Below are 56,035 nucleotides of genomic sequence, written 5' to 3' on the forward strand. Positions count from 1 at the left end.
TTCTTGATCAGGAGCTGGCTCTTGCCGTCGTACATCGTCACCGACCAGAAGGCGTTGACAGGCGGCAGCTGCCCGGCGGGGAAGGTGATCGTGTAGTTGTGCTTGCTGGCGTCGATGGTCTCGCCGGCCGCCGTCACGCGGGTGAAGGGATACGTCGCTTCAGCGGGATCGTTGCCGTAGATGCCGGACTTGGCCGCGGCAGCGCGCATCAGCCAGTCGCCCTTGAAGAAGGCACGATCGCCAAAGAACGAACCGACGCTCCAGCCATTGATGTTCTTCACCCCGCTGGCCGCAAATTTTTCGACCTTTTCGTCGCCTTCCTTCATGGCCAGCAGAGCGACGGCCTTGTGTTCGAGCGAAAGATCCTTGAACTCGAAGGTCTTGCCTGGGCCGATGCCGATGCGCGAGAGCCTGGCCCGCAGGTCCTTGTCTTCCGGGGTGGGCGGCACGTACTGCAGCGCGGCGTCCAGGTACTCGAAGTAGTTCTGCTTGATCCCGGCAGTGGTGGCCGGTACGAATGTGACGGCCGGGGCGGCCGGCGGCGCTGGCTGCTTCAGAAACGCGGAAAGCGGCTGCGCCTGGTAGCCGGCCTGCACCTTCTCGACGTTCGAGATGTCCTTGGGGTCGATGAGCTGGGTGCGGATCAGCGCGACCGAAAACGGGGTCGTCGACGTGAACACCTTCTTGATCCCCGCCGGCGTCTCGCCCTTCCAGTCCGGGCCGACCACCATGTAGTCTCCCGGCGCGTTGCCGGTGGCGCGGCTGCCGATGTAGCCGTAGTTGTAGGTATTGCCGTCGACCAGTTGCACGGCGTAGTAGCGCTGCTTCTCCACGGCAGGCACCGAAATCACCATCGGCTCTGCGCGCAGGTCCATCCAGACAAAGGAATAGGGCGTGTCGCTGTTGGGCGTGACGATCGCCGTATCCTCGTAGGTGGCGACGTGGTGCTGGTTGTTGATCTTGTTGAAGGGCGCCTTGAACTGGCTGGACTTCGAGTCCACGGCGAACTCGTACATCACCGCATAGTTCATCACGAGCGGAAGACCGTAGACGAAGGCCTCTTCCGCGATCGCCTTGGTCTCCGCGATGCTGGGCGCGGCCACGCCTTTGGCGGCATCGGCCTTCTCCGCTTGGCTGATCGGATCGACCTTGCTGGTGCAGCCAACTGTCAGGCTGAGCACCGCGGCGAGTACCGTCAGTCGTTTCATCAGTTCCGCTTTCATGTTTGTCCTTCCAACTTGCAGATCGGGATCCGTGCACTGTTGGCACGGCCCGCGTGAGGATGACACCGGCTCCAATGGGTGGCAACTGCCCTAAAGGGCAGTTTCGATGGACGTTGGTCTGACGTACAGGATGCCGGCCAGGGCAATTGAGACACGCTCGGCGCCCTTGACGACCAGGTTCCATCGAGGATCGATGGCGGCGGATTCCAAGCCGCTGCGCAGCTTACAGGGCTTGCGCGACGACGGGCATGGGTCCACAGGCCCCGGTTCAGGCTGCCTGGCGCATCACTTCGTCGAATGCGCGCAACGGCTTGATGAACGGCGCGAGCAACTGGCCCGATGCCTCGCTTGTCAGCACCTCGGACGGCGCGAGCTTGATGACCGTGCGCGCCGCCGGGTTCGGCTCCCAGACGTCTTCCCCGATCAGGCGGCAGCGCTCGTCGTAGGGCCAGAACATCTGCAGGCCGGGCACGCGCAGCAGGTAGTACGAGTTCTCGTCGTCGACCTCGATGCCGTTCGCCTTCAGGGTCTTGCCGTGCGTCTGCTGGTACATGGTGCTGACCGAGGCAATGAAGTTGTCCGCTACAGCGATCTTCTCGTCCTCGGCGTAGAAGATCGACTGGTGCGTCTGGGCCCACAGTGCATAGAAGCCCTTGACGGACTCGGTGCCCTCCAATGTGGCATGGTTGCCCGCCATCTCGAAGTGATAGACGGGGTTCGGCGCGGTCATCTCCGGCGCGAAGATTTCCTCGTAGCGACCGGCGATCTCGAGAAAGCGGTGACGGTAGTAGGCCTCGAGCATGAAGCGGTGCCGCGGGTTGGTCGTGACTTCCATGAGCTCGTCGATCGCGCGGTTGGTTTTGCGCACGTCCAGGTTCGGGTTGCCAAGAATGGCCATGTGGTTCCTCGATGAGTGGGGGGATCGACGCATGATCGATCGCGCGCGCACCCTGTGCAAAGTCCCAAACCGACACCTGCACGTCCGTTGGCGACATCCGGGTGGAAACCCTATGAAGCCGACTCCGATGGTCGAGTCGCAAGCGCGTTGTTACCATTTCCGCCCCATGTACCCCTAGCGAGTCATCGAATGAAGACGATGAATAGCGGCGCTCGAGCCACCAAAACCGTGCCGGCTCGCTATCTTTCGCTGCTTCTGGGACGCCTCGCGACGCAGGGGGTCGATACCGCGCGCCTGCTCGATCTCGCGAAGGTTGAAGCCGCCCGTTTCGAACGAAGCGACGGCGTCCTGGAGCCGAACGAAGTGGAAGCCCTGGTCGAGTGGGCCTATCGACTCACCGGCCGCACCGACCTTGGATTCGAACTCGGGCAGGCGATCAAGTTGAATTCGCACGATCTGATGGGCTACGCGATGCTCAGCTGCCGCGACCTGGACCACTTCATGCAATTCACCAGCCGCTACTATCACTTCATCATCACGCTGTTCACGATGAAGTACGCGCGGCGGTCGGGTCTCGGCGAGGTGGTCTTCAGCCCTGCGGCCGTGATGCCTCTGCGCACCATGCATTTTGCGATCGAGGCCATCGCCGTTTCGCTGCACACCCAGGTCCGGTTGCTGTTCGGCTCCGAGATTGCGTACGACATCCACCTCGGAATGCCGGCGCCCGCGCATGCAATGCGCTATGCCAGCTTGGCGCCTGCGCGTTTCCACTTCGATGAAGGTGCGCTCCCTGGCATCCGCGTGGTCTTCGACGGCGAGCTGTTGAATCGCCCGCTGCCCATGCCATCGCCCACAGTGGTTCAGCAAATCGAGCAGCGGCTGCATGTGCTGCAGCGGCGGCCCGTGCCTGGCGGCGAATGGGGTGCCTACATCTCGATGCTGCTGCGCGAGACGCAGGGGCAACAGCTCACGCTTGAAGAGATCGCGCAGCGCATGAACGTCTCGGATCGGACCATCGATCGCAACCTGAAAAAAGAGGGGTTGAACTTCCGTGATCTCTCACAGCGGGTACGGGTCGAGCGGGCACAGGAACTCCTGGCGAGGCCAGGTGCGACGGTCCAACAGGTCTCCCTCCAGCTCGGCTTTCGCGACGTCGCCAATTTCGCGCGGGCGTTCCGGCGCGACGCAGGCGTCACGCCAAGCGAATACCAGCGCAACTTCCGCAAGCTTGCGCAATCTTCGGTCTCCGGCTCATAGCCGGCGGCGCGTCGAAGAGGCGCAGGACCTCGGTCATTCAAGCTCTCCTTCGTTGAGGTGGTCCGAATCGATCGAACACGCAAAGCGGACGCACGGTGCGATTGACGAAATCTTGTTACAACGCGACGCGCATCCTTCTTACAGCGCTGATCTCGGAAGCCGTGCAACGATTCACGACTCGTCGAAAGGGGGTCGTCATGAAGTCCCACCGATTTCGCGCGCGCGACGTTGACAGGGTCGTTCTGCGGGTCATCGTTGCTGTGCTCCTCGTCGCCGTCGGCACGCTGGCTTACCAAATTTACAACCGGGATCCAGATGGGGCCTTTGGTACGGGGGCGACTTCCATTCAAGTAGCGCCGCAGATCGACCCAGCGGGACATCGAACCACCAGGATGCTGGAGGCCTCCGGCCGAATTGCGCCAGTTCCTCGCCCGGGGCCGCGTGTGCTCGTCGAGAGGAAAGGTGCTTGATCACAGGTGCATCAATCCGCGACAGCCATGGCGCGGCGATGGCATCCGGATCTGCACTCTCTTGACACACCATGCGCTTGCAGCGGAAAACAGGAATCGCCATCGGCCTTGCCGTGTTGACGGTGCTGGTGGTCGTTTGGTGGCAGTGGCCCGCGCGCGTGGAAGTTGCACTGCCCACGCGTGGCCCCGCCATCGAGGCGGTGTATGCCACCGGCACCGTCGAGCCGACCGTGATGGTGCCAGTGGCGCCGCGCGTCGGCGGTCGGCTGGTGGCGATCGACGCTCAAGAAGGCGAGAAGGTCAAGCGCGGGCAGATGCTGGCGCGCATCGAGTCGATTGACCTTGATCAGACCGTCGAGGAGATGCGCGCGCGCGAACAGCTGGCGCGGGCCCAGTTCGAGCGCACACGCGTTCTGGTGGCGAAGAGCTTCGTCGCCCCGGCCGAGCTCGACCGCACGCGTAGCGAGCTGCGTGCCGCGCAAGCAGCGGCCAGGCGGGCCGAAGCGCAGCGCGACTACAACCAGCTCGTGGCCCCGGCCGACGGCGTGATACTGCGCCGCGATGGCGAAGCCGGCCAGTTCGTGCCTGCCGGCCAAGCGGTGTTCACGCTGGCCTGCTGTGCACCGTTGCGCGTGACGGCCGAGGTCGACGAAGAAGACATCGCACGCGTCGAAGTGGGCCAGAAGGTCTCGATGCGCAGCGATGCCTTGCCCAACCGCCTGTTCGAAGGCGAGGTGGGCGAGATCACGCCCAAGGGCGACCCGGTCTCGCGCAGCTACCGGGTGCGCATCCGGCTGGCCGACGCACCGGCGGTCGATGCCGGCCCGATGCGAAGCGGCATGACGATGGACGCCAACCTGATCGTGTCGCGGCGTGAAGGCGCGCTGCTGGTGCCCAATCGCGCGCTGAAGGCGGATGTGGTGTGGGTGTTGGCACAAGGCCGACTGCAGCGGCGCACCGTGGTCAAGGGCGTCGTCGGTGGCGAGCGAACCGAGATCGCCTCCGGGCTCGCGGATGGCGAGATGGTGGTGCTGTCGCCGCCCGATACGCTGCGCGACGGGCAGCGCGCGCGCAGCGTGCCGGCTTCGGCGGCATCGTCCAGGAACTGATGTCATGGCGATCGCCCTCGACATCGCGCTGGCGCACCTGACGAGCCGCAAACGGCAAACGCTGGTCTCGCTCACCGGCGTGGTGCTCGGCGTCGCATTCTTTCTCGCCGTGTCGGGGTTGATGCGCGGCTCGGAGACCGACTTCCTCAAGCGTCTGGTCGACAACAGTCCGCACATCACCGTCTACGACGATGTGCGCCAGGGGCGCGTGCAACCGGCCGCGCTGAGTTGGCCGGATGGCGCGGTCAGCGTGCGCAACGTGCGACCGCTGCGCGAAACGCGTGGCATCCGCGGCTGGCAGCAACGGCTCGCCATGATCGAGACGCTGCCGGGTGTGCGGGCCGCGCCGGTACTTGCCGACGCGGCCGTGCTGACCTTCGCCGGACGCCAGCAGGGGGTCACCTTGTCCGGGGTGGTGCCCGAAAAGATGAAGCATGTGACGACCATCGAGGAGAAGATGCTCGAGGGTTCACTCGACGCGCTGTCCGCCGATCCCAACGGCGTCGTCATCGGTCGCGGGCTGGTCGACAAGTTCAGCCTGCACCTGGGCAGCACACTGATCGTGCTGGCCGCCGACGGCACCAGCCGGTCCTTGCGCGTGGTGGGTATCTTTCGCACCGGCAACGCCGCCTATGACGAAGCCCAGGCCTTCGTGCTTCTCAAGCGGGCGCAGTCGCTGCTGGGGCGCGAGAATCGCGTCAACCGAGTGATCATCCAACTCACCGACCCCTACACGGCGCAAAGCGTGGCGCAGACCATCGAAGCCGCCACCGGCTACAAGTCCGTGTCGTGGATCGAGGCTTCAGAAGACCTGCTGAGCCTGCTGCTTGTGCGCAACCTCATCATGTACAGCGTGGTCTCGGCGATATTGGTGGTCGCCGCATTTGGCATCTACAACACGATCTCGACCATCGTGATGGAGAAGACACGCGACATTGCCATCATGAAATCGATGGGTTTCCATCCGCGCGACCTGCGCCGCATTTTCCTTCTCGAAGGGCTGATCGTCGGAGTCATCGGCAGCGCCTTGGGCGAGTTGCTTGGCCTGGTGCTGATGTATCTGATGGAGCAGATCGAGATCAGGCCGCCCGGGGTGACCGAGATCGTGCATCTGCCGATGTTCTGGGGCGCCGAGCAGTATGCGCTGGCGGCGGCGTTCGCGATGCTGTCGTGCGTCGCGGCCTCGTATCTGCCCGCGCGGCGCGCCGGGCGCGTGCGTCCGGTGGACATCTTGCGGGGTGCGGCGTGAGTGGTGCTCAATCGCCGTCCGGCCCCGTGATTCGCGTCGAACACGTGACGCGCACGCTCGGCGGCGAGGTGCCTGTCACGCTGGTGAACGACGTCAGCCTGCAGATTGAACGCGGCGAATTCGTCTGCGTGATGGGACCGTCGGGTTCCGGCAAGTCCTCGCTGCTGTACTTGCTGGGGCTGCTCGACGCACCCACCCAGGGGCGCGTCTGGATCGACGGCGAAGACACGAGCGGGTTTGATGAGGACCGGCTCACCGATTTTCGGTTGGTGCGGCTGGGCTATGTATTCCAGTTTCACTTCCTGTTGCCCGAATTCAGCGCGCTCGACAACGTGTCTCTGCCTATGCGCAAGCTCGGCCGCGTCTCCATCGAAGCGGCCAGGGCGCGCGCCGGCGAGCTCCTGGACAGGATCGGGCTGGAGGGCCAGCACCACAAGCGGCCAAGCCAATTGTCGGGCGGCCAGCGCCAGCGCGTGGCGATCGCCCGCGCGCTGGCAAACGACCCGCTTGTGGTCCTCGCCGACGAGCCAACCGGCAACCTCGATTCGGCCGCCAGCACCAACGTGCGCGACATCCTGCGCAACCTGACTCACGAGTTCAACAAGACCGTGGTCGCCGTCACACACGACGCCGACTTCGCCTCGGCCGCGGACCGGCGAATCGGTATCGTCGACGGCCGCATCGATATGGCGTGGCGGCCGGGATGACCGCACGACGGTCGGTGCGCGCGCGTCGCAGTACGTTCGGCACACGCATGAACCATGGGCGGCCGCCCGCGATTGATCATCTCGAAGGGAACGTTGTTCGGCCGGATGTGCTCACCCGCCGTAGTGATGATTCCCCGACGGGAGGTTCAAGACCTGGGGAGATGCTCAGAAAAGAACTTGCTGTGAGGTTGTCAGGGCCATGAAATTCTCCCCCATCGGCTGGAGGATGGCGTCGGCAATCGGCTGCAGCTGCTTGGTCAGGTAGTGTTCGTAGTCGATGCGGGAATGGCGCGTCTCCAGCGGCTCCGGCCCGTTTCGAGTCATGACGTAACGAATCCAGCCACCTTTCTGATACTGCTTGGGTCGGTTGACCCGACCGTTGTACTCGTCGGCGATGCGTGCGGCGCGGACCTGCGGCGGCACGTTGACCAGGTAGGCATCGAGTTGATGACGCAAGCGCTTCCTGTAGATGAGAAGGTCATCCATCCGGCCAGCCAGCATCGACTGCGCATAGTCGGTCACGAACTCCTTGTAAGGGTCGCCGTGGAAGATGCGCGAAAGCAGACCCTCCTGGAACTGGCGCGCCAACGGGGTCCAGTCGCTGCGGGCCATCTCCAGGCCGCGGTAGACCATCTCCTCCTTGCCCGTAGCGTCCACGCTCAGGCCAGCGTAGCGCTTCTTGCTGCCCACGTCCGAGCCACGAATGGTGGGCATGAAGAACTTCTTGTAGTGGGTGTCGAACTCGATTTCGAGGAAGTTCTCCAGCCCGTGCTCCTCGCGGAGGGTGCGCGTCCACCAGTCGTTGATGTCTCTCACCAGGTTCGCCGCGATGGCGTGCGCCTGCTCGATGGTGTGGGTGCGCCTGAGCCAGATGAAGATGGAGTCGGTGTCACCATAGATCGCCTCGTAACCCCGGTTCTCCACGAATTCGCGCGTGAGCTTCATCATCTCGTGCCCACGCAACGTGACGGCAGAGACGACCTGGGGATTGAAGAAGCGGCAGTCGGCCGCACCCAGCACTCCGGCGAAGGAATTCATGAGCAGCTTCAAGGCTTGCGACAGCGACTCGTTCCTGGCCAGCTTGGCCTCGTCCCGAGCCCGCCAGAGGGTGGTCACGATTTCCGGCAGGCAATGCTTCTCGCGCGAGAACGAGGTCCCTCGCGGACCCTTGATGACCATTGCCGGGTCGCTGGCGTTCGAGCCTTCCACAAAGCCCACAGGGTCGACCAGGAACGTTCGAATGATCGAGGGGTAGAGGCTCTTGTAGTCCAGGACCACGACAGAATCGTAGAACCCTGGCTTCGAGTCCATCACGTACCCGCCAGGAAAGGCCTTGCTCGGAATCTCGCCCACGTTGGGCGCCACGTAGCCCAGGCGATGCATCCGCGGCAGATAGTGGTGGCTGAACGCGGCAATGGAGCCACCGAAGTGATCGGCCTGCAGGCCCGTGGTGTGGGCGCGTTCCATCATGAACTCCAGCAGCCTCGCCTTGTCGAAGATGCGCAGAACCAGCTCGCAGTCCCGGATGTTGTAGAGCGCGAGCGCGGGCTTGTCTTCCTGGTACCGCCGCTCGATCTCGGCCATCTTGTCGTACTCGTCGCCGATGGCCTTGCCCTCGCCCAGCAGTTCCTGTGAAACGGCCTCCAGGCTGAAGGAAGGAAAACTCCTCGACGCGGCTTTGAGTGCATCGATGCCGTCGATGACCACCCGGCCGGGCACGGCCGCGAACAGGTAGCCCTGCTTTCCCGGATGGGTCCGCCAATCGATGGGCCGACGCTCTCGCCCGAGAAGGAACTTTGCCCCACACGCGTCGGCTGCCTTCTGAAGCACTCGCAGGTCGAACTGAATGACGCTCCATCCGATGATGACGTCCGGGTCGTTCCGCTCGAACCAGTCATTGAGCCTCTCGAGCATGGCCTTGCGGGTCGGGCAATAGATGAGCGAGAAGTCCAAGGGCTCCCCCGGCTCAGGTGGTGGCTCGCCCAGCATGAAGACCACACGGTCTTCCTTGCCGTCGAGCGCAATGGAATAGAGCTCCTCGTCTTGACTCGTCTCGATGTCCAGCGACACCACTTTCAGCACCGGCCGGAAATGGGGCGCAGGCTTGAGCTTGCAGTCGACGATGGTGGAGCGGTCTGCCCTCCCTCCCTCCACCAGCACGCCAGCCGTGATGAATCGCTCCATCAGGTAGCGGTCGTGCGGGCGCACGTCGGCTTCGAGCAGGGGAATGCCCTGTGGCCGGAGAGCGCGTGCCAGTTGACCCAGTTGGCGGAAGTGCCTCGCATAGACACCGACAACAGTTTCCTGATGGAATGTCTTCAACTCAAGCTCACGCACTTGCACCGCTGGCATGGCGGCAAGGTGCGCTTCGACGGCCGCCCTGTGCTTCGATTCGACGAACGCGACAGAGGTCTGGGCGGTCAGGACCACTTTCATCGGCCCCGCATCTGTTGCCAGCCAGTACTCGATTTCGGTGCCGGCCGTGACATCACGCCAGCGGCGAGTGAGGATGAAGCCCTTGAATTCGGTGGGGAGCACGAGAGCTTAAGGATTCGGGTGGCAAAGGAAGGCGGGCTTGCGCATGACCGATTTTCGCCCGGTTGGGGCCACGCGAGCGAGGCGATCCGCCACAACGTTGGCGGAGGTTTGGCGCATCAGTCCCGGATTCTCGATGGCATCGGTGCGGGCCATCGCAGCCTACAGGCGTGCAGCTGATCTGGACTTGCTGACCGAAGGCCTGCGCATGGCGGGGCTGCCGGAAGAAGCGCCGAGGGCGTGATAATTCCGCTGGCGCCTTCGAGCAATTTCTCTGAAAACATGTTTTCTGCCGATTCCAGCCGCCGCGGCTTCCTCCTCCAATCTTCAGCGCACGGCGCCATCGCGGCGCTCGCGGCAGTGTCTGGCTTCGCGCACGCTGCCGCCGAGAAGAAAGGCAGGGCTGCGGCCCGCATGCCCACGATTTTTATTGGCCACGGCAGCCCGATGAACGCTATCCAGGACAACGAGTTCACGCGCCGAATGGTCGTGTGGGGGAAGGCTTTGCCGACCCCGACGGCCATACTGAGCGTCTCGGCGCACTGGCTCACGCAGGGGGTCACCGGCGTAGGCATCCAGGAGCGGCCCAAGACCATCCACGACTTCGGGGGCTTCCCGCAGGCCCTGTTCGATATCGAATACCCAGCGCCTGGTCACCCGGCCATCGCGCGCGTTGCTGCCGGCCTGGTGACCCAGGGCCGCGTGGTTCCCACGCAGCAATGGGGCCTGGACCACGGCACGTGGACTGTTCTCAAGTACCTCTACCCCAAGGCGGACGTACCGGTCTTCCAACTCTCGGTCGACTACGACAAGCCGGCCTCCTTCCACTACGCCGTTGGCCGCGAGCTTGCCGCGTTGCGGGACCAAGGGGTGCTCATCCTCGGCAGCGGAAACATCGTGCATAACCTGCGGGCGACAGACCGGGGCGTCCCGGACGCCCTGTCCGCGAGCCGCCCCTGGGCTCAATCTTTCGACGATGCGGTGAAGTCTGCCCTGCGCGGACGCGATGACAAGGCGCTCATCGACTTCAGCAAGCTAGCAGGCGCTTCGGTGGCCGTTGCGACGCCCGACCACTACTACCCCTTCTTGTACCCCCTGGGCGCCGCCGGCACCGGGGAGCGCGCGCAAACCATCTACGAAGGTTTCCAGTCTGGGACGCTCAGCATGCGCTGTATCCAGTTCGGATAGGGCACGGCGAGAGACGAAGAACCGGATTGAACCGCATACTCGTCGGCTTGACAGAAGCCAACCATCGGCTGGTTCTTGATGCTCTTCGCTGCCACGTACCGGCGCTGGCTGTGGTCGATGTGTGGCGGCATGACTTCGATCGCGCGCCTTGCTGAGCGCGCCAGGAGCACGTATGAATTCGAAATCTGTGCTTTCCGCGATCGACGACCTGCTTGGCGAGCTGGACACGGTCGACGGGCTTGCGCACCGGCGCAACGGATCGATCTCGGCCGAGCATGGCGTGGGCGTGGCCAAGCGCGACGACTTGAGCGCCTACAAGAGTGAGGTCGAGCCCGAGCTGATGTGGCAGATCAAGTGTGCACTCGACCCGAACAATTTGTTGAACCCTGCAAAGGTGCTACCGCAAGCCAAGCGCAAGGACCGGGCGCCGGCCGAGACCGCCGCCCCGCACCGCGCGTGAGCCTTATCGCTCGATGGTCTTGTTCCACCGCGCATTCCACGCCGGCCGGTTCGCGTTGATGCTCTCCCAGTCCACCGTGATCGCCGTCTTCATGTAGCCGTTGATCGCCGCCACCTGAGCGACGCCTTCGCCCACGGCCGGCGCCTTCGGATTGGTCGGGATCTGGCTGCCGTACTGCAGCACGTTCGCTTGGGCCAGCGGGCTCAGCAGGAACTCGGCGAGCTTCTGCGCGAGTTCCGGCTCGCTGTTGTTGGCGATCACGCACTGGCCCACCATCAACACGACCGCGCCTTCCTTGGGGTTCGCGTATTCGACCGGGATGCCCTTGGTCTTCAGCGCCGCCACCGCCGTCGGCGTGAGCGGAAAAATCGCCGCTTCGCCGGTCTGCACCATCTCGGAGATCTTGGCCGAACTCGGGATGTACTCCAGCACATTCGGGCCGATCGTCGTTGGCCAGGCCTTGAAGCCGGGCTCGACGTTCTGGTCGTTGCCGCCCTGGATGCGGTTGAACATCAGGAAGCCATGCAGGCCGAAGGACGACGCCGAGACCGACTGGAACACCACCTTGCCCTTGAACTTGGGGTCGGCCAGATCCATCCACGAGGTGGGCGCAGCCCAGCCCTTCTCCTTGAACATCTTGGCGTTGTATGCCAGGCCTGTCATGCCCAGGCTCACGCCGCTGGCCATGTCGCCCTTGAAGCGCGCGGCCGGGTAGATCTCGTTGAGCGCGGCGCTCGGGCGCTGCTTCTCGCACAGCCCCATGCCGATCGCGCGGACCATCACGCCGTCGTCGAGGAACATCACGTGCATCTGCGGACGCTCCTTGTTGGCCTGCGCCTTGGCCAGAATGTCCGACGACGTGCCGGGCACCACCACGACCTTGACGTTGTTCAGCTTCTCGAAGGCCGGGAAGACGTACTGTGTGTACGCCTTCTCCATGGTGCCGCCGTTCATGCCGATGTAGATCGTCTTGGTCTGGGCGCCAGCCACGCCGCCGGCAACCAGGGCGGTGACAGCAGCCACCGTGAAGAACGAGCGGCGCACGAGGGGCCGGAGGGCGATGCGGGCAGAGGACATGATGTTTCTTTCGGGGCGGTTGAAGGAGGGATGCAGGGGATGAATGCGGTTCAATGGGCCGGCGCCGGAGTGGCTTCTGGCACGTCGACGAAGCGATCGATGGCAAAGGCGCCGATCGGCGTGCGGCTGCGTCCGTCGCGCACCAGTTCGGCCAGAACCTCCCCAACGGCAGGGCCGATCTGGAAGCCGGCGCCGGCAAAGCCGAAGCCGTGGAACAGGCCCGGCGTCGTGCGGCTGGGGCCGATCACCGGCTGGTGGTCGGGCAGGTAGCCTTCGGTGCCGCCCCAGGTGCGGATGAGGTGCGCATGGCGCAGCATTGGCAGCAGCTCGATCGCCTGCGTCGACAGGCTCGCGATCGTGTCGCGGTCGGAGCGTGCACGGTCGGCATCGAGCAGGCGCCCCGGTCCTCCACCGAGCACCAGATTGCCGCGTGCAACCTGGCGGCAATACACACCGCCGCCCTCGACGCCGAGGCTCCATTGCATGAAGAACGGCAGCGGCTCGGTGACGGCCATTGCGGGACTGCGCGAATACATCGGCACCGTATCGCCGAATTGCCCGGCGACCGCGTTGGCCCAGGCGCCGGCGCAATTGAGCAGCACCGGGGCCTTCACTTCCAGCCCGTTGCCCGTGCGCAGATGAAACAACTGCCCGTCGTGCGCAATCTCGTCGACGCGCGTGCGCTCGTGGATGTCGGCGCCCGCGCGCTGCGCCGCGAGCGCGAAGGCCGGGGACACGAGGCGCGGATTGGCCTGCCCGTCTTCCAGGCACAGCGAGCCGCCGACCGCCTTGCCGCCGAGCCACGGGCACCGTTCGCGCAGCCGCGCGCCCGACAGGATGTCGATGCCGAGCGCGAAGTCGCGTGCGCTGTCGCGGTAGGCCTCCAGCGCGGCCAGATCGGCTTCGCTGCGCGCGATCTTGAAGTGGCCCGAGCGCTGGTACTCGCCGTCCGTGCCGATCAGTTCCGGCAGGCGGCCCCAGATCGCATGCGCACGCTGTGCCAATGGCAACTGGCCGAGGGGCCGCCCCTGACGACGGACGCCGCCGTAGTTCACTCCGCTCGAGCGCGAGCCGCAGAGATCGCGCTCCAGCAGCACCACGCGCAGCCCCATGCCGCGCAATGCCAGCGCGGCCGAACTGCCAACGATGCCGCCGCCCACGATGGCGACGTCGGTGCCGATGCGCTGCGTCATGCGGCTGCTCCTGCGTGCGACGCGCTCGATGCACGCTCCAGCTGGATGGGGATCGGCTTGATCGGCGCCTGCCCGCGGAAGCGGCCCACCTGCTGCACCGGCTGTCCGGTGGCGTGGGCGAGGATCTCGGCGGCGGCGACGCCGCACATCCGGCCCTGGCAGCGGCCCATGCCGACGCGCGTCAGTGCCTTGAGGCGGTTCATCTCGTCGGCGCCGCCGTCCGCGACGCTGCGCCGCAACTCGCCCGCCGTGACGTTCTCGCAGCGACAAACCACCAATTCGTCGGGCGCGTGCGCGGCCCAGTCGGAAGGGAAGGGAAAGGCGCGCTCGAGGCCCTCGCGAAATCCGGTGAGCCTGGCCAGCCGGTGCTGGAGCACCGCTGCACGCTGCGTGTCGATGGCCATGCCGTGATCGGCCAGCAGCGTGAGCGCGGCCAGCTCGCCCGCCCACTCGGCCGCGTCGGCACCCATGATGCCGGCGCCATCGCCCGCAAGGTACACGCCGGCGACGCTGGAGCGGCCGGCCGCATCGCGCTCGGGCAGATGCGCGCGATGCAGCGGCGCAAAGGCGAAGCGGCAGCCCAGCAGATCCGCCAGCTGGGTCTCGGACCGCAGTGCATAGCCGAAGCCGACGCCGTCGCAGTCGAGCGTGTGCTCGCGCCCGGCTTCGCCCCACACGACGGCGCGCACCCGCTCGTCGCCCTCCATGCGCAGCAGTCGCACGCCGCGCCGCAACGGCACGCCGTGCGCGCGCAGCCAGGCGACGTAATGCACCCCCTTCAGGAATACCGCGGGCTGCCTGAGCATCGCCGGCACGGCGGCCAGCTGATCGCCGAAGCGCGCGGTATCGAGCACCGCCGCGACATCGACGCCGGCCTTCGCGTACTGCCAGGCCACCAGGTAGAGCAAGGGTCCGGTGCCCGCGAGCACCACGCGGGAGCCGATGGCGCAGCCTTGGAACTTGAGCGCCACCTGTGCACCGCCCAGCGTGTACACGCCTGGCAGCGTCCAGCCGGGCACCGGCAACACGCGATCGGTGGCACCGGTCGCGACGATGAGCTGGCCGTAGGGCACGGTGCGCGTGGTCTGCGTCGGGCCGTGCAGCACGTCGAGCCCGGCGTCCTGCACGTTCCACACGAGGCTGTCGGGACGATAGTCGATGCGGTCCTGCAGGTCGTCGATGGCCGCATGCACGGCGGTGGCACGGGCGGCCTCGCTGCCGTAGAGCGTCTCGGGCGGCCGGCTGAAATGCGCGGGTGGGCGACGGTAGATCTGGCCGCCGGCGCGCGCGGCCTCGTCGATCAGCACCGGCCGCACGCCGTGCTTCGCGAGCGTTTGCGCGGCACGGATGCCGGCCGGGCCGGCGCCGACGATCGCCGGCTGGAGCGGCGCGGTCATCAACGCCCTCCTCCGCTCAGCAAGGCCATGCCCGGTGCGATGAAGGTCGAGCAGGCGCGAAGCCGCGCACCTTCGGCGGTGGCGATCCAGCAATCCTGGCAGGCGCCCATCAGGCAGAAGCCGGCACGCGGCTCGTGGCTGAATTCGTTGCGGCGCAACTGCGCGCCCTGGGTCAGAACGGCGGTAAGGACGGTGTCGCCTTCGAGCGCCTGCGCCGAACGTCCGTCCAGGGTAAAGGCGACCGCGGCCCGCTTCGTTTCGGCGACCCGGCGCAGCAGCGGCTGGATGGTGTGGTGGCTCATCGGTGTCCGCCCACCAGCACGCGGTCGAGGCCGTAGAGCCTGTCCAGGACGATCATCGCGACCGCGGTGACCGCCACCATCAGCGCCGACACCGCGGCCATCAGCGGGTCGATCGACTCGGTGGCGTACATGTACATCCGCACCGGCAGCGTCACCGTGCTCGGCGAGGTGACGAAGATCGACATCGTCACTTCGTCGAAGCTGTTGATGAAGGCCAGCAGCCAGCCGCCGGTGACGCCCGGCAGGATCATCGGCAGCGTGATGCGCTTGAACACCGTGGCCTGGCTCGCGCCCAGCGACAGCGCCGCCTGCTCCGCGCTGCGGTCGAAACCGACCAGCGCCGCCACCACCAGGCGCAGCGTGTAGGGCGTGACGATCAAGGCATGCGCGAAGATCAGGAAACCGAAGCTGCCGGTGCCGCCGACCAGCGCGAACAGGCGAAGCAGGGCGACGCCCAGCACCAGGTGCGGAATGATCAGCGGCGAGAGGAACAGGCCGTTGAGGAAGTCGCGCCCTGGAAATTCGTAGCGCGTGATCGCCAGGCCGGCAGGCACCGCGACCAGCGTGGCAAGCGTGGCCGACGCAAGGCCGAGCCGCAGGCTGTTCCAGAAGGACTGCATGAAATCCGGGTGCGCGAACACCGCCTCGAACCAGCGCAAGGAAAACTCGGTGGTCGGCAGCGTGAGCGTGTTCTCGGGCGTGAAGGCGACCACGCAGACGACCACCAGGGGCGCCAGCATGAAGGCGATGACAAGCGCGTTGAACGCGAGGGCGAAGGGTCCGTTCTTGCTCATGGTCAACCCAGCGCCTTCTTGTAGCGGCCTTCGACGAGGCGGTTGTAGCTCAGCATCACCACCAGGTTGGCGACCAGCAGCACCAGCGCGATCGCAGCGCCGAGCGGCCAGTTGAGTTCATGCAGGTATTCGTCGTAGACGATGGTCGCGACCATCTTGAGCCGGCGCCCGCCGAGCAGGCCCGGGATCGCGAAGGAACTGGCCGAGAGACCGAACACGATCAGGCTGCCCGAGAGGATGCCGGGCATCACCTGCGGCAGCACCACGCGCCGAAGCGTGGTGATGGGGGAGGCGCCCAGCGACAGCGCGGCGTTCTCGACGCCGGCGTCGAGTTTCTGCAGCGAGGTCCACACCGGGATCACCATGAAGGGCAGCATCACGTGCACGAGGGCGATCACGATGGCCGTCTCGGTGTAGAGCATCTTGATCGGGCCGATGCCGACGATGCCGAGCAGCCCGTTCACCAGGCCTTCGGGCCCGAGGAGCATGCTCCAGCCGAAGGCACGCACCACGACCGAAACCATCAGCGGCGCCAGCACCACCAGCAGCAGGATCGAGCGCCACGGATTGCGCATCCGGCTCAGTACGTAGGCCTCGGGCGTACCGATGAGGACGCAGATCACGGCGACCAGCGCCGAGATCCAGAAGGTCCGCCAGAAGATGCCGTAGTAGTAGGAGTCGGTGAAGAGATGAACGTAGTGATCGAGCGTGAACTCGCCGGCCCTCGGCCCGGTCGCGGCATCGTAGACGTTGAAGGACAGCACGGCTGTCAGCAGCAACGGCACCAGCAGCAGCGCAGTGAAGAGCAGCAGCGCGGGCGTGGACAGCCACCAGGGCGTGGCCTTCCTGGCGATACCGGTCATGCAACCGCCCTCTGCGCCATGGCCGCCTCGTCGGCAGGCAGCAGGCGCGTGCAATGCCCCGGCCAGTCCACGCCGACCGTCGCGCCTTCGTCGAGCGCGTCGCGGCCGTCGTTGGGGCTGAGCACCATCAGGTCGCCGACCCGTGTCGCCACGCGATAGAGCCACTGGCTGCCCAGGAAGAAGCGCTCGCCGACCGTGCCGTCGAGCCGGCCGGAGCCGCTCGCGGTGAACTGGATCTTCTCGGGCCGCACGCTCATCAGCACGGCCGCGCCGGGACGGAAGCCCGTGTCGTCGACATCGACCGCCAGCGGGCCGACCTCGACGCGCGTGCGCGTGCCGGCCGAGGACACGCGGCCTTCGAGCAGGTTCGCCTTGCCGACGAAGGTCGAGATGAAACGGGTGCGCGGATGCTCGTAGCAGCGATGCGGAGGGTCGATCTGGGTCGCGCGGCCGCCTTCCATCACGACGACACGGTCGCTGATGGACATCGCCTCGCTCTGGTCGTGGGTGACCATGATGGTGGTGGTGCCGACCTTGCGCTGGATCTGGCGCAGCTCGAACTGCATCTCTTCGCGCAGCTTGGCGTCGAGGTTGGACAGTGGCTCGTCGAGCAGCAGCACCGGCGGCTCGATCACCAGGGCACGGGCGAGCGCGATGCGCTGGCGCTGGCCACCGGACAGCTGGCGCGGATAGCGATCGGCATGCATCTCGAGGTGCACCAGCGAGAGCGCCTGCGCCACGCGCTCGCGGCGCTCGGCCTTGGGCATCTTGCGCATCTCCAGGCCGAAGCTCACGTTGTCGGCCACCGTCATGTGCGGGAACAGCGCGTAGGTCTGGAACACGATGCCGAGGCCACGGGTGTTGGCCTTGGCATGGGTGATGTCCTTGCCGTCGAGCTCGATGCGGCCGCTGCTGACGGCCTCGAAGCCCGCGACCATCTGCAGCGTGGTCGTCTTGCCGCAGCCCGACGGCCCGAGCAGGGACACGAACTCGCCCTTCTCGACGGACAGGTTGATCGCCGACACGGCGCAGGTCGCGCCATAGAACTTGGTCACGCCGGTGAGCTGAAGAAACGACATCCATGGGCCTTTCATTGCATTCGAGGCAGCGACGGGCTCGGCCGGCAACGCGCACTGCTTCGGCACGCTGCGAGAACTGAATTCCCGCTGCTTTCGTAGTGAATCTATTGCAATAACCGAACCATGAATCCACGGGTATTCCATTAAACGGAACTTTTATGTCTTTTATTCCATTCAATGAAACTATTGAGATAAACTGCCACCAGAATATTCCGCAGGAACAAGGTATGACGACGTCCCCGGCCGCCACTGGCGGCGTGCCCCGCGTGTTTTCGGTGATCCGTGCGCTGGCCGACGCGCAGGCAGACGGTGCGCGGGTGACCCAAGTCGCACGAAATGTGGGCCTGACCCAGGCCACCACGCACCGTTTGCTGCAGTCGCTGATCGGCGAAGGCATGGTCGAGCAGGACGAGCGCAGCAAGCTCTACCGGCTGAGCACCGATTTCTTCGCGCTGGCCGCGAAGGCGGGCAATCCCGGCAACCTGCGAGCGCTGTGCCGCCCGGTCCTGCTGCGCCTGTGCGCGAGCCTCGGCGACAGCATCTTCCTGCTGGTGCGCAGCGGCTTCGAGGCGGTCTGCCTGGACCGCAGCGAGGGCCCGTTTCCGATCCGCTCCTTCACGGGCGACGTCGGCGGCCGCGTGGCCTTGGGCGTCGGCCAGGGGGCGCTGGCGATCCTCGCCTTCCTGCCGCAGGAAGAACGCGAGGAGGTCATCCGCTTCAATCTGGCACGGGTGCGCGAGTACGGTGTCTACGACGAGGTCTATCTGCGCACCGAGATCGAACGGGTCCGCCAGACAGGCTTCGCTGCCCGCAACAGCGGGCTGCTGGAGGGCATGGCCGGCGTCGCCGTGCCGATCCTCGATCGCGAAGGCCGAGCGGTGGCGGCGCTGGCCGTCGGCACGATCGCCGACCGGCTCAATCCCGACCGCCTGCCGACCGTCGTCGAGTTGCTCAAGCGCGAAGCGGCGGCGATCGGACCGAAGATCAATCCCTTCGATGCCACGTTGCGAAGGCCCGCACAAAGCCTGGCGAGTTCGCCTGCGGCGCAGCGCATCGAAAGTGCGCCGGCCGGGTCGAACCCATGACGCCGGTCGTTCCGCGCCTGCTGCTGGTCAATTCAGGAGGAGAAGCTGCAGTCGCCGAATGGCGGGCGCATCTGCAAAGCTTCGCGCCGCATATCGCCGTGCATTGGTGGGACGATCCGTCGGTCTCTCCAGACCGGGTCGACTACGCACTGGTCTGGCAGCCGGAGCCGGGGCGTCTGGCCGCCTTGCCGAACCTGCGACTGGTGCTCAGCGCGGGCGCCGGCGTGGACCACATCACCGCCGATCCCGAATGGCCCCGGCAGGTTCCGCTGATCCGCTCGATACCGCCGGAGACCGCACAACGCATGGGCGAATACGTCGCCATGGCGGCACTGGCGCTGCTGCGCAACCTGAAGCGCCTGGTGCGGCAACAGGATGTCCGCGAATGGACCGCCTTCGAGGCGGAGCGCAGCGCGCCCGACACCTGCGTCGGCATCCTGGGACTGGGTACCCTGGGTGTGCGATCCGCGCAGATGGTGAGCGCCCTCGGCTTCCGGACGATCGGGTGGTCGCGCACCGCCAAGACCCTCGAAGGCGTCGCGTGCTACGCGGGGCCCGGCGAACTGGATGCGTTCCTGGCGCGCTCCGACATCCTGGTCTGCCTGCTTCCCGCCACGCCGCAAACCGAAGGCATCCTGAACGCGCAGCTGCTGGCCCGCCTGCCGAAAGGTGCCGGGCTGATCCACGCCGGGCGCGGGTCGCAGTTGCACCTGGACGCGCTCGTCGCCGCCCTCGATTCAGCCCAGCTGGGCGGAGCCTTCGTCGACGTCTTTGCCGAGGAACCCTTGGCGAAAGATCATCCGGCCTGGTCGCACCCCGGGATCTTCGTCACCCCGCACATTGCCGCGACGGTCACGCGACGCATGCGCGCCAGGTTCTTCGCGCAGCAGATCGCAGCCTTCGAAAAAGGCGAGGCCGTCGAGGGGCGCTTCGATCCGGCGCGCGGGTATTGAGGGGAGGCCTTCACCTGGCCGCAGGCGCCCCATGCGCCTGCGCGACGATCCAGTCGCGAAAGGCCTGCACCAGCGGTGCTTCGGCACGCGACTCCGGATAGACGAGGTAGTACGCGTCGGAGCTCGTGAGGGCTTGCGGAAAAAGGACCACGAGTTCGCCCGCTTCGATCTCCGCTTCGACCAGGAAGCTGGGCAGCAGCGCGGCGCCGAGGCTCGATACGGCGGCCTGCGCGATCATCGCGAACTGCTCGAAGCGCGGCCCGCGCAGCGCCGGCACGCCCGCCGCGCCGACCTGCGCGAACCATTCGGCCCATTGGGTGGGTCGCGTGCTTTGCTGCAGCAACACGACCGCGCCGAGGTCCGCCACGGATCGGATGCCATGCGCACGCTGAAAGGCGGGGCTGCAGACAGGGACCGTGCGCTCGTGCATCAGATATTCGCATCGGGCCCCGGCCCAATGCGGGGCGCCGAAGTGGATGGCTGCGTCGAAGGGCTCCTGCGAAAAATCGAAGGGCTCGGAACGCGCAGCGAAGTTGACCGTCACCTGCGGATGCCGGCCCGTGAAGTCGCCCAGCCGCGGAATCAGCCAACGCGTGCCCAGGGTCGGCAGCACCGCGAGGTTGAGCAGCCCACCGCCGCCGGACAGCGCCATGGCCTTTTGCGTGGCGCCCGAGAACTGTTGAAGCGCGGCGCGCACGTCCGCCGCGTAGACACGCCCCACGTCCGTCAGGACGACCCGCTGGCGCACCCGGTGGAACAGCGCGAGCCCCAACTGTTGCTCGAGCTGGCGAATCTGGCGCGATACCGCGCTTTGCGTGAGATGCAGCTCGTCCGCCGCGCGCGAGATGCTCGCGTGGCGCGAGGCGGCCTCGAAAGCGAGCAGGTCGGCCATGGGCGGCAGGAAGGTCTTGTGGAACATGTCATGCAACGGGGGAATGATCATCTCGCAGGCTGGCGGCCTTATCGCCCTGGCTGGCGAAGACCGCCCCGGGCGAAGTGATGGAAGCCTACTTCATTCGCAATACTCATCAAGTTCTTCCGATTTTTCACTATGCAAGCGATGCGGATTCGCCGACATTGCATCCACAAATCCATCGCCCCGAGAGCTCCTCATGTCAGACGCCCCCGCCTCCACCGCCCGGCCCATCCCCGCCCAGGTCGATCAACTGCTTCAACGCCTCGGCGTGCCGAAGTCGGCGTACGCCGACGGCGAACTCGCCGTGCGCTCGCCGATCAGCGGCGAGACGATCGCCCATGTGCGACAGACCTCGACGGCAGACGCCAAGGCCGCGATCGGCCGCGCCCATGCCGCGTACCTCGCGTGGCGCCTGGTGCCCGGACCGCGCCGCGGCGAACTGGTGCGCCTGCTGGGCGAAGAACTGCGCGCGGCCAAGGCCGACCTCGGCCTGCTCGTGACGCTCGAGGTGGGCAAAGTGCCGTCCGAAGGCGCGGGCGAGGTGCAGGAGATGATCGACATCTGCGACTTCGCGGTCGGCCTGTCGCGCCAGCTCTACGGGCTGACGATCGCGACCGAGCGCCCCGAGCACCGCATGATGGAAACCTGGCACCCGCTGGGCGTGGTCGGCGTGATCTCCGCCTTCAACTTCCCGGTGGCCGTGTGGTCATGGAATGCGGCGCTGGCGCTGGTGTGCGGCGATTCGGTGGTGTGGAAGCCCTCCGAAAAGACACCCCTGACCGCGCTCGCCACGCACGCCATCGCGCAGCGCGCGCTCGCCCGCTTCGGCGATGCGCCCGAGGGCCTGCTCGAACTGCTGGTCGGGCAGCGCGACATCGGCGAACTGCTGGTCGACGACCCGCGCGTGCCGGTGCTGTCGGCCACCGGCTCGACGGCGATGGGACGCCAGGTCGGCCCCAGGCTGGCCGCCCGCTTCGCGCGCGCCATTCTCGAACTCGGCGGCAACAACGCGGCCATCGTCGCGCCCTCGGCGGACCTCGGCCTCGCGCTGCGCGGCATCGCCTTCGCCGCCATGGGCACGGCCGGCCAGCGCTGCACCACGCTGCGCCGGCTGTTCGTGCACGACAGCATCTACGACGCGCTGGTGCCCAGGCTGGCGAAGGTCTACGGCCAGGTGAAGGTCGGCGACCCGCGCGTCTCCGGCACTCTGGTCGGGCCGCTGATCGACGGCGCCGCATTCGACGGCATGCAGAAGGCGCTGGCGGAAAGCCGCGCGGCGGGCGCGACCGTCCATGGCGGCGAACGCGTGGCCGGCATCGGCGGCGATGCCGCGTACTACGCGCGGCCCGCGCTGGTCGAGCTGCCGGCGCACGCCGGTCCGGCGCTGCGCGAGACCTTCGCGCCGATCCTCTACGTCGTGCGCTACAGCAGCTTCGAGCAGGCCATCGAGTGGCACAACGCGGTGGGCGCCGGCCTGTCGTCCTCGATCTTCACGCTCGACGTGCGCGAGGCCGAGCGCTTCATGTCGAGCGCCGGATCCGACTGCGGCATCGCCAATGTCAACATCGGCCCGAGCGGCGCGGAGATCGGCGGCGCCTTCGGTGGCGAGAAGGAAACCGGCGGCGGCCGCGAGGCGGGCTCCGACGCATGGAAGGCCTACATGCGCCGCGCCACCAACACCATCAACTACTCGACCGCGCTGCCGCTCGCGCAGGGCGTGACCTTCGACATCGGGGACTGAGCGTGAGGGCCACCGCCACCCTGGCGCCCGATGCAGCGCCAGCGCCAGCGTTCGCGCCGTCACAACGACTGCGCGCGATCGGCGTGTCCGAGATCCTGCGCATCACCGACCATGCGAATGCGCTGCGGCGCGCCGGGCGTCCGGTGATCGTGCTGGGTGCGGGCGAACCCGACTTCGACACGCCGGAGAACATCCGTGCCGCGGCCGCGCGGGCCATCGCGCGCGGCGAGACGCGCTACACCGTGCTCGACGGCAGCAACGCGATGAAGGCCGCGGTGCGCCACAAGTTCCAGCGCGACAACGCGCTGGACTTTGCCCTCGACGAGATCAGCGTGAGCGCCGGCGCCAAGCAGGTGATCTTCAACGCGCTGATGGCCAGCCTGGAGCCGGGCGACGAGGTGATCCTGCCGGCGCCCTACTGGACCTCCTATGCCGACATCGTGCAGATCTGCGGCGGCGTGCCGGTGGTGCTGCCTTGCAGCGAGGGGCACGGTTTCCGTCTCGAGGCCGGACAGCTCGACGCCGCGATCACGCGGCGCACGCGCTGGGTCTTCCTGAACTCGCCGTCCAACCCGAGCGGCACGGCCTACAGCGCGGCGCAGCTGCAATCTCTCACCGAGGTGCTGCTGCGCCATCCGCAGGTCTGGGTGCTGGCCGACGACATCTACGAGCACATCCTCTACGACGGCCTGGCCTTCGCGACGCCGGCTGCCGTGGAACCACGGCTGCGCGAGCGTACGCTGACCGTCAATGGCGTCTCCAAGGCCTATGCGATGACCGGATGGCGCATCGGCTACGGCGCCGGTCCGCGCGACCTGATTGCAGCCATGGCCGTCGTGCAGAGCCAGTCGACGTCATGCCCGTCCTCGGTCAGCCAGGCCGCCGCGATCGAGGCATTGACCGGATCGCAGGACTTCATCGCCGCACGCTGCGCCGATTTCCAGGCACGCCGGGATTTCGTCGTGAATGCGCTCAACGTCACACCCGGCCTGCACTGCCGCAGGCCCGAGGGCGCGTTCTACACCTACGCCAGTTGCGCCGGCGTGCTCGGTCGCTCCACGCGACGCGGCATGCGACTGCGGACGGACGCCGATTTCTGCCGCTATCTGCTGCAGGACTTCGAGGTGGCCGTCGTGCCCGGCAGCGTGTTCGGGCTGGCACCGTACTTCCGCATCTCCTACGCCACCTCGATGGATCAGCTGCAGGAGGCCTGCGCGCGCATTGCGGCGGCCTGCGCGGCGCTCCAGTGACAGCCTCTCCCGGATTGGAAATTCCCATGACATCCCTCCGCACCGGCGGCCAGATCCTGGTCGACCAGCTCGTCGTGCATGGCGTGCAGCAGCTCTTCTGCGTACCCGGCGAGAGCTTTCTCGCCGTGCTCGACGCCCTCCACGATGCGTCCATCGCCGTCACCGTCTGCCGCCAGGAAGGTGGCGCGGCGATGATGGCCGAGGCCCAGGGGAAACTCACCGGCCGCCCCGGCATCTGTTTCGTCACGCGCGGGCCCGGCGCCACCAATGCGGCCGCCGGCGTGCACATCGCGCACCAGGACTCGACACCGCTGTTGCTCTTCGTGGGCCAGGTGGCGCGCGACGCACTGGGGCGCGAAGCCTTTCAGGAACTCGACTACGGCGCCGTATTCGGCACCATGGCCAAGTGGGTCGTCGAGGTCGACGACCCGAAGCGACTGCCCGAGCTGGTTTCGCGCGCCTTCCACGTCGCCACCTCCGGCCGCCCCGGCCCGGTGGTCATCGCGCTGCCCGAAGACATGCTGACCGAGGCCGCGGCCGTCGCCGACGCGCAACCGTACGCGGTGACGCAGACCCATCCGGGCGCGGCCCAGATGGCCGAGCTGACGCAGCGTCTGGCCGCGGCGGAACGCCCCGTCATGGTGTTGGGTGGCAGTCGCTGGTCGGAAGTCGCGACGCGGCAGATCACGGCGTTCGCCGAGGCCTTTTCGCTGCCGGTGTACTGCTCGTTCCGCCGACAGATGCTGTTCAGCGCCGAGCACCCCTGCTATGCCGGCGATCTCGGCCTGGGCGTCAATCCTGCGGTGCTGGCGCGCATCCGCGCGGCCGACCTGGTCCTGCTCGTCGGCGGGCGCCTGTCCGAGGTGCCGTCACAGAGCTACGAGCTGCTCGGCATCCCGACGCCCCGACAGGCGCTGGTGCACGTGCATGCCGACGCCGACGAGCTCGGAAAGCTGTACCGTGCGACGCAGGCCATCCACGCCACGCCGCAGGCCTTTGCCGAGGCCGCCGCCACACTGCGCCCCGCCGCTGCGCCGACCTGGCAGGCCGAGGCCGCCGAGGCGCGCGCGGCGTTCCTGGCCTGGAGCGATCCGGCGCCGATCCGCATCCCGGGCCCCTTGCAGATGGGCGAGGTGATGACGCATCTGCGCGAGGTGCTGCCGGCCGACACCATCTTCTGCAACGGGGCCGGAAACTTCGCCACCTGGGTGCACCGCTTCTGGCCGTTTCGCGCCTTCGCCAGCCAGCTGGCGCCTACCTGCGGCTCCATGGGTTACGGCCTGCCGGCCGGCGTGGGCGCCAAGCGCCTGTGGCCCGAACGCGAGGTGCTGGTGTTCGCCGGCGACGGCGACTTCCTGATGCATGGGCAGGAGTTCGCGACCGCCGTGCAGTACGGCCTGCCGATCATCGTGGTGCTGCTCGACAACGCCATGTACGGCACGATCCGCATGCACCAGGAGAAGCACTACCCGGGCCGCGTCAGCGCCACGCAGTTGAAGAACCCGGACTTCCGGGGCTATGCGGAGGTGTTCGGCGGCCATGGCGAACGCGTCACGTCCACGGCGGAGTTCGCACCGGCACTCGCGCGCGCACGGGCCAGCGGCAAACCCGCGATCCTGCATTGCCTGCTCCCGGAAGCGATCACCCCGACCAACACGTTGCAGGGTATTCGGGCTGCGGCGCAAGACGGCGGCTCCAGCGCCAATGTTCCGAGCGGCCGAACGACTGCGTGAGTGCGCTCGTGCCGGAATCAGCCGTCGCCAGAGACCGCTCCTGGCTGCGGCGGTTGGCCGACCGTAGCCTCGGCTTGCTTGGCACTAACGCCGCTTCTTGGACAGTTTGACAATGCGATTGCCAGCAAGCCCCAGTGCAGCACGAGCGAGTGCATCAGCTTCTCTGTTGCGATGGCGCGGTATCCACATCAGGGTCGCCTGGTCGAACGAATTGAGCAGTGCTCGCGCTTCATCAAACAAGGAAGCAAGCCGGGCAATCGGCTTTGCCGTGCTGCTGCCGACCTGTTCGACAACGACACTGTTGTCGCAGTGAATGAACAGCGTGCCCGCCCCACGCAATTTCAGTTCCTGAAGCGTTGCCAGCAGAGCTCTCAGCTCCGCCTCGTTATTGCAGCCGTTCTCATGCGACGCTTCCGAAAGCGTGTGGCGCGTTCCATCAGGCTCGGTAAACACCGCCCCCAGCCCGATACGACCGGGGTTGGGCACGGCGCTGCCGTCGCAGTAGGCAACCCAAGGGTTCATTTGCAATATCCGCAGCCCATAGCGGAAGTAGCGCCCTCACGAAAGCAGACGTTCACGGCATGGCGGCTGAGGTGCCCAAGATGACCTCGCCAAGTCATCGACCTGGCAAACGCCGCAACAGCAAAGATTGCGATTGCGGCAGCTACCACAACTAGCATGGCGCGCGGAATTTCACGAATTGTGGCCCTTTGGCGTTCTCGCTGCTGCTCGAGACCTGCCACCTGCGCCTTCACGTCAGTGGCCTTCTCATTCACTTCGCTGAGGAAGGTGGAAACGTCTCGGCGGTCCAATACGCGTTGCAGAGCCTCAACGGCTTCTTCGGACAACATGTCCCGTCGCGTTACCACGAGCGTCGCCAACTCCTCATCGCTCATGCGCGAGTATCGGTCTTGAAAGTACGCAATCTGCTTTAAGTCCATCGATGAATTTCCATGCTACGGCGACAAGGAGGGCTCAATCGAACGGCGGGTTCTGGCCGGAAGCAGCGTTTAGACCGCGGGTTCGACCGCGATAAATCCATCTTGGCTCGCAGCCCATCGGATGCCCAGCAGCGCCTCCTTCTGGGCGATTTCCAGGTCCTCGTAGAAGGAAGGGCTTGGCGCTTTTGATGCCCATCCCTCGACGCCAGCGGCTTCGTTGTTGAAGTGATATTGCTCCACGAATCCAAAACTTCCCACGTCGCGACGAAAGAGCGCGATGCGACGTTTGCGGTCTTGTGAATAAACAAAGCAGATGTTCTGGTTCATTGGGGCGCTGGTTCCACCGAGAGGTGGACGAATTCTGCCTTGAGGTTGAAGGTCTGCTCCTGACCGTTCTAAGCCCTTGGCCGTGCCGCGAGAAGACCACTGCGGGGCTGTCGCTCAGCCGAATTCAGCGACCCTTACGACCTCGTTCGTTCGCCTAGGCGTGCGCAAGGCGATTTGCCCCGTTCGCACGACCAGCCACAGGAAGACGAGCGGAAGAACAATCGTCTGCAGTACAAAAAGGGCGATGAGCTTGACCATCGTGCGTGGCCACTCGGAGGCCGCCGCAAGAATCGTCGCGTAGGAGCCCTTGAGGTCGGGCAACTTCGGCTTCCATCGTTGAAGAATGTTCTCGTCGCCTGCCGCGTCAGCCCCCTTCACTTCGCTTACTTTGTCTGGTGAAGCATTGAGTACGGCAAGCTCCTTGCGATACTCATCGGCCATGAACACGCGGTAAATCGCCTCGCTTCCCAGGGCGGAGACGGGCACAGCGAAACGAGCCACCAAAAGCACCACGATCAAGGGCTGGAGCCAGCGCAAGGCCTCAGGCTTTTTCCGCCAACGCAACATGGCGGCTGCGAGGACCGCGATGGATAGGGCCGCCGACACCATCCAATGACTACCGAGCTCAAGCAACAGCCGCTGAATGCCAAAAGATACGCTGGCTACGAGCATGACATCGGCGAACTGGTCGATGAGGTGGTCAAGCGGTTGCAGGGCTTGGCCGGGTGCCAAGTTCACTCCGACCCCGGCCGGCTGCAGCGCGACCTGTGTACCTTGCGCGGCAGAGACCACTGCGCCGAGCGCACGGGCCGCCGCGAAAACCGTCAAGGCGCGCTCGAATCCCGCCTGAACTTCGGTGCGGGCGCGTGTCGTCGCTGGGGTGAACCAAGCGGCAGTCAGGACCAGGGCACTCAGAAGGACAATGAAGAACGTGCGTGTTCTGCTCATCACGGTTGGCTCAGCACCTTCTTCTTCTCTTGCTCGAACTCGACTTGCGTAAGTGCTCCGCTATCGAGAAGCTTCTTCAGGTTGCTCAGCTTCGTGAACTTGACGTCATCTGTTTGAGGGCTTCCAACTGGTGAAGCCTTGGCGACACATTCAAAGACAAGCTCAGCGCGAGGAAAGTTGCCAAGGATGTGCGGTGGAGTTGATGTGGTTTCCTGCAACGCGTTCATCGAATGGCCCTTGCGCTCGCAGAACTGCACGGCTCTCAACTCGACGTCATCCCGAACGGATTGAAGCGATACGTAGCCGGTGGCTCCTTGCTGGAACAGTCGAAACTGTTCGTTGCCTTTTGTCGGCTGGCCCAACACTACGGTCTCGCCCTTGAAGGCTGCGTCAGCGAAATGCGATTTCGATTTGTCCGTCGCCTGAATGGCCGATGTCTGGCCGCACCCAACCGTGCCCATCGCGATGGACGTCGCGATGGACGTCGCGATCGCGACCCTTGCTATCGTTGGCAGCACTTCACACCTCTTCTTGTTCAAATTGTTTGGCTACCCGGGCGAAGGCCGAGCACGCGTTCGGGCCAAATGTAGCTGCATGGGGATGGAGTTCAAGCTTGCGGTGCAAGAATGCTGGACGGCCGTGACGAACGTCCGGTTGAATCCGCAGCCCGTTTCCGGCGGTTGGACGCATTCCGCCTCTCCCTGCCGCGCGCGAGGCCCCGCGACACGCCAGCCTCGCCGTCAAATCTACCTGGCCCCTTGGTTCGAGAGCCGCTGGGCATTGTCCGCACTACACGCACCAGCCGTCAACGAGGCCCGGCACGCCCGCGCATCGACCGCCAGATGCTCGCGGCCAAGGCCAGTACAAGGCAGAATCCCCGCAGAATTGCGATCCTCATTCCACTTCCAACCCATTTGTTCAGGCTTTGCACGCCGCACAAGGACCACTGCGCACCCATGCAATTCAAATGGATGGAAGACTTCATCGCGCTGGCGCAGACGCGCAGCTTCACCCGCGCCGCCGAGCTTCGCCACGTCACGCACCCCGCTTTCGGTCGCCGCATCCGCGCGCTGGAGTCGTGGGCCGGCACGGCACTGGTGGAACGCGGCAGCAGCCCGGTGGCGCTGACGGCCGCGGGCGAGAGCTTCCTGGAAAACGCCAGCCAGACGGTGCGCAGCGTCGAAGGTTCGCGCGAAGAGATGCAGAACGTGGCCGGCCGGCAGGCCCGCACGGTGACGGTGGCCACCGGCCGTACCTTGGCGCGCACGGTCATGGCCGACTGGCTGGTGCGGGCGCAGCCCGTGCTGCGCCACGGTGAAGTCCGCGTCCTGACCACTTCACTGGCAGGGACGGTCCGGATGCTGGAGAACAACGAGGCGGACTTCTCGCTGATCTATCATCATTCGGCCCTCACCTTCCGGCTCGATGCCCGGCAGTTCACCCATGTGACGGTGGCATCCGACAAGCTGGTGCCGGTGTCGCGCGCCGATGCGCAGGGCGGCGCGATGCACGCCTTTGGCGGCGCCGACGAGGTGCCTTTCCTGGCCTATGCCCGGACGCTGGCGATGGGCCGCCTGGTGGAAGACCATCTCGCGAACAACCCGCAGGCGCCGCGCCTTCGGCGTTGCATCGAATGCGATTCGGCGGATGCGCTGTACGAATATGTGCTCAGGGGTCTGGGCGTGGCGTGGCTGCCCTGGTCGATGGTGCAAGGCGACTGCAAGTCCGGCCGCCTGGTCCTGACGGGAGGACGTCGCATGGAAGTGCGCTTCGAGGTTCGCCTGTACCGCCCCAAGCGCCGTCTGGGCCCGCTGGCCGAGGACATGTGGCGCGCCATTGCGTTGCGCTGATCTGTTCTGCACAAATCAGCACCGAATCGTGCCGTGACGGCACCAGGAAGGAACGAGGGTCCGCGCAAAATCCTCGGGTCCACCCAACCTTGAGGCCACCATGCGTCTGCCCCGCGCTTTCTCCCTTTATCTTGCCGTGGCCGCGTGCGGCCTTGCCTGGACGGCAGCCGGTCCGGCCTCTGCGCAGGTCGCGGCCTACCCCAGCAAGCCCATCACCCTCGTGGTGGCCTATCCGCCGGGCGGCTCGACCGACCTGACCGGACGAGCGCTGGGCGTCGAGCTTTCCCATCGGCTCGGCGTGCCGGTGATCATCGAGAACCTCGGGGGCGCCGGCGGCGCGATCGGCGCGCAAAAGGTCGCCAATGCAGCGCCCGATGGCTACACGCTCCTGGTGGGGGCCAGCAACGAAGTGGCCATCAACAAGCTGATCAACGCCAACGTCCGGTACGAACTCAAGGACTTCACCCCCATCGGCCTGATCGCCTCCCAGCCGCTGGTGCTGGTGGCGGCCCCGACGGCAGGCGTGAAGAACACCGGCGAGTTCCTCGCCCTGCTGAAGAAGAACCCCGGAAAGTACAGCTACGGCAGTTCCGGCGTGGGAACCTCGCTGAACCTGGCCGGCGAGATGGTCAAGCAACAGGGCGGCGTCTTCATGACCCACGTGCCCTATCGTGGCGTGGCGCCGCTGACCAGCGACCTGCTGGGCGGCAACATCGATTTCGGCGTGTTCGTGCTCTCCAGCGCCTTGCCCCACATCCGCAGCGGCAAGCTGGTGGCGCTGGGCACCACCGAGGCCAAGCGTTCGGCCATCACGCCCGATCTGCCCGCACTCAGCGAAACCCCGAGCCTGAAGAACCTGGACATCGGTGTCTGGTTCGCGCTGATGGGACCGGCCAGGTTGCCGGAGCCGGTGCTGGCCCGGCTGAAGACAGCGCTGAACGAGACCCTGCAGTCACCCGACTTTCGCAAGAAGATGGAAGCCACCAGTTCGACCGTGCCGGCTTCGGAGGTGGACTTGAACAAGTTTCTCGTCTCCGAAACCGCCAAGTACAAGAACATCGTCAAGTTCGCCAACATCAAGGAATGAGCGTGCCCGTGTTGTCGTTTCAACTCCCCGCCCCCGACATCACCGCCTGGCGTGCCGGCAACACCGGCGTCGAAGGCGTCTGGCGCTTCGAGGCCGACCAGCCCGGTCGGCACGTGATGATCAGCGCGCTCGTGCACGGCAACGAACTGTGCGGCGCATGGGCGCTCAAGGGGCTGCTGGAAGCCGGGGTGCGCCCGCAGCGCGGCCGCCTCACGCTGGCGTTCTGCAACCTGGAGGCCTTCGACCGCTTCGATCCGGCCAGCCACGATGCCTCGCGCTTTGTCGACGAGGACCTCAACCGCCAATGGTTGCCCGAACGCATCGAGGCCGGCGATACACGGGAGCGGCGGCGCGCCGCGCAACTGCAGGTGCACGTGGCACAGGCAGATTGGCTGCTGGACCTGCATTCGATGCATGAGCCCTCCGCGCCGCTGTCGCTCACCGGCATCCAGCCGCGCAACCTGCGGCTGGCGCAGCAGATGCGCAGCCCCGAGCATGTGGTCATCGATGCGGGCCACAAGGACGGCGTGCGCATGCGCGACTTCGGCCGCTTCGGCGCGCCCGATGCCGAGAGCGACGCCTGTGCGCTGCTTGTGGAGTGCGGCTTCCATGGCGATCCGGCCAGTCGCACCGTGGCGCAGGACCAGTGCGCGCGCTTCCTGCGCGCGGCCGGCACGCTGGACGATGCCGCCATCGCGCAATGGTTGCCCGGCTGGCTGCAGCCTGACGCGCCACGCCAATGGGCCCTCGACGTGACCGGGCCGGTGGTGGCGCGCAGCGAGGCATTTCGGTTTGCGCAGCCCTTCACCGGCCTGGAAGTGATCGAACGCGCGGGCACCGTGATCGGCTGGAACGACGGCGAGCCCGTGGTCACGCCGTATGACGACTGCGTGCTCGTCATGCCCTCGACGCGCCAGGCCAAGCCGGGCGTGACGGTGGTCCGCTACGCCCGTCGACGACTGCTCTGACGGGTGCAGCAGGCTGCTGCACATTTGCCGTGGTGCCGGTTTCGGCGTCCGTTGCAAGCCCGGTCAGGGCCCAATCCGGCTGTTCCAACGTCGCCGGAACTGACGTTCGTTCTTGCCGGAGAGCCGGGCCATGCACTCCGCCTCAGCGCCGTCCAACCCACCCGGCTTTCAAGCTGGTGGCGACCTTTGTCCTCCGAGCTTGAGTCCGACGATGATTGCAATGTAGCCCGCTACCAGACTGATTGCGACATAGGCGGCCGCGACAACGGCGCTCGACTGCGATGTAGTCGTCAGCACAGCGATGCCAAAGGCAAAGCTCGAAAACGTTGACAGTCCGCCCGACACGCCTGTCCCGAGCAGCAAATTGGCGCCGTCTGAGGCTAGCTTTCGGCGGCGCAGCGCTGTGACGTAGCCAAGCAATAGCGAGGCCACGAGGTTCGCCATGAGGATATCCAGCGGGAAACCGTCGGCCACCTTTGGTGTCATCAACATAAAGAACTCGCGCAGCACTGCGCCCAGAGCGCCGCCTACGAAGACCGGAACGACGATCTTGGTCACGACAAAGTACCCCTAGCCCTGCGCACGGGCAATCGCCGCCCCGAGCAGGGCGGCCAGCAGACCGAGCGCGACCGACAGAAGAAGATAGAACGCGGCAAGTGCACTGCGGCTCTTTGCGGCCAGATCGGACGCGCCAAGCTGCATGCTGCTGAAGGTTGTATAGCCGCCGAGCACACCCGTCAGGACGCCGGAATTGAGGGCCGTGCCGTAGCGATCGTGCCAGTCGACCTTGAACAGGAAGGACAGGTAGCCGATGGCGAAAGCGCCTGAGATGTTGATCAGGAACGTGCCGAGAGGAAAATCGCCGTGATAGCGTTCGCCGATCACCCTGCCGATCCACCAGCGCATCAGGGACCCGACGCCGCCCCCCAGGCCGACCCACATCACATCCAATGGCTTCATTTCGCGGTCTCTCTGCCCGTGGGCGACGCGCCAAGAACCCTAAACGGGCAGATATTCCAAGTCAGGCGTCGCTTTTTCGGCGGTGACCGAACAGCATGGCCGCGAGCGGAATTGTGGTCAGCACGCCAACGGCCACCAGCGTCCATCCGATGTTTTTGCGTTGCTCTTCACTGAGCTTGTCGGCAAGCAGCAGGCCGACTCCCGCCCCCAAGGCGCCGCGGGTCCCAGCCAATAAGGCGAGCTCGGGCAAATGAACTTCAGTCGTGAACACGGCAGAACTCCTTTCGTGCCAGGAAGCTGGCTTTAAGTATGCGCTGGAGCGGCGGCTGGCTGGCGGCTGCCACGTCGAGTGCCGAGCGATTGCAAGAAGGACTCGAAAGATAGTCATCGTGAAATTGGGGGCGCGAACTGAGGGGTGGCCGCCAGAGTCCGCTCTTGGCCCCCATTCCGATCCGCATCAATACCCGAGCGACAGCCCGGTGTTGCGGCGAGGATCGTTGGCGCCGTAGAACCGGTTGCTGGCCACCGGCTTGCCGCCCAGCGAGGGGGCACCGACGATGATCGCCGCAATGTGGTTTGCCGGCTGTGGCGCGCCCAGATTGTGGCCCATGTCGGTCAGGATCTTGCGCGTGTCGGGGCTAAGTGCGAAGGTCTCGACGTTGGTCACGTCGGGCAGCCACTGCTGGTGAAAGCGCGGTGCGTCGACGGCTTCCTGCACGTTCATGCCGTAGTCCACCACGTTCAGGATGGTGAGGAGCACCGCCGTGATGATGCGGCTGCCGCCGGGCGTGCCGACGACGAACACGGGCTTGCCGTCCTTGGTCACGATGGTCGGGCTCATCGAGCTCAGCGGACGCTTGCCAGGGGCGATGGCGTTGGCTTCGCCCTGCACCAGGCCGTAGAGGTTGGGCACGCCGACCTTCGAGGTGAAGTCGTCCATCTCGTCGTTCAGCAACACGCCGGTCTTGGCGGCCGTGATCTTGGCGCCGAACCAGTCATTCAGCGTGTAGGTCACTGACACTGCATTGCCCCACTTGTCGGCGATCGAGTAGTGCGTGGTGTTGTTGCCTTCATGCGGCGCCACGCCTGGCTTGATGTCCTTGGAGACGCCGGCCTTCTTCGGGTCGATGACGGCCCGGATCTTCTCCGCATAATTCTTGTCGAGCAGGCGGTCGAGCGGGTTCTTCACGAAGTCCGGATCGCCGAGGTAGCTATTGCGGTCCACGTAGGCGTGGCGCATGGCTTCGATCTGATAGTGCACGGCCTGGGCCGAGTGGTAGCCCAAATCCTGGAGCGGATAGCCCTCGAGGATGTTGAGCATCTCGCAGATGATCACGCCGCCCGAACTCGGCGGGGGCGCTGACACGAGGTGGTAGCCGCGGTAGTCGCACTCGACGGGCGCCAGTTCGCGGGTCTTGTACTGGTCGAGGTCGGCCTGCGTGATCAGGCCCTTGCCGGCCTGGCTCGACGCCACGATGGCGTTGCCGACCCAGCCCTTGTAGAAGCCGTCCGTGCCCTTGACGCTGATTGCCCTCAACGTCTTCGCGAGATCTTTCTGCACCAGCTTCTGGCCGGCCACGAATGGCTGGCCCTTGTTCAGGAAAATGGCACCCGACGCGGGGTCTTCCTTGAAGTCAGCCGTGGCGGTGTTGAGCAGGTCGACGTCGCCCTGCTCCAGCGCGAAGCCATTTTCGGCCAGCTGGATCGACGGGGCGAGCAGCGCGGCGCGCTTCATGGTGCCGTACTTCTCGCGCGCGTATTCCATGCCCGAGACGCTGCCGGGCACGCCCACGGCGAGGTGGCCCTTGGTGCTCAGGCCCTTGATGACGTTGCCTTCCTTGTCGAGGTACATGTTGGCGGTGGCGGCCAGCGGTGCCTTCTCGCGGAAGTCGAGGAAGGTCTTGCGGCCGTCGGCCAATTGCACGGTCATGAAGCCACCGCCGCCGAGGTTGCCCGCCGCCGGATACACCACAGCCAGCGCGTAGCCCACAGCGACCGCCGCGTCGACCGCGTTGCCGCCGCGCTTGAGCACGTCGGCGCCGACCTTGCTTGCGAGGTGCTGCGCGCTCACGACCATGCCGTTCTCGGCCGCAACGGGCGCTTGCGAGAATGCGTGCAGCTGCGCTGCGCCCGCCAAGGCAAGCGCCGCCACGACGGCGCGACGCAAGTTTGAAGTCCACTGAAGTTGTTTCACGGCTTTTCTCCTTTGAACAATGTGAGGAGTGAGTGCGCCTGCATCACAGGGCTCGACCGCCATCATGCTCTTCGTTGAAAGTACAGGATCCACTCAAGCTGGACGGCCCCTTCGCCCGATCCGAGGCGTGTCGAAGGAGTTGTACCATCGTCTCCAGCCTTGCAGAAGCTGGTAGAAATCCCGAAACGTCTCGAGGACCATTGCCAAATCTGAATCGGCCTGCGCGGCCCGTCAGTCACGGTTTCTAGATCGGCTTGCCGGGAAGCTTCGCGTGCAACTTCGGCGGACGTCCCGTGGCGGGCATCTGCTCGGCTTCGCGGGCATCCAGTCCCCAAGACATCCAGTCTTCGCCGAAAAGTTCGGACGGATGCGGCGTCGCCACGCTGCCGTTGCCGCACGCCAGCGCGTCCGAAGAACAGTACTTGTCGCAACCCCAGCAGACGCGCTCGGGATGCCTGGGATGGATCGGGAACTTCTTTGTCACGGCGGACATTCAGACGTGCCGGGCTTCGATTCGTCGGTGTACTCGGCGAGACGCATGGATGCCCGTGAAGAGGCATCAAATATATTCTTTGAAGCCGGACTCGAACTTGAGATGTATCAAACGTCTATCTGACGAGGTTCCATTCACCGAGCGCGCCCATCACCTCAACGACGCGCATTTCCAGGTCGTGGGCTGGCTGAATCGCCCGCCGAAGGAGTTCAGGCGTGCGTGTCGTCGCCTTCAATCAGGGCTTGACCGACAGGCGGAAAGGCAAGTCGACCGATCGCGACGATCCCATCAGCACGTCGAGTGGGTCGCTTGAAAGCTGGGCGCCGGCAGCGATGCGGGCGCAGGGGTCGGCGGTCGACTGGAGCTTGCGCCACAAGTCGCCCGCCAACAGCGACACCCCGGCGGTGGCCCAGGCCGCGGTCCCTACGAGCAATATGCCGCTGGGGTCCAGTTCGACCGTCGGGTGGCTGACCGTTCCGGTGATTTTCGCGACGCCGCTCGTCAGGCCCAGCAAGCTGAAGCGGAAGAACTCGCGTCGCACCGCCCGGTACCCGAACAGGATCTCGCTCGTTTTCAGGTTCACCGCGCCACCGCCCAGGATGTCCAGATGCTTCAGGCGCAGCGCGACGCCGTCGCTCGAGGTGGCCACGCCGTCGGCGATGGTGAAGCGCGCAGCCGCACATTCGAGTTGGGCGTGGTCCGCCGCCCTGCGGCCGGGCACCAGGGTCAGGAGGAGGTTGCCGGCAATCCTCTCGAAGCCATAGCCTGAATTGATGGGCAACGTGCCCGCGCCGGCGGTGAGCAGGAACTCGCCGCGCCCGGCCGTGAGCATGTGGCGCACCGTGCTGCCGGCACCAGCGAACTGCGCGTTGATCGACAGCGGCGGTCTGGCGGCCCCGCTCGGCGGCGCCACTCGTGCCGTATACAGCGCCTCTGTATTGACATTCTTGAGCGACAGACGCAACGCCGCACCAGGCACTTCCTGGCGCAAGTCAAGGCGCAGTTCCCCGCGCAGCTCGCCTTCGGCCGCTGCGGTCGACACCTCGATCAGTCCGTTCGTGAGCGTGCCATCGAGTTGCAGCTTCGCCAGGTCGTATCGATGCAAAAGCAAGCGCTCGGCTCGCAGCCGCAGCTGCGCGTCGCGCGAGAGCAGGGGCGGCATGCGGATGGGCCGGTCCAGCAGCGGTGTCTCATTGGCCGTGGGCTCTTCCCACTGTGTGGCATCGATCAGTCTGGACGTGAGATCCGCCGACAGTTCCGGCCGGTCGCGCCACCGAATTCGCAGCCGCCCCGCCGCATCCGACTTGCCGGCCTGCGCGCTGAGATCGTCAACGGCCGCCTCCCCGTCTCCCAGCGTGACCCGCCCTGAGGCGCTGACCGGGAGGGCAGGCAGGCGCGAAGCGGTGAACCGCGTCGCCGTCTGCGCCAGGTTGTCGATCTCGATCCGGGCGGCGAGCCGCGTGCCCGTGGGCGCCGCAAGGTTGCCCACGTTGCCCTCCAGGGTGGCGCGCGCGCCAGGCAGCGTCGCCTGCAACGCCAGCGGCACGTCACGCAGGCCGATCAGACGCTGCAGCGGCCCGCTGGTCGCAAGGACGTGGAGTGTGTCGCCGTCCAGCGCCGTGCGCAGATTCGCTTCCATCTTCGGCCACGCGGTCTCGGGGTTCAGCAGTTCGGCCAGCGGCCCGGCGACCACCGTCAGATCCATCGGCGCGCCGAGCGCATGGCCGACCGCGCTCGCGCGCACCGGGCCGCCCGGCTCAACCTCGATGCTCGCCTGCTGCACCTGGACCGGGGAGCGGTCGCGACCCACCGCCAGGGAGAAGGGAGCGGTGCGAACGGAAAGCTTCGCCTGCTTCATGAGTTCGCGCACGCTCGTACCCCGCGAGCCGAACAGGACTTGCAGTCCCTGGATCGCGCCGCTCGTCGCGTCCGGCCGCTTCGGCGAGCGCAGCAGCGCCGCCACGTCGATGCGGTCGGCCTTCGCGTTGGCATCGACGCGCCATGCCCGCGCGCTCGCATCGACCGTGACATGGCCCTGCACCGGCGCGTTGGCGACCGTGGCGGATGTCAGGTCGATGGCAAGCTTGCCGCCCCGCAGATGCGCGAGCGCAGCAAGCTTGCCGATCGGCACCGGTGCGCCCGCAATGCGGGCAACGTCGACATCCAGCCTGGCATCGAACGCACGCAGCGGCGCCAGCGGCAGTGGATCGTCGAATGCACTGCGCGCTCCCAGTCTCGCCGCGCTGCCGCCGAGCTTGGCGAAGTCGAGCACCGCAATGCTCGCATGGCCGTCGATCTGCGGCCGGCCATCGCGCCAGCGAAGCGTGCCGTCTCCCGTGACCACCGTGCCGGCCAGTGTGGCGGCAAGCCCTTCCAGCCGAACTGCGTCGTCGCGCCAGCGCACCCGGCCGGACAGATTCCTGGCCGGGACCGGCAGGCCGGTGATGGCTGCAATCCGCAGCGAAAGATCCGCATCGACGCGTTGGAGCCACGCCGGCGCACCCGCACCGGAGACGTCCCGTGGTCGTGACTCGGGGGCGGCCGATTCGAGCGCCTTGACATCGGGCTGATTCAAGTCCAACCGGCCGAGGCTCAGCGCCCCGCTGAGCAGCGCACGCGGCGCGCTGGCGTACGCGAGATCTCCTGACACCGCCGAGGCGAGTACCCGGCCACGGATGTTCCTGGCCGAATAGCCTTCCCTGGAATGCGTCACGTGCGCCGCAAGATCCACCGGCAAGGGTTGGCTCCGGCGCAGGCCCGCCAGCAGGCGCAGCGGCGCCAGCGCGTCGCCCCGGGCGGTCAGCGCCAGGTCGAAGTCCGTGGCTTCGGCCGCGGGCGTGATGCTTCCATTGGCGCTCAGCGTGAAGTCCGCAAGCTTGGCGCGCAGCGCGACGCCATCGATCTTTTGCAACTCGACCCATGGCGCGCTGCTTGCCTCGAGCGAGAACGCCGCGTCACCGAGCTTGCCCTCGACCGCCAGCCGCGTGTCGACGCTCTCGCCGAGCACCGCCTTGCCCGACCCGATCTCGAGGCGCGACGGCTGCATCGGCAGTCCATCGAGCGACAGGCTCAAGTCTTCGACCTGCAGGCTGCCTCGGCCGTAGCGAGTCTGCGCCGACAGACGATAGGGGCCCCATCCCGGCAATGTCCGCCCCAGGATGCCGGACCACGCGTCGAGATGCTCGCCCGTCGCCTCGATTCCGAGTTCGACGCCCTCGAGCGACGCGATCGATGGCAGCCGCACGTCGAGCGTGAGGGATGCCCCCTTCGGTCGCAGGCCGACGGACAGATGCCAGGGCTCGCCGTTGAGTGCCGCCTGCAGCGAGGCATTGGCCTCCACCGTGAGCTGCATCGGAGCTTCTCGATAGTCGGCAAGCGCTTGGACCCGGAACGGCACGCCGCCGCTGATCGTGGCCTCGGCGGTATCGACACGAACCTGCTCGACGGAGCCGCCGCCTGGCCGCCAGCCAATGTGGACGTCGGTCAGCGACACGGTGCCGAAGTCGGGCAATGCCGCGCGCTTCGTGCCCCGATCGGGCGTGCCGGACGGCCAATTGCCTTCGCCCTGCGCATTGCGCTCGACCAGCAGGTCCACACCCTCCAGGCGCACGGCGCGCATTTCGACCCGACCCTTCCACAGGGCGATGAGATCGAGGCGCGCCTCGCCGCTCGCAGCGGTCACGAAGTCCGGTCGCGATGCCCAGGGCGGGTTGGCGATGCGCAGATCGCGCACGGAAAAGGTCGGCCGCAAGGCAAGTTCGAACGACAGACTGCCTATCGACACCTCCCGATCCAGGACGGATGAAAGCTCTCGCTCCACGGCTCGCTTGTAGACCTCGGCGTCGAGTGTCTTCAGGAAGAGCATCACGCCGGCAGCCGCCGCAAGCAGCAGCCCTAGCGTCCACAGCAGCAACTTGGTTGTGCGTCGACGCCATGGCGACCCGGGTGTGGTCAGGGTTGGGTGATGAGAGGCGGGCAATCGGGTCGCGGAATGGATGACGAACGAAGTGCCGCCATCGTAGCGAAGGGAACGCGGGAGTTTCCGGATTTCTGTGCGCCCCTCCCCCTACGCAGCGATTACCAACTCACTCGCAAACCCGTATCCGTCACCCAAGTCGGCGAGACCACATTGCCGGCCAGGTCGATGATCTGACCGGCCACCGTGCTGGTGAAGCTGTTGCCATCGGCAGACAAGGTGCGGGTTCCCTTGGCCTTCTGCGTTCCGGCGAACGTGCCGTCGGGGTTGAAGCGCATGACCACCAGCGTGAAGCTGTAGGGAAAGACGATCCGCACTGGACCAGCCTTCGAACGGAGCCACGCTTTGCGGCCCTCATGAAAACGCTCAAGCTGGATCGCTATGGGCCTGGCCTGGTGCCGATCTGATCGAGCTGAAGGCCCATTCGATTCAGTATCCGTTCGGCATTGGCTCGCTTGGAGGCAGGGCCGCGAGCACCTTCTGGGCCTCCGAGAAAACGTCACCGATATAGGGAGCGGGCTGCCCTTGCGAAACTTGATCAGCCACCGCTTTGGCCGGCAACGCCATCGATGGGCTGCCGAGTTCGTGGCACCCGGTCACGGCGAACGCGACGCAGACGAAAAACATCGCTGCGTGAGTTGCGTTGATGGGCTTCATGACGTTTCTCCCAGGGCTACACCGCGAGATTAGGTGATCACCCTCGGCGCGTCGTCATCGGAAGAGATGACGAACCGAGCGAGGCGCCTATCACCCGGCGGCATCCGGACAAACCCTGCTTTCCGGCCCGGTTCTTGCAGTTCCGATCAAAAATGACAGAAAATTTCCCCACTGACTTAGTTTTGTAAATTAATTTACATCGAACGCACCTTCCAAGGTGCACGAACCCACGCATGAGCACCAACGTCGACACCCCGGGCACCACCGTGGCCCAGCGCATTGCGCAGGCCTTGCCGCGACTGACCCGCTCGCACCGGCAAGTGGCCGACTACGTGCTGGAACACCCGCTGCAGGTCGCGACGCTGCCCATCGACGAACTCGCCGCCGCCGTGGGCGTATCGATCGCCACGGCCAACCGTTTTGCTCGCGCGCTGGATTTCGATGGCTATGCCACCTTTCGCGCGGAGCTCGTCCGAGGCTTCGAGCCGCTCGTGGCGCCGGTGGAGCGTTTGCGCGGCAACCTCGAGCGCCCCACCACCGTGGCCGAGGTGTTCGCCACCGCCCTCGACGAGAGCCGCCGCAACATCGAAGCCACGCGCCAGACGCTCGACTACGCCGCCTGCGACGCCGCGGTGCAGCGCATCGGCCGGGCGCGCTCGATCTACATCGCGGGCTTCGGCGCCAGCGGCTGGCTCGCGGGCCTGCTGCAGCACGGGCTCGACGGCAGCTGCAACGACGTTCGGATGCTGTCCAGCGTCAGCGGCGTCACCCACGCGGCGCGCACGTTGATGCATGCGGGGCCGCAGGACCTGTTCATCGGCCTGACCTTTCCGCGCTACCTCACCGACACCGTGGCGCTCGCACAGATCGCCAAGGGCCAGGGCTGCGCCGTGCTCGCGCTGACCGACCGCCCAAGCTCGCCACTCGCGCCGCTGGCCGACGTGGCGCTGTATTGCCAGACCGAAACCAGCTACCGCCCGAACTGCGAAACCAGCGTGCTCGCGCTGATCGAGGCCCTGACCAGCGCCGTCGCGCTGCGTGCGCCGGGCGCGGTGCAGTCCGCAAGCCGCGTCCTGCAGGCCGTGCGACCGTGGCTGCACGGTGCCAACGGCTTGCCGCGCGCCGAAACCGGCACGCAACGCGCCGGCCTGAACGGCGCGGCCGACGAGGCCGACTCCGCCAAGAAAAAGAAGAAATCTTCCCGATGAAACTCCCCGGCATTCCCGTCATCGCCATTCACGGTGGCGCAGGCACCATCAGCGCAGCCACCACCAACGCAACGCAGGCACAGGGCTACCACGACGCCCTGCAGAACATCACGCGCGCCGCGCAGGCGATGCTGCGGAAGGGCGCATCCGCCATGGACGCCGTGTGCCTCGCGGTCGAGATGCTCGAAGACTGCCCGCTCTTCAACGCCGGTCACGGCGCGGTGTTCACGCACGACGAAACGCACGAGCTCGATGCTGCCGTGATGGACGGCACCACGCTCGCCGCCGGCGCGATTGCCGGCGTCTGCCGCATCCGCCGCCCGGTGCACGCCGCGCGCGCCGTGCTCGAAGACGGCGCCCATGTGCTGCTGGCCGGTGCTGGCGCCGAAGTCTTCGCGCGCGAACGCGGGCTGGACATGGTCGAGCCTTCGTTCTTCTCCACCGAGGCGCGCCGCCAACAGCTCTACCGTGTACGCGACACCGGCCGCGTGGTCGTGGACCACGAGGGCGCGGCCATGACACCACCGCTCGACGAAGACCGCAAGTTCGGCACCGTGGGCGCCGTGGCGCTCGACATGCACGGCCACCTGGCGGCAGCCACCTCGACCGGCGGCATGACCAACAAGCGCGTCGGCCGCATCGGCGACACGCCGCTCATCGGCTCCGGCACCTACGCAGACGACCGCACCGCGGCCGTCTCGTGCACCGGCAGCGGCGAGACGTTCATCCGCGTTGCCGCGGCCTACGACGTCTGCGCCCGCATGGCTTACGGCGGCGCAACGCTCGAAGCCGCCACGCACGCCGTCGTGCAGCAGTCGCTGCCCGCCATCGGCGGCAGCGGCGGGCTGATCGCCGTCGACCGCCACGGCAACCTGAGCCTCGCTTTCAACACCGAAGGCATGTACCGCGGCCACGCCCGCGGCGATGAAGCGCCGGTCACGGCCATCTTCGCCTGACGCACACGCCCTCTTCCACTCGCACTCGCATGTCCACCCCTGCCCTCGCCCTCCCGGACGGCCGCGTTCTCGCCGTCGACGACCTCACCGTGCGCTTCTCGACTTCCGAGCGCACCGTCGATGCCGTCAAGAATCTGTCCTTCCACGTCGACCATGGCGAAACGCTCGCGGTGGTGGGCGAATCAGGCTCGGGCAAGTCGGTCACCTCGCTCGCGCTGATGCGGCTGGTGGAACATGGCGGCGGCCGCATCCTCGGCGGCCGCATGGCGTTTCGCCGCCGCAATGGCGAGGTGATCGACCTGGCGCAGGCGCGCGACGCCACGATGCGCGGCATTCGCGGCGCAGACATCGCGATGATCTTCCAGGAGCCGATGACCTCGCTGAACCCGGTGTTCACCGCCGGGGAGCAGATTGCCGAGGCCATCCGCATCCACCAGGGCAAGAGCAATTCGGCCGCCCGCGCCGAAGCGCTGCGCATGCTGGAGCTGGTGCGCATTCCCGAAGCACGCAACGTGCTGGACCGCTTTCCGCACCAGCTCTCGGGCGGCATGCGCCAGCGCGTGATGATCGCGATGGCGCTGTCGTGCAAGCCGCAGCTGCTGATTGCCGACGAGCCCACCACCGCGCTCGACGTGACCATTCAGGCGCAGATCCTCCAGCTCATCCGCGAGCTGCAGAAAGAGATGCACATGGGCGTGCTCTTCATCACGCACGACATGGGCGTGGTGGCCGAGATTGCCGACCGCGTGCTCGTCATGTACCGCGGCGACAAGGTGGAAGCGGGCACCTCGGACGCCGTCTTCGCGGCGCCCCGGCACCCCTACACGAAGGCCCTGCTGTCGGCGGTGCCGAAGCTGGGCGCGATGCAGGGCACCGATCTCCCGGCCAAGTTCGAGCTGCTTCGCACCGAGGGCAGGCCCGAGACCGTGCCGTGCACGAACACCACGCCGCAGACCACCGTGCGCGAAGAGGCCGGCCCGATCCTTCGCGTGCGCGACCTGGTCACGCGCTTCGACGTGCGCAGCGGCATTTTCGGCCGCGTGAAGCGCCGCGTGCATGCGGTGGAGAAGATCAGCTTCGATCTCTACCCCGGCGAGACGCTGGCACTGGTTGGCGAATCGGGCTGCGGCAAATCGACCACCGGTCGTTCGCTGCTGCGCCTGGTCGAGAGCCAGAGCGGCGCGATCGAGTTTGGCGGGAAGAACATCCGCGAGCTGCCCACGCGCGAACTGCAGGCCCTGCGCCGCAATATCCAGTTCATCTTCCAGGATCCGTTCGCCTCGCTCGATCCGCGCGTCACGGTCGGTTTTTCGATCATGGAGCCGCTGCTGATCCACGGCATCGCCAAAGGCGCCGAGGCCCAGCAGCGCGTCGACTGGCTGCTGCGGAAGGTCGGCCTGCCGCCCGAGGTGGCACAGCGCTATCCGCACGAGTTCTCGGGCGGCCAGCGTCAACGCATTGCGATTGCACGCGCGCTCGCCCTCAACCCCAAGGTGGTGGTGGCGGACGAATCGGTGTCGGCGCTCGACGTGTCGATCCAGGCGCAGATCGTCAACCTCATGCTCGACCTGCAGCGCGAGCTGGGGGTGGCCTTCCTGTTCATCTCGCACGACATGGCCGTGGTCGAACGCATCAGCCACCGCGTGGCCGTGATGTACCTGGGCCAGATCGTCGAGATCGGCCCGCGCCGCGCGGTGTTCGAGGCGCCGCAGCATGCCTACACCCGCAAGCTGATGGCGGCCGTGCCGGTGGCCGATCCGTCACGCCGCCACAAGCCGCGCGCATTGCTCGAAGGCGAGATCCCGAGCCCGATCCGCGCCGTCGGCGACGAGCCCGACGTGCCGCCGCTGGTGCAGGTCGCACCCGGCCACTTCGTTGCCCGCCACGCCATAGGCGGGGCCTTTTGATTTTGACGCCATCGGCGGCGCTTTTTGATTTTTCATCCCGCAGGCCCTCCTGCTTTCTTTCCACGAACCGACTGGAGTTCTTCCATGAAGCAATCCTCTTCCTCCCTGCGATGGGCATCCGCACTGCTGGGCCTGGCCGCGTTGGCCGCATCGGGCACGGCACTCGCCGCGCGCGACGTGGTGCTGTCGATCGGCTACCAGCCGGAAACGCTGGACCCGTACAACACCAACACCACCATCACCACGGCGGTGACCAAGACCTTCTATGAAGGCCTGTTCCAGTTCGACAAGGACCTGAAGGTGCAGAACGTGCTCGCCGAGAGCTACGACGTGTCGAAGGACGGCCTGGTCTACACCATCAAGCTGCGCACCGGCGTGAAGTTCCACGACGGCACCGACTTCAACGCCGAGGCCGTGAAGGTCACGCTCGAGCGCGTGCTGAACCAGGACAACAAGCTGCTGCGCTACAACCAGTTCAACCGCGTGGGCAAGGTCGAGGCGGTGAACGCCAGCACCGTGCGCATCACGCTGAAGGAGCCCTTCGGCCCCTTCATCAACTCGCTGGCCCACGCCTCGGCTGCCATGATCTCGCCCACCGCGCTGCAGAAGTGGGGCAACAAGGACATCGCCTTCCACCCCGTGGGCACCGGCCCCTTCGAATTCGTCGAGTGGAAGCAGACCGATGCCGTCAAGGCCAAGAAGTTCGACGGCTACTGGAAGAAGGGCTACCCGAAGATCGACAATCTCTCGTGGAAGCCGGTGCTCGAGAACAACACGCGCGCCGCGATGCTGCAGACCGGCGAGGCCGACTTCGCCTTCCCCATTCCCTACGAGCAGGCCGAGCTGCTGAAGAAGAGCGACAAGCTCGAAGTGGTGGCGTCGCCCTCGATCATCACGCGCTTCCTGGCTTTCAACATGCTGCAGAAGCCGTATGACAACCCGAAGGTGCGCGAAGCGATCGGCTATGCCATCAACAAGGAAGCGCTCGCCAAGGTCGCCTTCGGCGGCTATGCCTTCCCCGCGCAGGGCGTGATGCCGCAGGGCGTGAAGTTCGCCGAGAAGATGGCCCCGATTCCGTATGACGTGAAGAAGGCCAAGGAGCTGCTGAAGGAAGCCGGCTACCCGGACGGCTTCGAGTCGGTGCTGTGGAGTGCCTACAACAACACGACCAGCCAGAAGACCATCCAGTTCGTGCAGCAGCAGCTCGCACAGGTGGGCATCAAGCTGCAGGTGCTGGCGCTCGAGGTGGGCCAGCGCACGGAGCAGGTCGATGCCTGGCCCGATCCGAAGACGGCCAAGGTCCGCATGTACTACACGGGCTGGTCTTCGTCCACGGGTGAGGCCGATTGGGGCCTGCGCCCGCTGTTCGCCTCCGAGTCGTGGGCGCCGAAGCTCAACAACATGTCGTTCTACAAGAGCGACGTGGTGGACGCCGCGATCGCCAAGGCGCTGATCACCGTGGACGACAAGGAAAAGGCCGCGCTCTACAAGACCGCGCAGGACGAAATCCGCAAGGACCTGCCGCGCGTGCCGCTGGTCACGGAGCAGAACCTGTCGGCGCACTCGAAGCGTCTGTCGGGCGTGTTCGTGATGCCTGACGCCAACATCAACATCGACGCGATTTCCGTGTCGAACTGATCGCCGGTCCTTCGTTCTCTGACTGACTGTCCGGCGGGCGGCAACGCTTGCTGCCGCCCGCTCGCGACACCCGCACCCCATGCTGAATTACTTTCTCAAACGACTGTTGGGCCTGATCCCCACCCTGCTCATCGTGGCGGTGCTGGTGTTCCTGTTCGTCCACATGCTGCCCGGCGACCCGGCGCGCCTTGCCGCCGGCCAGGACGCCGACGAGCAGACCGTGGCCGTGGTGCGACAGGAACTGGGCCTCGACAAGCCGCTGCCCCAGCAGTTCGCGAGCTTCTTCACACACATGCTGCAAGGCGACTTCGGCACCTCGATCCGCACGCGGCGGCCGGTGTCGACGGAGATCGCCGAGCGCTTCTTCCCGACGGTGATGCTGACCATCACCAGCATGACGTGGGCGGTGATTTTCGGCATGGGCATCGGCATCGTCTCTGCCGTGTTCCGCAACCAATGGCCCGACCGGCTGGGCATGACGCTGGCCGTGTCGGGCATCTCCTTTCCTGCATTTGCACTCGGCATGCTGCTGATGCAGATCTTCTCGGTCCAGCTCGGCTGGCTGCCCACGGTGGGCGCCGCCACCTGGCAGCACTACATCCTGCCCTCGATCACGCTGGGTGCGGCGGTGGCCGCCGTGATGGCGCGCTTCACGCGCGCGTCTTTTGTCGAGGTGATCCAGGAAGACTTCGTGCGCACCGCGCGCGCCAAGGGCGTGCGCGAGCGCACCGTCATCATCAAGCACTGCCTGCGCAACGCGCTGATTCCGGTCGTCACGATGATGGGCCTGCAGTTCGGCTTTCTTCTGGGCGGCTCGATCCTTGTCGAGGCGGTCTTCAACTGGCCCGGCCTCGGCCGCCTGCTGGTCGATGCCGTGCAGATGCGCGACTACCCGGTCATCCAGACGCTGGTGCTGCTGTTCTCGCTCGAATTCATCCTGATCAACCTGGTGGTCGATGTGCTCTATGGCTTCATCAACCCCACCATCCGCTACAAGTGAGCAAGCAGCCATGACGCAAGCTATCGGCGTGCCTGCCGAATCCATCGTTCCACTCTCCCCCGTCGCCGTGGTGCAAAGCGCGGGCAAGGTCCGCACGCCCTGGGGCGAATGCTGGCGCCGCTTCAAGAAGCAGCCCGTGGGCATCGTCGCGGCGATCTTCGTCCTGCTGCTGGTGTTCGTCGCGGTGTTCGCACCGTGGGTCGCGCCCTTCGACGCGGAGAACTTCTTCGACTACGACATGCTGAACAGCGGGCCTTCGGCCACGCACTGGTTCGGCGTCGACCCGCTGGGGCGCGATATCTTCAGCCGCATCCTGATGGGCACGCGCATCTCGCTGGCCGCCGGCTTCCTGTCGGTGCTGGTGGGCGGCTTCATCGGCACGGCCTTCGGCCTGCTCGCGGGCTACTACGAAGGCTGGTGGGACCGCATCGTGATGCGCATCTCGGACGTGCTGTTCGCCTTCCCCGGCATCCTGCTGGCGCTGGGCGTTGTCGCCATCCTGGGCAGCAGCATGACCAACGTGGTGGTGGCGGTGTCGGTGTTCAGCGTGCCGGCCTTCGCGCGCCTCGTGCGCGGCAACACGCTGGTGCTGAAGCAGCAGACCTACATCGAGGCCGAGCGCAGCATCGGCGCGTCGGACTGGACCATCATCGTGCGGCACATCCTGCCGGGCACCATCTCGTCGATCGTCGTGTACTTCTCGATGCGCGTGGGCACCTCGATCATCACGGCCGCCAGCCTGTCGTTCCTCGGCATGGGGGCGCAGCCGCCGACGCCCGAGTGGGGCGCGATGCTCAACGAGGCCCGCGCCGACATGGTCACCTCGCCGCACGTGGCGCTGTTCCCGAGTCTGGCCATCTTCTTCACCGTGCTGGCCTTCAACCTGCTGGGCGACGCACTGCGCGATGCGCTCGATCCGAAGATCGACCGGCAGTAGTTCCTTCTTCATGTCATCCACTCCCCTGCCCTACATCGGCAACCTGCTCCAGGGCGCGCGCAACGCCATCACCGACGTCGAAGGCGTCACGGTCGGTCATCGGACGCTGGATGACGGCGACGTGCAGACCGGCGTGACGGTCGTGCGGCCGCACGCCGGCGATCCGTTCCGCGACAAGGTGCCGGCGGCCGCCGTGGTGCTCAACGGCTTCGGCAAGAGCGTGGGCCTGGTGCAGCTGGCCGAGCTCGGCGTGCTGGAGACGCCGATTGCGCTGACCAACACCTTCTCGGTCGGCACGGTGGCCACGGCGCAGATCCGCCATTGCGTGGCAGCCAATCCCGAGAGCGGCCGGTCGCTGCCCACGGTCAATGCGCTGGTCTTCGAGTGCAACGACGGTTTTCTCAACGACATCCAGCGGATGGCGATCACCGAAGCCGACTACCTGCACGCACTGGCCAGCGCCGATGCCGATTTCGCGCAAGGCTCGGTCGGCGCGGGACGCGGCATGTCGAGCTTTCAGCTCAAGGGTGGCATCGGCAGCGCCTCGCGCCGCGTGTCGGCGCCCGGTGGCGAGCTGCACACGGTGGGCGCGCTGGTACTGGCCAACTACGGGCGCCAGCCGCAGATGGTGCTTGCCGGTCACGCGGTCGGCGAACGACTGGCGGCGCAAGGCCCGGCTGTGCCCGAAGAACCGGAAAAGGGCTCGATCATCATCGTCGTCGCCACCGACGCGCCGCTCGATGCGCGTCAGTTGCGCCGGCTGGCGCTGCGCGCGGGCGCCGGGCTGGCTCGCACCGGTTCGGTCTTCGGCCATGGCAGCGGCGACATCGTGCTGGCCTTCTCCACCGCCTACACGGTGCCGGACCGGGTCGATCGCCCGATGCCGGCCATGGCGATGGTGCATGACGGGTTGCTGGACGGCCTCTTCCAGGCTGCAGCCGACAGCACCGAGCAGGCCATCCTGCACGCGCTCTGGCGCGCCACGGCCGTGACGGGCCGCGATGGCAACCACCGGGCGGCACTCAGCGAGCTGCTGCCACCCGCTTCCCTTTCCTTCTTCTCGGAATCGCGCGTTCCCACATGAAAGTCCTGATCTCCACCGACATCGAAGGCGTCGCGGGCGTCTATCACTCGGAGCAGACCCGCCCCGGCAATCCGGAGTTCGAACGCGCCCGCCTGCTGATGACGCAGGAAGCCAATGCCGCGATCGCCGGCGCCTTCGACGCCGGCGCCACCGAGGTGCTGGTCAACGACTCGCACGGCGGCTTTCGCAACATGCCGCCCGACGTGCTCGACCCACGCGCCCGCGTCGTGCAGGGCAAGCCGCGCTACCTGAGCATGGTGGCGGGCGTCGAGGAAGGCGTGGACGCGGTCTGCATGGTCGGCTACCACTCGCGCGCCCAGGGACGCGGCATCCTCGCGCACACGATCAACAGCTTTGCCTTTGCCGGCATCTGGCTGGCCGATCAGGAGCTGGGCGAGGCCGGACTCTACGGCGCCCTGGCCGGCGAATACGGCGTGCCGGTCGTGATGGGGAGCGGGGACGATGTGTTCATCGCCGAGAACCGGCCGATCTTTCCGCATGCCACTTTCGTGCAGACCAAGCGGGCCACGGGCTTCCACAGCGGTGTGTCGCTCTCGCCCGAACAGTCGCGCCAGGCAATCCGTGCCGGTGTGGCGCAGGCGCTGGCTGCGCGCTCCCATGCGCGCCCACTGGTCTACAAGGGACCGCAGGTGGTCACGCTGCGCACCCAGTCGCCTTCGCTGGCCGACCTGTTCTGCCAGTGGCCGGCGTTCGAGCGCCTCGACGGCGCCACCCTGCGTTTCACCGCCGACACGGTGGAAGCGGCGGTGCGCATGCTGAACTGCTGTTCAGCCATGTCGTCGATGTTGCGCTGATCGCGTCTGGTCATGGGGAATGACGAACCGCACCTGTTTCGTGCCCCGATCTAGGATTCAGGGCGCTGCCTGTCCATCAAGGTGTTCGACGGCAACGTCTCGTCCAGCAGCTTGCGCGCCGTCTCCACGCCCGCCACCGGCAGCCGCCCCGCATCCAGCAGCCCGATCTGCACCAGCACACTGGCCTGGTCCCAGTAGATGTGCTCGTGGTAGAGCTTGTCGCCGCGGAACTTGACCACCGCCAGCAGCGGTATCTCCACGCGCTTGCCCGTCGGCGCCACACCCGGCAGCATCCACGGAATCTCGGTGGTGTGCGTGAAACAGAACAGCATCTCGTCGACCACCTGCGACGCGCCCACGGTGCGCGAGATCGGCACCAGCGAGGTATCGGGCGGATTGCTGTTGACGAAGTGGTTCGAGTAGAAGTGGTGCAGCGCCTTGTAGCCCACGCCGCCGGTCATGGTCGGGATGTGGTTGACGTAGGGCTCGGCCACCATGGTGCCCATCGTGTCGTCGACGTTGCGCGTCGCGAACTCGTACTCGCAGTGCTTGTCCCACAGCGCGGCCAGGTCGTAGTGTGGGCCGATGGCGCTCTTCAGCGCGGCGATGCTGCGCTCGTGCGCCATCAGCGCCGAGGCCCGGTGGTAGTGCTCGCCGCCCACCCGCGCAAACGCATGGTCGACGCCGGGGTACACATGCACCTCGACGTTCGGCCGGCCGCGCAGCGCATTCACGATGCGTTCGCGTGCCTCGGGCGGGCAGAAGCCGTCGAGCTCCGCCACATGCAGCGCGAGCCGGCAGCGGATGCGGTCGGCCTCGTCGAGCGCCGCGTCGATGCCCACGCCGTAGTAGCCGACGGCCACGTCCGCATCGGTGCGGCAGGCCGCCAGGTAGGCCAGCTTGCCGCCCAGGCAGAAGCCGAGCACGCCGACCTTGGCGTCCTGCACTTCGGGCCGCCCGCGCAACGCCGTGATCGAGGCCTGCATGTCCTCCATGCCGCGGGCCTCGTCGAAGCCCTTGTAGAGAGCAAAGGCACGCTGCCAGTCGTCCGGCGAATAGCCCAGCTCAACATCGGGCTGCTGGCGCCAGAACAGGTCGGGCACGAGCACCACGTAGCCTTCCTCGGCGTAGTAGTCGGCCACGTCGCGCATGGTCTGGTTCACGCCGAAGATCTCCTGCGCGAGCACCAGGCCGGGCCCGCTGCCCGAGCGCGGCACGGCGAGGTAGCCGTTGAAGCTTCCGCTGCCGTCGGTGGCCTCGATGCGGATGTGGCGCGGGGAGGTGGATGCTGTGTCCTGCATGTGATGTGCTCCGTTCAATGGGTGGATGGGGGTGCGGGCCGCGCGCTCATGGCACGCATTCCGGATGTCGCGTCGTCACCTGGTAGTAGCCCGAATGAAAGACCAGCGGCTCGCCGTCGAAGCGGTCGTAGCGCTCGACCTCGCCGATGAAGATGAGGTGGTCGCCGCCATCGTACTGCCGCACGTTGCGGCAGGTGAAGCGGGCAATGACGCCATTCAGCAGCGGCACGCCGGCCGTACCGTCGCAGCAGTCCACGCCGCCGAACTTGTCGGCCTGCGGCGTCGAGAACTGCCGCGACAGGTGATGCTGGTGCGCCGCCAGCACGTTGATCGCGAAATGGCTGGCGCCGGTGAAGTCGGCCACGCTCGGCGCCTGCCGGGCCAGGCTCCACAGCACCAGCGGCGGGTCCAGCGAGACCGACGAGAACGAGTTGGCGGTCATGCCCACGCGGCGGCCGTCGAGGGCGCGGGTCGTGATGACGGTCACGCCGGTGGTGAACTGCCCGAGGGCCTTGCGGAAGTCGCGCCGGTCGAAGCGGTCGGCCGCCGCCTCGCGCGCCCTGGCCTCCAGGAAGCGGTCGGCCTCGACGGCATCGAACCACCAGGGCGCGAAGCCGCGCGGGTCGTCGAAGCCGTTGACGAGGGTGCTGGCGACCGCGGGCGTGTGGGTGGCGCTCTGCAGCAGCTTCTGCACGTGCGGCTTCGGGGGTGCGAGCAGGCTGTTGGTCCAGTCGGTGGCCCAGCGGGCATAGCCTTCCCAATAGCGGTCGAAGGTCTGCTGCATCCAGGCGGCGTCGAACGGCGCATCGCCGTGTTCGAGGATCCGCTTCAGGTAGATGTCGGCGGACTTGGCCGCGTTGTTGGAGCCCTGGCCGGTGATCGGGTCGTTGAGCACCACCGCGTCGGCCAGGCCCAGCACCTTGCGTCCGGAAGGCAAGGTCGCCACGGGCTTGCGCACCGTCGGCGCGAAACGCCCCGCCAGGATGCCGTGGTCGTCGGTCAGCGCGATGTCGCTGCAGCGCTCGGCTTCCCAGGGCAGGAAGGTGTCGAGGATCCACTTGCTGCGCGCCAGGTGCTCCTGCGGGGTCTTGACGTCGGCCCAGCAATCCATCGGACCGCCGGGCACGCCTTCGAACACCATGATCTCGCACGGCCCCGTGGTGGTCAGCGCCGGGAACACGAAGTATTCGCCCACGCCGGGGATCAGGTTGAAGCACACCCGCGCATACGGCAGCGCGGGCTTCATGCCCTTCACGTAGGTGAGGGCCAGTGCGCGCTGGGGCTGGTGGAAGGGCGAGCGCTCCGCGTCGCGCTCGAACAGTTGCGAGATCTCGCCCTTGCCGCTGGCGACGACCACGAGCTCGTGCGTTGCCGCGCAGGCTTCCAGCTCGGCCAGCCCCACGTCCTGCACCACCAGCCGGCCGCCGCGCTGTTCGAACTCCGCCATCCAGGCGGGGATCTTGAGCCGCTGGTCGACCGACTGCGCGGGCCCGTCGAGCTTCGCGCTCCATTCGATGGCCTTGCTGCCCTCCGGGCTGCGCACCACCATGCCGATGCCCTCCACGGAGGGACATTCGGCCGCCCACCAGTCCAGGGCCAGCTCGCGCTCGGTCTGCAGCGCAGTCTCGAACATGCACTGGCTGGACATCACCGGGCCCTCGAAGATCTCCTTCCCCGTGCGGTTCGAGAAAACCGTCACCTCGTGCCCCGCGCGCTGCAGGCCGAGCGCGAGCTGCATGCCGGACTGTCCGGCGCCGACGATGGCCACGCGTCGCTTCATGCTGGGCTCCGGCCTCAAGCGACGGCGGCGCAGGTTTCGATGTAGCGGTCGGCCTCCGCGGGGTCCGTGAACCACGGGAAGAAGGTGCGCGGATCGTCGAAGCCGTTGGCGATGGCGCTGGCCAGCGGCGGGATCGCGCCGGCGCTGCCCAGCAGCTTGAGCACATGGGGCGGCGGCGGCGCGAGCAGCATGTTGGTCCACTGCGCGACCCACTGCGCATAGCCGAACCAGTAGCGGTCGAAGGTCTGCTGCATCCACGCGGCATCGGCCACGCCGTCGCCGCGCGCGAGGATGCTCTTCAGGTAGGTGTCGGCGCACTTGGCCGCGTTGTTGGAGCCCTGGCCCGTGATCGGGTCGTTGAGCACAACCACGTCGGCCAGGCCCAGCACCTTGCGTCCGGAAGGCAAGGTTGCGACCGGCTTGCGCACCGTCGGCGCGAAGCGGCCCGCGAGGATGCCGTTGTCGTCGGTCAGCTCGATGTGTTTGCAGCGCTCGGCCTCCCAGGGCGCGAAGGTGTCGAGGATCCACTTGCTCCGCGCCAGGTGCTCCTGCGGGGTCTTCACGTCGGCCCAGCAATCCATCGGGCCGCCGGGCACGCCCTCGAACACCATGATCTCGCAGGGCCCCGTGGTGGTCAGCGCCGGGAACACGAAGTATTCGCCCACGCCGGGGATGAGGTTGAAGCACACGGCGGAGAACGGCTCGCGCGGCGTCATTCCGTTCACGTAGGTCAGTGCCAGTGCGCGCTGCGGCTGGTCGAAGGTGGACTTGTGGGCGTCGCGCTCGAAGAGCTTCGAGATCTCGCCCTTGCCGCTGGCGACCAGCGTGAGGTCGTGGCTCTGGGTGCAGGCCTCCAGCTCGTCGATGTCCGCGTCCTTGAGGATGAGTTCGCCGCCCTTCTTCTGGAACGCGTCCATCCAGGCCGGGATCTTCACGCGCTGGTCGACCGACTGCGCGCTCGAATTCAGCCGCGCGGCCCAGTCGATGGCCTTGGCGCCCTTGAGCTCGGGATGGGGCACGGCCAGCCCGATGCCGTCCACCGTGGGGCAATCGCGCCCCCACTGGTCCAGGCCCAGGTCGCGCTCGATCTGCAGCGAGGTGTGGAACATGCACTGGCTCGACATGACCTTGCCGCGGCGGATGTCCTCCCCCGTCCGGTTGCTGAACAGCGTGACCTCGTAGCCTGCGTCGAGCAGGCCGAGCCCCAATTGCAGGCCCGACTGGCCCGCGCCGACGATGGCGATGCGTTTCATTGCTTGCTCCTTGATTTGGTCAGTCCATCAACTTGGGAATGGCGGGCACGGCCTGCTCGGGGCCCATGGCGGAGTAGCCGCCGTCGACCGCGTAGTCGGAGCCGGTCACGAAACTGGCATGGTCCGAACACAGGAACAGCACCACCTGCGCGACTTCGTCCGGATCTCCGACACGCCCGAGCAGATGGAAGGGCGCGGCCACGCGATCGGTCTTGGCGCGGTCGCCGCCGCTGAGCCGGTCCATCACCGCCGACCAGGTCCAGCCCGGCGACACGCTGTTGACGCGGATGCGGTCCGGCGCCAGGTCCATCGCCATGTTGCGGGTGAGCTGCGCCATCGCGGCCTTGCTCACCGGGTAGAGCCAGCGCCCCGTCTGCGCCACGCGCGACGAGATGCTCGTGAAATTGACCACCGCCCCGCCCCCGGCCGCGACCATGTGCGGATGCACGGCCTGCAGCATGGCCACGGCGCTCGCCACGTTGACGTTGAACGAGGCGAGCCAGTCGGCGCGCGGCGACTTGAAGCCGTCGTCCACGTAGGAGCAGGCCAGGTTGACCAGGAAGTGCACGCCGCCGTGCCGCGCGGCCGCTTCCGACACGCAGGCCTGCACCTGGGCGTCGTCGGTGATGTCGGTGCGCACGAAGCGCACGCCGGCGCCGAGCGAATCCGCCAGCGGCTGGCCGTGGTCGGCATCGATGTCGGCGATGACGACCTTGACGCCGGCCGCGTGCAGCGCACGCACCACGCCGGCGCCTATCAGTGTGGAGCCACCGGTGACGATGGCGCTCTTGCCCTCGAGTCCCTTGAACATGACGCTTGCTCTCCTCGGTTAAACGGGCAGGCCGGGTTGGCCTGTGGGGCGAACGTTAGGGCCAAGCGGGGCGCTGGCGGATCCCGGAAACGCAGGCTGTGTCCCTGGCGCGCAGCTTTCATCAAAGGGCTGCCCCGAATTGTGGGCGGGGATGGTTTTTGCTACGGTGACCGACCCGATGGAAACCGCCACGACCTCACGGCTGCCGCTGCAGCGCTACCGCCTGTTCGAGAGCCACGACATGGACGAGGCGCGCGAGAGCGTGGCCCGCGTCTTCTGCCCGCACGGCCTGGTCATGCTGCGGCCTCGCACCGAGCTCGACGCCTGCCACCACAGCGCGCGCCTGTATCGGGATGTGAGCCTCAATTACGTGCAGTACGGCCCCGGCGTGCAGATCGACCCCGGCTATCTGCAGGATTTCTATTTGTTGCAAATTCCGTTGCGTGGCGGCGCCGAGATCCGCTGCGGCGCGCAGCATGTGGATGCGACGCCCCGCCTCGCCTCGCTGCCCTCGCCCACCGAACCGCTGTCGATGCGCTGGGCCGACGACAGCCCGCACCTGATCGTGCGGTTGGCGCGTTCGGCGCTGCTCTCGCGGCTCGAATCCCTGCTGCAGGCGCCCGTCAGGCAGCACCTGGTGTTCGACCTCGGCGTGCCGCTCGACAACCCCGCGCTGGCGCCGCTGGTGCACTTCATCGACTACCTGCGGCTCACGCTCGACGCCGGCAATGCGCTGCAGTCCGGCGGGCGCCTCGCCGAGCATGCCGAGGAGTACCTGATGTCGAGCCTGCTCCTGTCGGCGGGCCACAGCTATTCGCGCGCCCTGGCCGGCGAAGCGCAGCGCAGCCTGCTGCCGCGCGTGGTCCGCAAGGCACAGGAATACATGGCGGCGCATGCCGAGCAGCCGCTGTCGCTAGCCGACGTGTGCCGCGAGGTCGGCTGCAGCGCACGCGCCCTGCAACTGGCGTTTCGCCAGCATGCGGGCCAGGGGCCGATGGAGTTCCTGCGCGAACTCCGGCTCGACAAGGTGCGGGCCGAACTATTGGCGTCCGCCGGCGTCGCCGGGAGCGGTGTGCGCGAGGTGGCGCAGAAATACGGCTTTCTTCATTTGGGGCACTTCGCGGCGCAGTACCGCGCGCGGTTTGGGGAGCGGCCGTCGGAGACGCGGGGGTCGCGGGGCTGCTGACGACCCACTGAATTCAGCGGCGCGCCTCAATCCCGGTCCGGCGCTCCCAGGGGGAAGAGCGGCCGCAGTGGCCGTGCCTCCTCCACCGCCCGGGCGAAGGACGGACGGTCCAGCAAGCGCGCGCGGTAGGCGCGCAGCACTGGATACGCTGCGGAAATCCGGTGCGTCCAGTCGGCGTAGAACAGCGAGGGCGCGGCCGCGCAGTCCGCCAGCGTGAAGTCCGCGCCAGCGGCCCAGGTCCTGCCGACCAGCTGCCCTTCGAGCCAGGCGTAGGCGAGT

Annotated in this window: 51 protein-coding genes and 2 pseudogenes (1 of these 53 cut by a window edge); 23 read left to right on the top strand and 30 right to left on the bottom strand. The window is 66.6% G+C overall.

Translation table 11 applies throughout. The annotated features are described in order from the left end of the window. The coding region (locus AC1DYK_RS26505) for a DUF1254 domain-containing protein (RefSeq protein WP_478169015.1) at nucleotides 1-1,223 on the bottom strand (1,223 nt) is incomplete at its 3' end. 268 nt (nucleotides 1,224-1,491) lie between these two features. Then, the gene (locus AC1DYK_RS26510) at nucleotides 1,492-2,121 is read right to left on the bottom strand and encodes a hypothetical protein (protein WP_478169016.1); all 630 of its coding nucleotides are present in this window, start codon (nucleotides 2,119-2,121) and stop codon (nucleotides 1,492-1,494) included. A gap of 189 nt (nucleotides 2,122-2,310) precedes the next feature. On the opposite strand from AC1DYK_RS26510, the gene AC1DYK_RS26515 reads away from it, so the two are divergent. From AC1DYK_RS26515 to AC1DYK_RS26530, 4 genes are all read left to right on the top strand, one after another. Then, the gene (locus AC1DYK_RS26515; protein WP_478169017.1) at nucleotides 2,311-3,378 is read left to right on the top strand and encodes a helix-turn-helix domain-containing protein; all 1,068 of its coding nucleotides are present in this window, start codon (nucleotides 2,311-2,313) and stop codon (nucleotides 3,376-3,378) included. 541 nt (nucleotides 3,379-3,919) lie between these two features. Then, entirely contained in the window at nucleotides 3,920-4,957 is a 1,038-nt protein-coding gene (locus AC1DYK_RS26520) for an efflux RND transporter periplasmic adaptor subunit (protein ID WP_478169018.1), read from the top strand. A 4-nt stretch (nucleotides 4,958-4,961) separates the two neighbouring features. After that, on the top strand, nucleotides 4,962-6,206 hold the full coding sequence (locus AC1DYK_RS26525) for an ABC transporter permease (RefSeq protein ID WP_478169019.1): 1,245 nt from the start codon (nucleotides 4,962-4,964) through the stop codon (nucleotides 6,204-6,206). A 26-nt stretch (nucleotides 6,207-6,232) separates the two neighbouring features. Next, a complete protein-coding gene (locus AC1DYK_RS26530) occupies nucleotides 6,233-6,913 on the top strand; it encodes an ABC transporter ATP-binding protein (RefSeq protein ID WP_478169020.1) in 681 nt (226 codons plus the stop codon). Between the two features lie 165 nt (nucleotides 6,914-7,078). Here the strand turns inward: AC1DYK_RS26530 and AC1DYK_RS26535 are convergent, their stop codons facing one another. After that, entirely contained in the window at nucleotides 7,079-9,451 is a 2,373-nt protein-coding gene (locus AC1DYK_RS26535; protein ID WP_478169021.1) for a DNA polymerase II, read from the bottom strand. 279 nt (nucleotides 9,452-9,730) lie between these two features. On the opposite strand from AC1DYK_RS26535, the gene ygiD reads away from it, so the two are divergent. Further along, nucleotides 9,731-10,636: a 4,5-DOPA-extradiol-dioxygenase gene (gene ygiD / locus AC1DYK_RS26540; RefSeq protein ID WP_478169022.1), complete on the top strand. Its 906-nt coding sequence runs from the start codon at nucleotides 9,731-9,733 to the stop codon at nucleotides 10,634-10,636. 229 nt (nucleotides 10,637-10,865) lie between these two features. Continuing rightward, a pseudogene (locus tag AC1DYK_RS26545) lies at nucleotides 10,866-11,096 on the top strand (FAD-binding oxidoreductase); the annotation flags it as partial. A gap of 3 nt (nucleotides 11,097-11,099) precedes the next feature. Here AC1DYK_RS26545 and AC1DYK_RS26550 read toward each other — a convergent pair. The 7 genes from AC1DYK_RS26550 to AC1DYK_RS26580 are packed head-to-tail and all read right to left on the bottom strand — an operon-like array spanning nucleotide 11,100 to nucleotide 17,801. Then, on the bottom strand, nucleotides 11,100-12,173 hold the full coding sequence (locus AC1DYK_RS26550) for an ABC transporter substrate-binding protein (RefSeq protein ID WP_478169023.1): 1,074 nt from the start codon (nucleotides 12,171-12,173) through the stop codon (nucleotides 11,100-11,102). Nucleotides 12,174-12,223: 50 nt separating this feature from the next. Then, on the bottom strand, nucleotides 12,224-13,366 hold the full coding sequence (locus AC1DYK_RS26555; RefSeq protein ID WP_478169024.1) for an NAD(P)/FAD-dependent oxidoreductase: 1,143 nt from the start codon (nucleotides 13,364-13,366) through the stop codon (nucleotides 12,224-12,226). Beyond that, nucleotides 13,363-14,763 carry an FAD/NAD(P)-dependent oxidoreductase gene (locus AC1DYK_RS26560; RefSeq protein ID WP_478169025.1) on the bottom strand — a complete coding sequence of 467 codons (1,401 nt, stop codon included), beginning with the start codon at nucleotides 14,761-14,763 and terminating at the stop codon, nucleotides 13,363-13,365. The genes AC1DYK_RS26555 and AC1DYK_RS26560 overlap by 4 nt, the downstream gene beginning before the upstream one ends. Further along, nucleotides 14,763-15,065: a (2Fe-2S)-binding protein gene (locus tag AC1DYK_RS26565; protein ID WP_478169026.1), complete on the bottom strand. Its 303-nt coding sequence runs from the start codon at nucleotides 15,063-15,065 to the stop codon at nucleotides 14,763-14,765. Before AC1DYK_RS26565 ends, AC1DYK_RS26560 begins: the two co-directional genes overlap by 1 nt. Beyond that, nucleotides 15,062-15,859, bottom strand: a complete 798-nt coding sequence (locus AC1DYK_RS26570; RefSeq protein ID WP_478169027.1) for an ABC transporter permease — start codon at nucleotides 15,857-15,859, stop codon at nucleotides 15,062-15,064. The genes AC1DYK_RS26565 and AC1DYK_RS26570 overlap by 4 nt, the downstream gene beginning before the upstream one ends. 2 nt (nucleotides 15,860-15,861) lie before the next feature. Continuing rightward, the gene (locus AC1DYK_RS26575) at nucleotides 15,862-16,722 is read right to left on the bottom strand and encodes an ABC transporter permease (protein ID WP_478169028.1); all 861 of its coding nucleotides are present in this window, start codon (nucleotides 16,720-16,722) and stop codon (nucleotides 15,862-15,864) included. Beyond that, nucleotides 16,719-17,801, bottom strand: coding sequence for an ABC transporter ATP-binding protein (locus AC1DYK_RS26580; protein ID WP_478086993.1), 1,083 nt, complete (start codon nucleotides 17,799-17,801; stop codon nucleotides 16,719-16,721). The genes AC1DYK_RS26575 and AC1DYK_RS26580 overlap by 4 nt, the downstream gene beginning before the upstream one ends. Before the next feature lie 227 nt (nucleotides 17,802-18,028). Here AC1DYK_RS26580 and AC1DYK_RS26585 point away from each other — a divergent pair, with 227 nt between their 5' ends. Both AC1DYK_RS26585 and AC1DYK_RS26590 read left to right on the top strand, forming a co-directional pair. Continuing rightward, nucleotides 18,029-18,886: an IclR family transcriptional regulator gene (locus AC1DYK_RS26585; protein ID WP_478169029.1), complete on the top strand. Its 858-nt coding sequence runs from the start codon at nucleotides 18,029-18,031 to the stop codon at nucleotides 18,884-18,886. Further along, nucleotides 18,883-19,839 (top strand): 2-hydroxyacid dehydrogenase, encoded by a 957-nt coding sequence (locus tag AC1DYK_RS26590; RefSeq protein WP_478169030.1) that lies wholly within the window; start codon nucleotides 18,883-18,885, stop codon nucleotides 19,837-19,839. The genes AC1DYK_RS26585 and AC1DYK_RS26590 overlap by 4 nt, the downstream gene beginning before the upstream one ends. A gap of 10 nt (nucleotides 19,840-19,849) precedes the next feature. On the opposite strand, the gene AC1DYK_RS26595 is transcribed toward AC1DYK_RS26590, so the two are convergent. Continuing rightward, entirely contained in the window at nucleotides 19,850-20,758 is a 909-nt protein-coding gene (locus tag AC1DYK_RS26595) for a LysR family transcriptional regulator (RefSeq protein ID WP_478086987.1), read from the bottom strand. A 193-nt stretch (nucleotides 20,759-20,951) separates the two neighbouring features. Here AC1DYK_RS26595 and amaB point away from each other — a divergent pair, with 193 nt between their 5' ends. From amaB to AC1DYK_RS26610, 3 genes are read left to right on the top strand one after another with little or no spacing between them, the layout of a single operon-like run. Then, the gene (amaB, locus tag AC1DYK_RS26600) at nucleotides 20,952-22,496 is read left to right on the top strand and encodes an L-piperidine-6-carboxylate dehydrogenase (protein ID WP_478169031.1); all 1,545 of its coding nucleotides are present in this window, start codon (nucleotides 20,952-20,954) and stop codon (nucleotides 22,494-22,496) included. A gap of 2 nt (nucleotides 22,497-22,498) precedes the next feature. Continuing rightward, the gene (locus tag AC1DYK_RS26605) at nucleotides 22,499-23,746 is read left to right on the top strand and encodes a pyridoxal phosphate-dependent aminotransferase (RefSeq protein WP_478169032.1); all 1,248 of its coding nucleotides are present in this window, start codon (nucleotides 22,499-22,501) and stop codon (nucleotides 23,744-23,746) included. Between the two features lie 26 nt (nucleotides 23,747-23,772). Then, on the top strand, nucleotides 23,773-25,479 hold the full coding sequence (locus tag AC1DYK_RS26610) for a thiamine pyrophosphate-binding protein (RefSeq protein WP_478169033.1): 1,707 nt from the start codon (nucleotides 23,773-23,775) through the stop codon (nucleotides 25,477-25,479). Nucleotides 25,480-25,563: 84 nt separating this feature from the next. On the opposite strand, the gene AC1DYK_RS26615 is transcribed toward AC1DYK_RS26610, so the two are convergent. From AC1DYK_RS26615 to AC1DYK_RS26635, 5 genes are all read right to left on the bottom strand, one after another. Then, the gene (locus AC1DYK_RS26615; RefSeq protein WP_478169034.1) at nucleotides 25,564-26,001 is read right to left on the bottom strand and encodes a ribonuclease HI family protein; all 438 of its coding nucleotides are present in this window, start codon (nucleotides 25,999-26,001) and stop codon (nucleotides 25,564-25,566) included. Beyond that, a complete protein-coding gene (locus AC1DYK_RS26620; RefSeq protein ID WP_478169035.1) occupies nucleotides 25,998-26,420 on the bottom strand; it encodes a hypothetical protein in 423 nt (140 codons plus the stop codon). Before AC1DYK_RS26620 ends, AC1DYK_RS26615 begins: the two co-directional genes overlap by 4 nt. A 69-nt stretch (nucleotides 26,421-26,489) precedes the next feature. Beyond that, entirely contained in the window at nucleotides 26,490-26,747 is a 258-nt protein-coding gene (locus AC1DYK_RS26625; protein WP_478169036.1) for a hypothetical protein, read from the bottom strand. A gap of 114 nt (nucleotides 26,748-26,861) precedes the next feature. Beyond that, complete coding sequence (locus tag AC1DYK_RS26630) at nucleotides 26,862-27,695, bottom strand: hypothetical protein (protein WP_478169037.1); 834 nt, start codon at nucleotides 27,693-27,695, stop codon at nucleotides 26,862-26,864. Then, nucleotides 27,695-28,234: an SHOCT domain-containing protein gene (locus AC1DYK_RS26635; protein ID WP_478169038.1), complete on the bottom strand. Its 540-nt coding sequence runs from the start codon at nucleotides 28,232-28,234 to the stop codon at nucleotides 27,695-27,697. The genes AC1DYK_RS26630 and AC1DYK_RS26635 overlap by 1 nt, the downstream gene beginning before the upstream one ends. Before the next feature lie 417 nt (nucleotides 28,235-28,651). Here AC1DYK_RS26635 and AC1DYK_RS26640 point away from each other — a divergent pair, with 417 nt between their 5' ends. From AC1DYK_RS26640 to AC1DYK_RS26650, 3 genes are all read left to right on the top strand, one after another. Further along, on the top strand, nucleotides 28,652-29,545 hold the full coding sequence (locus AC1DYK_RS26640) for a LysR family transcriptional regulator (protein WP_478169039.1): 894 nt from the start codon (nucleotides 28,652-28,654) through the stop codon (nucleotides 29,543-29,545). A gap of 100 nt (nucleotides 29,546-29,645) precedes the next feature. Next, nucleotides 29,646-30,632 carry a Bug family tripartite tricarboxylate transporter substrate binding protein gene (locus AC1DYK_RS26645; RefSeq protein ID WP_478169040.1) on the top strand — a complete coding sequence of 329 codons (987 nt, stop codon included), beginning with the start codon at nucleotides 29,646-29,648 and terminating at the stop codon, nucleotides 30,630-30,632. Next, nucleotides 30,629-31,600, top strand: a complete 972-nt coding sequence (locus AC1DYK_RS26650) for a M14 family metallopeptidase (protein ID WP_478169041.1) — start codon at nucleotides 30,629-30,631, stop codon at nucleotides 31,598-31,600. The genes AC1DYK_RS26645 and AC1DYK_RS26650 overlap by 4 nt, the downstream gene beginning before the upstream one ends. Before the next feature lie 168 nt (nucleotides 31,601-31,768). Here AC1DYK_RS26650 and AC1DYK_RS26655 read toward each other — a convergent pair whose 3' ends face one another. From AC1DYK_RS26655 to AC1DYK_RS26690, 8 genes are all read right to left on the bottom strand, one after another. Beyond that, complete coding sequence (locus tag AC1DYK_RS26655) at nucleotides 31,769-32,158, bottom strand: CrcB family protein (RefSeq protein ID WP_478169042.1); 390 nt, start codon at nucleotides 32,156-32,158, stop codon at nucleotides 31,769-31,771. Between the two features lie 12 nt (nucleotides 32,159-32,170). Beyond that, a complete protein-coding gene (locus AC1DYK_RS26660) occupies nucleotides 32,171-32,560 on the bottom strand; it encodes a fluoride efflux transporter FluC (protein ID WP_478169043.1) in 390 nt (129 codons plus the stop codon). Between the two features lie 61 nt (nucleotides 32,561-32,621). Beyond that, nucleotides 32,622-32,831, bottom strand: a complete 210-nt coding sequence (locus tag AC1DYK_RS26665) for a hypothetical protein (RefSeq protein WP_478169044.1) — start codon at nucleotides 32,829-32,831, stop codon at nucleotides 32,622-32,624. A 186-nt stretch (nucleotides 32,832-33,017) separates the two neighbouring features. Beyond that, a complete protein-coding gene (ggt, locus tag AC1DYK_RS26670; protein ID WP_478169045.1) occupies nucleotides 33,018-34,754 on the bottom strand; it encodes a gamma-glutamyltransferase in 1,737 nt (578 codons plus the stop codon). A gap of 244 nt (nucleotides 34,755-34,998) precedes the next feature. Continuing rightward, nucleotides 34,999-35,238 (bottom strand): DUF3079 domain-containing protein, encoded by a 240-nt coding sequence (locus AC1DYK_RS26675; protein ID WP_478169046.1) that lies wholly within the window; start codon nucleotides 35,236-35,238, stop codon nucleotides 34,999-35,001. Nucleotides 35,239-35,482: 244 nt separating this feature from the next. Then, nucleotides 35,483-39,160, bottom strand: a complete 3,678-nt coding sequence (locus AC1DYK_RS26680; protein WP_478169047.1) for an AsmA family protein — start codon at nucleotides 39,158-39,160, stop codon at nucleotides 35,483-35,485. 164 nt (nucleotides 39,161-39,324) lie between these two features. After that, nucleotides 39,325-39,540: a hypothetical protein gene (locus AC1DYK_RS26685; RefSeq protein ID WP_478169048.1), complete on the bottom strand. Its 216-nt coding sequence runs from the start codon at nucleotides 39,538-39,540 to the stop codon at nucleotides 39,325-39,327. Nucleotides 39,541-39,652: 112 nt separating this feature from the next. Further along, nucleotides 39,653-39,880, bottom strand: a complete 228-nt coding sequence (locus AC1DYK_RS26690; RefSeq protein ID WP_478169049.1) for a hypothetical protein — start codon at nucleotides 39,878-39,880, stop codon at nucleotides 39,653-39,655. A gap of 233 nt (nucleotides 39,881-40,113) precedes the next feature. Here AC1DYK_RS26690 and AC1DYK_RS26695 point away from each other — a divergent pair, with 233 nt between their 5' ends. The 8 genes from AC1DYK_RS26695 (at nucleotide 40,114) to AC1DYK_RS26730 (ending at nucleotide 49,425) form a co-directional block, all read left to right on the top strand. Continuing rightward, complete coding sequence (locus AC1DYK_RS26695; RefSeq protein ID WP_478169050.1) at nucleotides 40,114-41,088, top strand: MurR/RpiR family transcriptional regulator; 975 nt, start codon at nucleotides 40,114-40,116, stop codon at nucleotides 41,086-41,088. After that, complete coding sequence (locus tag AC1DYK_RS26700) at nucleotides 41,085-42,044, top strand: isoaspartyl peptidase/L-asparaginase family protein (RefSeq protein WP_478169051.1); 960 nt, start codon at nucleotides 41,085-41,087, stop codon at nucleotides 42,042-42,044. Before AC1DYK_RS26695 ends, AC1DYK_RS26700 begins: the two co-directional genes overlap by 4 nt. Before the next feature lie 29 nt (nucleotides 42,045-42,073). Continuing rightward, entirely contained in the window at nucleotides 42,074-43,951 is a 1,878-nt protein-coding gene (locus AC1DYK_RS26705) for a dipeptide ABC transporter ATP-binding protein (protein WP_478169052.1), read from the top strand. 84 nt (nucleotides 43,952-44,035) lie between these two features. After that, nucleotides 44,036-45,589 carry a glutathione ABC transporter substrate-binding protein GsiB gene (gsiB, locus tag AC1DYK_RS26710; protein ID WP_478158259.1) on the top strand — a complete coding sequence of 518 codons (1,554 nt, stop codon included), beginning with the start codon at nucleotides 44,036-44,038 and terminating at the stop codon, nucleotides 45,587-45,589. A 79-nt stretch (nucleotides 45,590-45,668) separates the two neighbouring features. Further along, nucleotides 45,669-46,589 carry a glutathione ABC transporter permease GsiC gene (gene gsiC, locus AC1DYK_RS26715; protein WP_478169053.1) on the top strand — a complete coding sequence of 307 codons (921 nt, stop codon included), beginning with the start codon at nucleotides 45,669-45,671 and terminating at the stop codon, nucleotides 46,587-46,589. Between the two features lie 10 nt (nucleotides 46,590-46,599). Then, on the top strand, nucleotides 46,600-47,526 hold the full coding sequence (gene gsiD, locus AC1DYK_RS26720; protein ID WP_478169054.1) for a glutathione ABC transporter permease GsiD: 927 nt from the start codon (nucleotides 46,600-46,602) through the stop codon (nucleotides 47,524-47,526). Between the two features lie 10 nt (nucleotides 47,527-47,536). Next, nucleotides 47,537-48,610 (top strand): P1 family peptidase, encoded by a 1,074-nt coding sequence (locus AC1DYK_RS26725; RefSeq protein WP_478169055.1) that lies wholly within the window; start codon nucleotides 47,537-47,539, stop codon nucleotides 48,608-48,610. Next, a complete protein-coding gene (locus tag AC1DYK_RS26730; RefSeq protein ID WP_478169056.1) occupies nucleotides 48,607-49,425 on the top strand; it encodes a M55 family metallopeptidase in 819 nt (272 codons plus the stop codon). The genes AC1DYK_RS26725 and AC1DYK_RS26730 overlap by 4 nt, the downstream gene beginning before the upstream one ends. 50 nt (nucleotides 49,426-49,475) lie before the next feature. On the opposite strand, the gene AC1DYK_RS26735 is transcribed toward AC1DYK_RS26730, so the two are convergent. From AC1DYK_RS26735 to AC1DYK_RS26755, 5 genes and pseudogenes are all read right to left on the bottom strand, one after another. Then, nucleotides 49,476-50,726 (bottom strand): dienelactone hydrolase family protein, encoded by a 1,251-nt coding sequence (locus AC1DYK_RS26735; protein WP_478169057.1) that lies wholly within the window; start codon nucleotides 50,724-50,726, stop codon nucleotides 49,476-49,478. A 46-nt stretch (nucleotides 50,727-50,772) separates the two neighbouring features. Next, nucleotides 50,773-51,297: a flavin reductase family protein gene (locus AC1DYK_RS26740; RefSeq protein ID WP_478169098.1), complete on the bottom strand. Its 525-nt coding sequence runs from the start codon at nucleotides 51,295-51,297 to the stop codon at nucleotides 50,773-50,775. After that, a pseudogene (locus AC1DYK_RS26745) lies at nucleotides 51,271-52,506 on the bottom strand (styrene monooxygenase/indole monooxygenase family protein); the annotation flags it as partial. The pseudogene AC1DYK_RS26745 and the gene AC1DYK_RS26740, both read right to left, overlap by 27 nt. Before the next feature lie 14 nt (nucleotides 52,507-52,520). Next, nucleotides 52,521-53,759 carry a styrene monooxygenase/indole monooxygenase family protein gene (locus AC1DYK_RS26750; RefSeq protein ID WP_478169058.1) on the bottom strand — a complete coding sequence of 413 codons (1,239 nt, stop codon included), beginning with the start codon at nucleotides 53,757-53,759 and terminating at the stop codon, nucleotides 52,521-52,523. Nucleotides 53,760-53,778: 19 nt separating this feature from the next. Then, entirely contained in the window at nucleotides 53,779-54,570 is a 792-nt protein-coding gene (locus tag AC1DYK_RS26755; RefSeq protein WP_478169059.1) for an SDR family oxidoreductase, read from the bottom strand. 178 nt (nucleotides 54,571-54,748) lie between these two features. Here AC1DYK_RS26755 and AC1DYK_RS26760 point away from each other — a divergent pair, with 178 nt between their 5' ends. Further along, nucleotides 54,749-55,756, top strand: a complete 1,008-nt coding sequence (locus AC1DYK_RS26760; RefSeq protein WP_478169060.1) for an AraC family transcriptional regulator — start codon at nucleotides 54,749-54,751, stop codon at nucleotides 55,754-55,756. A 26-nt stretch (nucleotides 55,757-55,782) separates the two neighbouring features. Here AC1DYK_RS26760 and AC1DYK_RS26765 read toward each other — a convergent pair whose 3' ends face one another. Further along, nucleotides 55,783-56,035, bottom strand: the final stretch of a protein-coding gene (locus AC1DYK_RS26765; protein WP_478169061.1) for a glutathione S-transferase family protein. Its footprint extends 407 nt past the window's final position; the window shows 253 of its 660 coding nt (coding positions 408-660); its start codon lies beyond the right edge, outside the window; it ends in the stop codon at nucleotides 55,783-55,785.

This window comes from Variovorax sp. P2_H12, from assembly GCF_056403395.1.

Excerpts from the sequence above, each read along its gene's own strand:
- AC1DYK_RS26520 (WP_478169018.1), top strand. The coding sequence starts at position 3,920 with ATGCGCTTGCAGCGGAAAACAGGAATCGCCATCGGCCTTGCCGTGTTG.
- AC1DYK_RS26750 (WP_478169058.1), bottom strand. The coding sequence starts at position 53,759 with ATGAAACGCATCGCCATCGTCGGCGCGGGCCAGTCGGGCCTGCAATTG.
- AC1DYK_RS26695 (WP_478169050.1), top strand. The coding sequence starts at position 40,114 with ATGAGCACCAACGTCGACACCCCGGGCACCACCGTGGCCCAGCGCATT.
- AC1DYK_RS26645 (WP_478169040.1), top strand. The coding sequence starts at position 29,646 with ATGCGTCTGCCCCGCGCTTTCTCCCTTTATCTTGCCGTGGCCGCGTGC.
- AC1DYK_RS26550 (WP_478169023.1), bottom strand. The coding sequence starts at position 12,173 with ATGTCCTCTGCCCGCATCGCCCTCCGGCCCCTCGTGCGCCGCTCGTTC.
- AC1DYK_RS26725 (WP_478169055.1), top strand. The coding sequence starts at position 47,537 with ATGTCATCCACTCCCCTGCCCTACATCGGCAACCTGCTCCAGGGCGCG.
- gsiC (WP_478169053.1), top strand. The coding sequence starts at position 45,669 with ATGCTGAATTACTTTCTCAAACGACTGTTGGGCCTGATCCCCACCCTG.
- gsiD (WP_478169054.1), top strand. The coding sequence starts at position 46,600 with ATGACGCAAGCTATCGGCGTGCCTGCCGAATCCATCGTTCCACTCTCC.
- AC1DYK_RS26585 (WP_478169029.1), top strand. The coding sequence starts at position 18,029 with ATGACGACGTCCCCGGCCGCCACTGGCGGCGTGCCCCGCGTGTTTTCG.
- AC1DYK_RS26595 (WP_478086987.1), bottom strand. The coding sequence starts at position 20,758 with ATGTTCCACAAGACCTTCCTGCCGCCCATGGCCGACCTGCTCGCTTTC.
- AC1DYK_RS26510 (WP_478169016.1), bottom strand. The coding sequence starts at position 2,121 with ATGGCCATTCTTGGCAACCCGAACCTGGACGTGCGCAAAACCAACCGC.
- AC1DYK_RS26515 (WP_478169017.1), top strand. The coding sequence starts at position 2,311 with ATGAAGACGATGAATAGCGGCGCTCGAGCCACCAAAACCGTGCCGGCT.
- AC1DYK_RS26690 (WP_478169049.1), bottom strand. The coding sequence starts at position 39,880 with ATGAAGCCCATCAACGCAACTCACGCAGCGATGTTTTTCGTCTGCGTC.
- AC1DYK_RS26625 (WP_478169036.1), bottom strand. The coding sequence starts at position 26,747 with ATGAACCAGAACATCTGCTTTGTTTATTCACAAGACCGCAAACGTCGC.
- AC1DYK_RS26565 (WP_478169026.1), bottom strand. The coding sequence starts at position 15,065 with ATGAGCCACCACACCATCCAGCCGCTGCTGCGCCGGGTCGCCGAAACG.
- AC1DYK_RS26615 (WP_478169034.1), bottom strand. The coding sequence starts at position 26,001 with ATGAACCCTTGGGTTGCCTACTGCGACGGCAGCGCCGTGCCCAACCCC.
- amaB (WP_478169031.1), top strand. The coding sequence starts at position 20,952 with ATGTCAGACGCCCCCGCCTCCACCGCCCGGCCCATCCCCGCCCAGGTC.
- AC1DYK_RS26575 (WP_478169028.1), bottom strand. The coding sequence starts at position 16,722 with ATGACCGGTATCGCCAGGAAGGCCACGCCCTGGTGGCTGTCCACGCCC.
- AC1DYK_RS26555 (WP_478169024.1), bottom strand. The coding sequence starts at position 13,366 with ATGACGCAGCGCATCGGCACCGACGTCGCCATCGTGGGCGGCGGCATC.
- AC1DYK_RS26730 (WP_478169056.1), top strand. The coding sequence starts at position 48,607 with ATGAAAGTCCTGATCTCCACCGACATCGAAGGCGTCGCGGGCGTCTAT.
- AC1DYK_RS26650 (WP_478169041.1), top strand. The coding sequence starts at position 30,629 with ATGAGCGTGCCCGTGTTGTCGTTTCAACTCCCCGCCCCCGACATCACC.
- AC1DYK_RS26580 (WP_478086993.1), bottom strand. The coding sequence starts at position 17,801 with ATGTCGTTTCTTCAGCTCACCGGCGTGACCAAGTTCTATGGCGCGACC.
- AC1DYK_RS26620 (WP_478169035.1), bottom strand. The coding sequence starts at position 26,420 with ATGGACTTAAAGCAGATTGCGTACTTTCAAGACCGATACTCGCGCATG.
- AC1DYK_RS26705 (WP_478169052.1), top strand. The coding sequence starts at position 42,074 with ATGTCCACCCCTGCCCTCGCCCTCCCGGACGGCCGCGTTCTCGCCGTC.
- AC1DYK_RS26755 (WP_478169059.1), bottom strand. The coding sequence starts at position 54,570 with ATGTTCAAGGGACTCGAGGGCAAGAGCGCCATCGTCACCGGTGGCTCC.
- AC1DYK_RS26640 (WP_478169039.1), top strand. The coding sequence starts at position 28,652 with ATGCAATTCAAATGGATGGAAGACTTCATCGCGCTGGCGCAGACGCGC.
- AC1DYK_RS26760 (WP_478169060.1), top strand. The coding sequence starts at position 54,749 with ATGGAAACCGCCACGACCTCACGGCTGCCGCTGCAGCGCTACCGCCTG.
- AC1DYK_RS26525 (WP_478169019.1), top strand. The coding sequence starts at position 4,962 with ATGGCGATCGCCCTCGACATCGCGCTGGCGCACCTGACGAGCCGCAAA.
- AC1DYK_RS26630 (WP_478169037.1), bottom strand. The coding sequence starts at position 27,695 with ATGAGCAGAACACGCACGTTCTTCATTGTCCTTCTGAGTGCCCTGGTC.
- AC1DYK_RS26660 (WP_478169043.1), bottom strand. The coding sequence starts at position 32,560 with ATGAAGCCATTGGATGTGATGTGGGTCGGCCTGGGGGGCGGCGTCGGG.
- AC1DYK_RS26570 (WP_478169027.1), bottom strand. The coding sequence starts at position 15,859 with ATGAGCAAGAACGGACCCTTCGCCCTCGCGTTCAACGCGCTTGTCATC.
- ygiD (WP_478169022.1), top strand. The coding sequence starts at position 9,731 with ATGTTTTCTGCCGATTCCAGCCGCCGCGGCTTCCTCCTCCAATCTTCA.
- gsiB (WP_478158259.1), top strand. The coding sequence starts at position 44,036 with ATGAAGCAATCCTCTTCCTCCCTGCGATGGGCATCCGCACTGCTGGGC.
- AC1DYK_RS26560 (WP_478169025.1), bottom strand. The coding sequence starts at position 14,763 with ATGACCGCGCCGCTCCAGCCGGCGATCGTCGGCGCCGGCCCGGCCGGC.
- AC1DYK_RS26610 (WP_478169033.1), top strand. The coding sequence starts at position 23,773 with ATGACATCCCTCCGCACCGGCGGCCAGATCCTGGTCGACCAGCTCGTC.
- AC1DYK_RS26590 (WP_478169030.1), top strand. The coding sequence starts at position 18,883 with ATGACGCCGGTCGTTCCGCGCCTGCTGCTGGTCAATTCAGGAGGAGAA.
- AC1DYK_RS26735 (WP_478169057.1), bottom strand. The coding sequence starts at position 50,726 with ATGCAGGACACAGCATCCACCTCCCCGCGCCACATCCGCATCGAGGCC.
- AC1DYK_RS26700 (WP_478169051.1), top strand. The coding sequence starts at position 41,085 with ATGAAACTCCCCGGCATTCCCGTCATCGCCATTCACGGTGGCGCAGGC.